Source organism: Nostoc sp. CMAA1605 (assembly GCF_021596505.1).
In the GTDB taxonomy this organism is placed as follows: Bacteria; Cyanobacteriota; Cyanobacteriia; order Cyanobacteriales; family Nostocaceae; genus Trichormus.
Map to the genome: position 1 here is coordinate 1 of NZ_PJIZ01000018.1, position 57671 is coordinate 57671.

Annotated in this window: 42 protein-coding genes, 1 tRNA gene and 4 pseudogenes; 22 read left to right on the top strand and 25 right to left on the bottom strand. The window is 41.0% G+C overall.

Annotated features, from left to right (window positions below; genetic code table 11):
- Both CV014_RS08970 and CV014_RS08975 read left to right on the top strand, forming a co-directional pair.
- The coding region (locus CV014_RS08970) for a non-ribosomal peptide synthetase (RefSeq protein WP_236141707.1) at positions 1-5089 on the top strand (5089 nt) is incomplete at its 5' end.
- A gap of 3 nt (positions 5090-5092) precedes the next feature.
- On the top strand, positions 5093-8995 hold the full coding sequence (locus CV014_RS08975; RefSeq protein ID WP_236141708.1) for a non-ribosomal peptide synthetase: 3903 nt from the start codon (positions 5093-5095) through the stop codon (positions 8993-8995).
- 11 nt (positions 8996-9006) lie between these two features.
- On the opposite strand, the gene CV014_RS08980 is transcribed toward CV014_RS08975, so the two are convergent.
- From CV014_RS08980 to CV014_RS08995, 4 genes are all read right to left on the bottom strand, one after another.
- Complete coding sequence (locus tag CV014_RS08980; protein ID WP_236141709.1) at positions 9007-9420, bottom strand: hypothetical protein; 414 nt, start codon at positions 9418-9420, stop codon at positions 9007-9009.
- Positions 9421-9626: 206 nt separating this feature from the next.
- A complete protein-coding gene (gene recF / locus CV014_RS08985; protein ID WP_236141710.1) occupies positions 9627-10754 on the bottom strand; it encodes a DNA replication/repair protein RecF in 1128 nt (375 codons plus the stop codon).
- A 207-nt stretch (positions 10755-10961) separates the two neighbouring features.
- Positions 10962-13832 carry a cation-translocating P-type ATPase gene (locus CV014_RS08990; protein WP_236141711.1) on the bottom strand — a complete coding sequence of 957 codons (2871 nt, stop codon included), beginning with the start codon at positions 13830-13832 and terminating at the stop codon, positions 10962-10964.
- Positions 13833-14021: 189 nt separating this feature from the next.
- Positions 14022-14192 (bottom strand): hypothetical protein, encoded by a 171-nt coding sequence (locus tag CV014_RS08995; protein ID WP_236141712.1) that lies wholly within the window; start codon positions 14190-14192, stop codon positions 14022-14024.
- Between the two features lie 231 nt (positions 14193-14423).
- Here CV014_RS08995 and CV014_RS09000 point away from each other — a divergent pair, with 231 nt between their 5' ends.
- The 3 genes from CV014_RS09000 (at position 14424) to CV014_RS09010 (ending at position 16740) form a co-directional block, all read left to right on the top strand.
- Positions 14424-16094 (top strand): transglutaminase domain-containing protein, encoded by a 1671-nt coding sequence (locus tag CV014_RS09000; protein WP_236141713.1) that lies wholly within the window; start codon positions 14424-14426, stop codon positions 16092-16094.
- Between the two features lie 134 nt (positions 16095-16228).
- The gene (locus tag CV014_RS09005) at positions 16229-16477 is read left to right on the top strand and encodes a hypothetical protein (protein ID WP_236141714.1); all 249 of its coding nucleotides are present in this window, start codon (positions 16229-16231) and stop codon (positions 16475-16477) included.
- On the top strand, positions 16474-16740 hold the full coding sequence (locus tag CV014_RS09010; protein WP_236141715.1) for a type II toxin-antitoxin system RelE family toxin: 267 nt from the start codon (positions 16474-16476) through the stop codon (positions 16738-16740). Before CV014_RS09005 ends, CV014_RS09010 begins: the two co-directional genes overlap by 4 nt.
- A 137-nt stretch (positions 16741-16877) precedes the next feature.
- On the opposite strand, the gene rlmN is transcribed toward CV014_RS09010, so the two are convergent.
- The 4 genes from rlmN to CV014_RS09030 form a co-directional block, all read right to left on the bottom strand.
- Positions 16878-17945 (bottom strand): 23S rRNA (adenine(2503)-C(2))-methyltransferase RlmN, encoded by a 1068-nt coding sequence (gene rlmN / locus CV014_RS09015; protein ID WP_236141716.1) that lies wholly within the window; start codon positions 17943-17945, stop codon positions 16878-16880.
- A gap of 148 nt (positions 17946-18093) precedes the next feature.
- Positions 18094-18981, bottom strand: coding sequence for a hypothetical protein (locus CV014_RS09020; RefSeq protein ID WP_236141717.1), 888 nt, complete (start codon positions 18979-18981; stop codon positions 18094-18096).
- 173 nt (positions 18982-19154) lie between these two features.
- On the bottom strand, positions 19155-19655 hold the full coding sequence (locus CV014_RS09025; RefSeq protein ID WP_236141718.1) for a DUF6174 domain-containing protein: 501 nt from the start codon (positions 19653-19655) through the stop codon (positions 19155-19157).
- A gap of 216 nt (positions 19656-19871) precedes the next feature.
- On the bottom strand, positions 19872-21107 hold the full coding sequence (locus CV014_RS09030; protein WP_236141719.1) for a bifunctional sterol desaturase/short chain dehydrogenase: 1236 nt from the start codon (positions 21105-21107) through the stop codon (positions 19872-19874).
- Positions 21108-21193: 86 nt separating this feature from the next.
- Between CV014_RS09030 and CV014_RS09035 the strand changes: the two genes are divergently transcribed.
- Positions 21194-21505: a hypothetical protein gene (locus CV014_RS09035; protein ID WP_236141720.1), complete on the top strand. Its 312-nt coding sequence runs from the start codon at positions 21194-21196 to the stop codon at positions 21503-21505.
- 7 nt (positions 21506-21512) lie between these two features.
- A complete protein-coding gene (locus CV014_RS09040; protein WP_236141721.1) occupies positions 21513-21968 on the top strand; it encodes a MarR family winged helix-turn-helix transcriptional regulator in 456 nt (151 codons plus the stop codon).
- A gap of 225 nt (positions 21969-22193) precedes the next feature.
- Here the strand turns inward: CV014_RS09040 and CV014_RS09045 are convergent, their stop codons facing one another.
- On the bottom strand, positions 22194-22835 hold the full coding sequence (locus CV014_RS09045; protein ID WP_236141722.1) for a hypothetical protein: 642 nt from the start codon (positions 22833-22835) through the stop codon (positions 22194-22196).
- A 178-nt stretch (positions 22836-23013) separates the two neighbouring features.
- Here CV014_RS09045 and CV014_RS09050 point away from each other — a divergent pair, with 178 nt between their 5' ends.
- The 7 genes and pseudogenes from CV014_RS09050 to CV014_RS09080 all read left to right on the top strand — a co-directional run bounded on the left by CV014_RS09050 (position 23014) and on the right by CV014_RS09080 (position 31295).
- Positions 23014-23949 carry a carbohydrate ABC transporter permease gene (locus CV014_RS09050; RefSeq protein WP_236141723.1) on the top strand — a complete coding sequence of 312 codons (936 nt, stop codon included), beginning with the start codon at positions 23014-23016 and terminating at the stop codon, positions 23947-23949.
- A gap of 234 nt (positions 23950-24183) precedes the next feature.
- A tRNA-Met gene (locus tag CV014_RS09055) sits at positions 24184-24254 on the top strand.
- 391 nt (positions 24255-24645) lie between these two features.
- Positions 24646-25236: a YdeI/OmpD-associated family protein gene (locus CV014_RS09060; RefSeq protein WP_236141724.1), complete on the top strand. Its 591-nt coding sequence runs from the start codon at positions 24646-24648 to the stop codon at positions 25234-25236.
- Between the two features lie 31 nt (positions 25237-25267).
- Positions 25268-26793, top strand: a pseudogene (locus CV014_RS09065) (slipin family protein).
- A gap of 485 nt (positions 26794-27278) precedes the next feature.
- Positions 27279-27950: a class I SAM-dependent methyltransferase gene (locus CV014_RS09070; RefSeq protein ID WP_236141725.1), complete on the top strand. Its 672-nt coding sequence runs from the start codon at positions 27279-27281 to the stop codon at positions 27948-27950.
- A gap of 222 nt (positions 27951-28172) precedes the next feature.
- Positions 28173-28631: a hypothetical protein gene (locus CV014_RS09075; RefSeq protein WP_236141726.1), complete on the top strand. Its 459-nt coding sequence runs from the start codon at positions 28173-28175 to the stop codon at positions 28629-28631.
- A 72-nt stretch (positions 28632-28703) separates the two neighbouring features.
- Positions 28704-31295 (top strand): tetratricopeptide repeat protein, encoded by a 2592-nt coding sequence (locus CV014_RS09080; protein ID WP_442946896.1) that lies wholly within the window; start codon positions 28704-28706, stop codon positions 31293-31295.
- 342 nt (positions 31296-31637) lie between these two features.
- Here CV014_RS09080 and CV014_RS09085 read toward each other — a convergent pair whose 3' ends face one another.
- Entirely contained in the window at positions 31638-32249 is a 612-nt protein-coding gene (locus tag CV014_RS09085; protein WP_236141728.1) for a hypothetical protein, read from the bottom strand.
- Positions 32250-32514: 265 nt separating this feature from the next.
- Here CV014_RS09085 and CV014_RS09090 point away from each other — a divergent pair, with 265 nt between their 5' ends.
- On the top strand, positions 32515-32979 hold the full coding sequence (locus CV014_RS09090) for a biotin carboxylase (protein WP_236141729.1): 465 nt from the start codon (positions 32515-32517) through the stop codon (positions 32977-32979).
- 77 nt (positions 32980-33056) lie between these two features.
- On the opposite strand, the gene CV014_RS09095 is transcribed toward CV014_RS09090, so the two are convergent.
- Positions 33057-33332: a YggT family protein gene (locus tag CV014_RS09095; RefSeq protein WP_236141730.1), complete on the bottom strand. Its 276-nt coding sequence runs from the start codon at positions 33330-33332 to the stop codon at positions 33057-33059.
- 88 nt (positions 33333-33420) lie between these two features.
- On the opposite strand from CV014_RS09095, the gene CV014_RS09100 reads away from it, so the two are divergent.
- A complete protein-coding gene (locus tag CV014_RS09100) occupies positions 33421-33579 on the top strand; it encodes a hypothetical protein (RefSeq protein ID WP_236141731.1) in 159 nt (52 codons plus the stop codon).
- A 39-nt stretch (positions 33580-33618) separates the two neighbouring features.
- On the opposite strand, the gene CV014_RS09105 is transcribed toward CV014_RS09100, so the two are convergent.
- The 3 genes from CV014_RS09105 to CV014_RS09115 all read right to left on the bottom strand — a co-directional run bounded on the left by CV014_RS09105 (position 33619) and on the right by CV014_RS09115 (position 35000).
- Positions 33619-33969 (bottom strand): hypothetical protein, encoded by a 351-nt coding sequence (locus CV014_RS09105; RefSeq protein WP_236141732.1) that lies wholly within the window; start codon positions 33967-33969, stop codon positions 33619-33621.
- 75 nt (positions 33970-34044) lie between these two features.
- Positions 34045-34695 (bottom strand): uracil phosphoribosyltransferase, encoded by a 651-nt coding sequence (upp, locus tag CV014_RS09110; RefSeq protein ID WP_236141733.1) that lies wholly within the window; start codon positions 34693-34695, stop codon positions 34045-34047.
- Positions 34696-34757: 62 nt separating this feature from the next.
- Positions 34758-35000 (bottom strand): hypothetical protein, encoded by a 243-nt coding sequence (locus CV014_RS09115; RefSeq protein ID WP_236141734.1) that lies wholly within the window; start codon positions 34998-35000, stop codon positions 34758-34760.
- 382 nt (positions 35001-35382) lie between these two features.
- Here CV014_RS09115 and crtH point away from each other — a divergent pair, with 382 nt between their 5' ends.
- On the top strand, positions 35383-36909 hold the full coding sequence (gene crtH / locus CV014_RS09120) for a carotenoid isomerase (RefSeq protein WP_236141735.1): 1527 nt from the start codon (positions 35383-35385) through the stop codon (positions 36907-36909).
- Between the two features lie 119 nt (positions 36910-37028).
- Here crtH and CV014_RS09125 read toward each other — a convergent pair.
- Positions 37029-38230 (bottom strand): annotated as a pseudogene (locus tag CV014_RS09125) (phosphoglycerate kinase).
- A 90-nt stretch (positions 38231-38320) separates the two neighbouring features.
- Here CV014_RS09125 and CV014_RS09130 point away from each other — a divergent pair.
- The gene (locus tag CV014_RS09130; protein ID WP_236141736.1) at positions 38321-38728 is read left to right on the top strand and encodes a universal stress protein; all 408 of its coding nucleotides are present in this window, start codon (positions 38321-38323) and stop codon (positions 38726-38728) included.
- 232 nt (positions 38729-38960) lie between these two features.
- On the opposite strand, the gene infC is transcribed toward CV014_RS09130, so the two are convergent.
- The 9 genes and pseudogenes from infC to CV014_RS09175 form a co-directional block, all read right to left on the bottom strand.
- Positions 38961-39464 carry a translation initiation factor IF-3 gene (infC, locus tag CV014_RS09135; protein ID WP_236141737.1) on the bottom strand — a complete coding sequence of 168 codons (504 nt, stop codon included), beginning with the start codon at positions 39462-39464 and terminating at the stop codon, positions 38961-38963.
- Positions 39465-39580: 116 nt separating this feature from the next.
- Entirely contained in the window at positions 39581-41140 is a 1560-nt protein-coding gene (locus tag CV014_RS09140; RefSeq protein WP_236141738.1) for an alkaline phosphatase D family protein, read from the bottom strand.
- 137 nt (positions 41141-41277) lie between these two features.
- Entirely contained in the window at positions 41278-43923 is a 2646-nt protein-coding gene (locus CV014_RS09145; protein ID WP_236141739.1) for a thioesterase domain-containing protein, read from the bottom strand.
- Between the two features lie 305 nt (positions 43924-44228).
- Positions 44229-45607: pseudogene (locus tag CV014_RS09150) on the bottom strand (ATP-grasp domain-containing protein).
- A 3-nt stretch (positions 45608-45610) separates the two neighbouring features.
- Positions 45611-46444: an O-methyltransferase gene (locus tag CV014_RS09155; protein WP_236141740.1), complete on the bottom strand. Its 834-nt coding sequence runs from the start codon at positions 46442-46444 to the stop codon at positions 45611-45613.
- Between the two features lie 60 nt (positions 46445-46504).
- Complete coding sequence (locus CV014_RS09160) at positions 46505-47746, bottom strand: sedoheptulose 7-phosphate cyclase (protein ID WP_236141741.1); 1242 nt, start codon at positions 47744-47746, stop codon at positions 46505-46507.
- Positions 47747-49033: 1287 nt separating this feature from the next.
- Entirely contained in the window at positions 49034-49405 is a 372-nt protein-coding gene (psb28, locus tag CV014_RS09165) for a photosystem II reaction center protein Psb28 (RefSeq protein ID WP_236141742.1), read from the bottom strand.
- Positions 49406-49486: 81 nt separating this feature from the next.
- A complete protein-coding gene (locus CV014_RS09170; protein WP_442946897.1) occupies positions 49487-51019 on the bottom strand; it encodes a serine hydrolase in 1533 nt (510 codons plus the stop codon).
- 364 nt (positions 51020-51383) lie between these two features.
- Complete coding sequence (locus CV014_RS09175; protein WP_236141744.1) at positions 51384-52160, bottom strand: RNA methyltransferase; 777 nt, start codon at positions 52158-52160, stop codon at positions 51384-51386.
- 154 nt (positions 52161-52314) lie between these two features.
- On the opposite strand from CV014_RS09175, the gene CV014_RS09180 reads away from it, so the two are divergent.
- The 3 genes and pseudogenes from CV014_RS09180 to CV014_RS09190 form a co-directional block, all read left to right on the top strand.
- The gene (locus CV014_RS09180; RefSeq protein WP_236141745.1) at positions 52315-53094 is read left to right on the top strand and encodes a DUF928 domain-containing protein; all 780 of its coding nucleotides are present in this window, start codon (positions 52315-52317) and stop codon (positions 53092-53094) included.
- Positions 53095-53096: 2 nt separating this feature from the next.
- Positions 53097-55298 (top strand): CHASE2 domain-containing protein, encoded by a 2202-nt coding sequence (locus CV014_RS09185; protein WP_236141746.1) that lies wholly within the window; start codon positions 53097-53099, stop codon positions 55296-55298.
- A 45-nt stretch (positions 55299-55343) separates the two neighbouring features.
- Positions 55344-55511, top strand: a pseudogene (locus CV014_RS09190) (ChaB family protein); the annotation flags it as partial.
- Between the two features lie 281 nt (positions 55512-55792).
- On the opposite strand, the gene CV014_RS09195 reads toward CV014_RS09190, so the two are convergent.
- Positions 55793-56440: a phosphoribosyltransferase gene (locus CV014_RS09195; RefSeq protein ID WP_236141747.1), complete on the bottom strand. Its 648-nt coding sequence runs from the start codon at positions 56438-56440 to the stop codon at positions 55793-55795.
- Positions 56441-56831: 391 nt separating this feature from the next.
- On the opposite strand from CV014_RS09195, the gene CV014_RS09200 reads away from it, so the two are divergent.
- The gene (locus CV014_RS09200; protein WP_236141748.1) at positions 56832-57632 is read left to right on the top strand and encodes an RnfABCDGE type electron transport complex subunit D; all 801 of its coding nucleotides are present in this window, start codon (positions 56832-56834) and stop codon (positions 57630-57632) included.
- The last annotated feature ends 39 nt before the right edge of the window (positions 57633-57671 follow it).

Consider the following 57671-nt stretch of genomic DNA (forward strand, 5'->3'; position numbering starts at 1 on the left):
TGTTGCTAATCCCCAGCAGCAGGTAGCTGAACTACCTTTATTAACAAAAGCAGAACGGCATCAGTTATTGGTAGAGTGGAACGATACTCAGGCTGAATATCCTTTAGAAAAATGTATCCATGAGTTATTTGAAGCACAAGTAGAACACCACCCTGATGCAGTCGCAGTTATATTTGAAGGTCAAACATTGACCTATCAACAATTAAATGAAAAAGCCAATCAATTAGCTCACTATTTGCGAACAAAAGGCGTTAAACCAGAAGTATTGGTGGGTATTTTTGTGGAGCGTTCCATAGAGATGGTGATCGGACTATTGGGAATATTAAAGGCAGGGGGAGCATATCTGCCTTTAGACCCTAGTTATCCGAGCGATCGCTTAACTTATATGCTCACGGATGCAGGTGTGTCAATCTTACTGACTCAGCACTCTTTATTGGACTCTTTAGGAGCAAATTCAGCCGAGGTGGTATGTTTAGATCGGGATTGGCACGTAATTGCGAACTATAGCCAGCATAACCCCATCAACTTGGTGAATTCAGAAAATTTGGCTTATGTGATTTATACCTCTGGCTCTACAGGTAAGCCCAAGGGAGTGATGAATATCCATAAAGCTATTTGCAATAACTTATTGCGAACGATAAATGCTTACCCACTGACAGTAGGTGATAGCATCCTGCACATAGGTTTGTTGAGTTTTGATGTTTCAGTTTTGGAAATCTTTTTCCCTTTAACATCTGGTACTACTTTAGTAGTTGCTAAACCTGAAGGTCATAAAGATATAGCCTATTTGATGAACTTGATTGCTGAACAAAAAGTCACTCAAATATTTTGTGTTCCTTCAATGTTGCGAATTATTCTGCAACAAACGAACATAGAAAGTTGTCGTTGTTTAAAGCAAGCCTTTATTGGGGGAGAAGCCCTATCTTATGAACTGACTCAACGATTTTTTGAGAGATTGGACTGTGAATTATATAATTTTTATGGGCCTACAGAAACAGTAATTTATACAACTTGTTGGCAATGTCAGCCACATTCTAATTATCAAATAATTCCTATTGGTCGCCCGATAGCTAATACTCAAACTTATATCCTCGACGAATATCTGCAACCACTTCCTATTGGCATTGCTGGAGAATTATATATTGGGGGTGTCTCCTTAGCTAGAGGCTATCTCAATCAACCAGAATTAACTCATGAAAAATTTATTTCTCATCCCTTTAGTGAAGGGAAATTATATAAAACTGGAGATTTAGCCCGTTATTTACCTAATGGAAATATTGAATATCTTGGACGCATCGATCATCAAGTAAAACTAAGAGGTTTACGGATTGAGTTAGGCGAAATACAATCAGTTTTAGATACTCATCCCCAAGTAGAACAAACAGTTGTAGTTCTGCAAGCTGATACTGCTGAAAACCAACGCTTAGTAGCTTATGTAGTCGGAAAAGACAACTCATTTAAACAGGGCGAACTCCGGCAATTCTTACAGCAGAAATTGCCAGCTTATATGATACCTTCAGCTTTTGTGGTTTTGTCAGAATTGCCATTAAACCCTAATGGCAAAATAGACATCAAACAATTACCTAAACCTGATGAAGCATCGATATTAGGATCAACCTATCTACCTCCCCGCAATTCCTCAGAAATGATTCTGACAAACATTTGGCAGGAAGTTTTACAGGTATCAAAAATCGGAGTTAATGATAACTTTTTTGACTTAGGAGGACACAGCCTCAAAGCAATTGCTCTAGTTAGTAAAATTCAAGAGAAATTTGGACTTTCTCTTCAAATTAAACAAATATTTTTACATCCTACAATTTTAGAGCAAGCAGAATTATTAACTGCTGGTACAGCTATAGAAAATATTCCGGTAATTCCCCATCTGTCTGAGCAAGAAACATATGAAACTTCCCATGCACAGAAACGTTTTTTTGTGCTGCAACAGATGGATTTAAATAATGTTGCTTATCACATTGTTTCTCAACTCAAAATAACAGGAAGTTTTGACCCCAGTGCTTTTGATCAAGCAATGCAGGTTTTGATTGCTCGCCATGAATCTTTGCGGACATCGTTTGTATTAGTTAACGGTGAACCAAGGCAAAAGGTACTGGCACACAGTCCTTTTAATATCGGATTCCAAGATTGGACTAATCAACCCAATGCTGAAAGCCACATCCTAGAAATTATTCAACAAGATAGAGAACCTTTCGATTTAGAAAATAGCTCACTTTTACGAGCTAATATTTATAAATTAGCAGAGCAGCAATATATTCTGAGCATGGAAATCCATCATATTATTTGTGATGGTTGGTCGATGGATTTGTTAGCTAAAGAATGCTTAAAATATTATAATTACTTTGTTAAAGGCTTACAGCCAAATCCAGATAAATTGCCTATACAATACAAAGACTATGCAGCATGGCAAGCTAATATTTTACGCAGTAATGATTATAGACAAAACTTAGATTACTGGCGGCATAAACTTGATAATGGGCAAATACCCCGCCTTCACTTACCTACAGACTTTCAAAGGCCTGCTATCAAGACTTTCAATGGTTCACATCTAAGTTTGACATTCCAACCCGCAATAGTTTCTAGATTGCGAGGAATTTGTCAACAAACAGAAAGCACTTTGTTTATGGCACTATTAGCAGCAGTCAAAGTATTACTGTATCGCTATAGTGGTCAGCATGACATTTCCATTGGTACGGAAATTGCCACTCGCAATCATCCTCAATTGCAATCTTTAATCGGTTTATTTCTCAATACACTAGTTCTCCGTGACCAAATAGAGCCAGAACAAGGATATCAAAATCTACTTGCACAAGTGCGTCAAACTGTGACTGAAGCATTTGAACACGCTGATTACCCGTTTGATATGTTGGTAGAAGAACTAGCTATTTCTAAAGAGATTAACCGTACACCATTGTTTGATGTGTTAGTGCTGCTACAAAATTTTGGTCAACCTGTATTTGCAGAAGAATTAGAAATCAAATCTCTAGATTCATTAACTTCTACTAGTAAATTCGACCTATCTTTTGTATTTAGCGAACACAACGAGCAACTTAGGTTAGATTTAATTTACAACACAGATTTATTCCAAGCTGAGAGGATGCAGAAGTGTCTCAGTCATTTCGATAAATTGCTTACCGAGATGCTAGATAATCCTAGCCAAGCACTTGGTGAAATTGCTATCTTATCACCAACAGAAAACACTTTTTTACAAAACTTTATCCAACCAATACCCCGCTTAGAAGCGCGTACAGTCATCCATGATTTTAGCGACCAAGTAATAGCTTTACCAGACAAACCAGCCATTATTTATCCTGGTGGTGAATTTAGCTATCTTGAATTAGATACACTGACTAACTCTTGGGCGAATATCTTTAAAGATTTAGGTATTCATAAAGATACTATTTGTGGCGTAATGCTTGAAGGAGATTACCGTCAAGTATTAGCCATGCTAGCAGTATTTAAGGCTGGGGGAATTTATTTACCTCTGCGTTTAGATGAGCCAGAAGAACGCGCTTTACGCATGATGAGCAAAACATCCCCTACGCTCATAGTAGTCGATGCCGAGAATTTAGATATCGTTAAACCACGACTAGCAGTATTACCAAAACCACCTCAAATATTAGTCTTGACTGCTCATGAAATTCAGCAATTCTATCAATGGGATGGCAAAGATTATCAATGCTTGCCTGTAGTAGCAAGTCATGATGATAAAATTCTAATTATGCCTGAAGCAGATGATTCTAACTATATTATGTTTACATCTGGTTCAACAGGTGAACCCAAAGCCATACTTGGTAGTCATGGCAGTTTGCGTCATTTCCTCAATTGGGAAAAATTAGAATTTGGGATTAATCACAACTGGCGTTGTCTGCAAATTGCAAAAATTAATTTTGATGCTTATCTGAGAGAAACTCTTGTGACTTTATGTTCTGGAGGCACTCTTTATATTCTTGATAGCACAGACCGCGAAGATTTAGAAAAATTATTACTGCGGTTAGGAGAATGGCAGATTAACTTACTGCACACTGTACCTTCGGTGATGCGCCTATTTTTAAAGGCTGGTAAAAATTTAGCTAATGCTGATCAATTACTCCAGAACTTACAAGTTTTAGTGTTAGGAGGAGAACCTTTATTTGTTAAAGAACTGTGTGAATGGCATCAAGTTTTTGGTTCTCAAACAGAATTTGTGAATATTTATGGTGCCAGTGAAACCACTTTTGTCAAACATTTTTATCGGATTCCTGACCCAAATAAAATTACTTATGCCAGAGTTCCTGGGGGTAAAACACTGTCAGAGGCGGCGTTTGCAGTCATTGATGGGACTCGTCCTTGTGCTGTAGGAGAAGTAGGAGAAATTTTTGTCAAGTCACCTTATTTAACAAAAGGCTATTACCAAGACGAAAGTTTAACCAATTCCGTTTTTGTACCCAATCCTTTGAATCATGGCACTGATATAGTTTATCGCACAGGAGACTTGGGAAGACTGCTACCAGATTTAACGGTGGAAGTGATAGGACGCAGTGATAACCAAGTGAAGTTGAATGGAGTACGGATTGAGTTGGGAGAAATTGAAGATGCACTAGCTGCTATTGATGGTGTAGAAAAAGCACTGGTAATTGCTGAGAAACAAGAAGAGTTAGTGAGAGTAATTGCATATTATCAAGCAAATAATTCTATAAATCAGCAACATATTAGCAGCCAATTAAAACAAGTTTTGCCGATTTATATGCAGCCAACTCATTTGATGCAGTTGGCAGATTTTCCGTTATTACCAAATGGCAAAGTTAATCGTCTAGAACTACCAAAACCAGAAATAAATATTAGCCAAACAAGTGATGAAATTACTAGCCTTAATCAACAAGAAGCTTTATTAGCCTCGATTTGGCGCGAATTATTAGATGTTGAGGTGAGTGATGCTAATCAGTCATTTTTTGAACTAGGGGGAAATAGTTTAAAGGCAATGCGTTTAGTATCACAGATCCGTAATCAATTCGGGGTTGCCCTGCGGTTGCGGGAAATTTTTACTCAAAATACTTTAAAAGCACAAGCTGATTTGATTCAATCACGACAATAAACAATGATCATGATAAAGTCACTACCGAATCAACAATATTATGAAGTATCCCATGCTCAAAGGCGGATGTGGATTCTGCACCATATAAGCGAATATTCTAGTGCTTACAATATTAGGCTGGCAATGAAAATCAGTGGCAAATTAGATATTGCCGCACTGACAGCAGCTTTTCAACAACTTGTGAATCGTCATGAAATTTTGCGTACTACTTTTACAAATGTTGCAGGCAAAATTCAGCAAGTTATACATGAAGAAGTACCTAGCGAAAAATTAATATCTTTTAAAGATTTAAGAGAAGAAGATAATGCAGAAACAATAGCCGATCGCTTGATTCAAGAGTCAGCCAACTCGCGGTTTGATTTAGAGCAATTACCTTTGATGCGAGTTTTATTAGTACAGATAAAGTCAGAGGAATTTTTATTTGGGTTGACCCTACACCATATTATTGGAGATGCGCGATCGCTCGATATTCTTTTCCACGAGTTCGTGACTTTATACTCTGCTGGCACACAGCAAAAAACTGCCGCCTTACCCCCATTACCATTGCAATATAAGGATTATGCTGTATGGCAAAATCAGTGGCTAGCAACTGAGGAGGCCAAAGAACAGCATAATTACTGGTGCGATCGCTTTGCTGGAGAACCACCTATACTTAACTTACCTACCGACTTTCCTAGACCACAATTTAAATCTTCTCAAGCTGGTACATATACTTATAATTTTAGTCAGAGTCTCAGCGAAAAGCTACGCTCTTTTGCTGCTGGGAATCACACAACTTTATTTATTATTCTCTTAACTTTATTTAAAATATTACTCTATCGTTACACCGGACAGCGTGATTTAGTCATTGGTATACCTATTTCTGGACGCAATCATCCAGACCTAGAAAACCAAATTGGCTTTTATGTTAATACCTTAGCTTTAAGAACTTTACTCCCAGAAACGGGAACTTTTCAACAAGCATTGGCAGAAGTAACAAATACTTGTCTTGATGCTTATGAGTATAATAATTATCCTTTTGACCAATTAGTATCTGCCCTCGATTTAGAACGAGATTTATCAAGAAATCCATTATTTGATGTGATGTTTTCACTGCTAAATCAAGATAGTAAAGCAGTGATAAAAATTCCTGGAATTGAACATGAAGCTTACCCACTAACACCACGAACGGCTCAATTCGATTTGAGTTGGAGTTTTTTTGAAAATGCCAACGGCTTAAGATTGCTGATAGAATACGAGCCGGATCTATTTCGAGCAGAAACGATCGCTAGAATGGGCGGTCACTTCTTACAAGTTATTCAGGCAGTAGTTGAAAATCCTCATTGTCAATTGTCACAAATCAATTTACTAACGCCTGAAGAACGTGATCAGTTACTAAGAGAGTGGAATAAAACAGAAGTTGCATATCCTTTAGAAAAATGTATCCATGAGTTATTTGAAGCACAAGTAGAACGCCATCCCGATGCAGTTGCAGTTATATTTGAAGGTCAAACATTAACCTATCAACAATTAAATGCAAAAGCCAATCAATTAGCTCACTATTTACGAACAAAAGGCGTTAAACCAGAAGTATTGGTGGGCATCTTTGCGGAGCGTTCCCTAGAGATGATCATCGGACTATTAGGAATATTAAAAGCAGGGGGAGCATATCTGCCTTTAGACCCTAGTTATCCGAGCGATCGCTTAACTCATATGCTCACGGATGCAGCAGTATCCATCTTACTGACTCAGCAGTCTTTATTGGACTCTTTAGGCGCAAATCCAGGTGAAGTGGTGTGTTTAGATCGGGATTGGCACATAATTGCGAATCATAGCCAGCATAACCCCATCAACTTGGCGAATTCAGAAAATTTAGCTTATGTGATTTATACCTCTGGCTCTACAGGTAAGCCCAAGGGAGTGATGAACGTCCATAAAGCTATTTGCAATAACTTATTGCGAACGATAAATGCTTATCCGCTTACAGTAGGTGATGGCTACAGCTTACAAAGCGATCGCATCCTACACATAACTCCTTTAAGCTTTGACGCTTCAGTCTGGGAGATATTCTGGTCTTTAACATCTGGCACTACTTTAGTAGTTGCTAAACCTGAAGGTCATAAAGATATAGCTTACTTGATTAATTTAATTTCCCAACAACAAGTCACTCAAGTATTTCTTGTTCCCTCAATGTTGCGAATTTTCCTGCAACAACCAAACGTAGAAAGTTGTCGTTTTTTAAAGCGAGTATTTAGTGGTGCAGAAACACTATCTTATGAATTGACCCAACGCTTTTTTGAGCATTTCAATTGTGAATTGCATAATCTTTACGGCCCAACAGAAACAGCAGTTGATGCTACTTGCTGGCAATGTCAGCCACATTCTAACTGTCGAATAATTCCCATTGGTCGCCCCATTGCCAATACCCAAACTTACATCCTTGATCCTCATCTCCAACCAGTTGGGATTGGCATTCCCGGAGAACTGTATATTGGGGGTGTGCAGTTAGCGAGAGGCTACCTCAATCAACCAGAATTAACTCATGAAAAATTCATTTCTAACCCCTTTGGTGAAGGTAAATTATATAAAACTGGAGATTTAGCTCGTTATCTCAGTGATGGGAATATTGAATATCTTGGTCGCATCGATCATCAAGTCAAATTACGTGGTTTACGGATTGAGTTAGGAGAAATTGAATTACTTTTAGATACTCACCCCCAAGTAGAACAAACAGTTGTTGTTCTGCAAGCGGATACTGCTGAAAACCAACGTTTAATAGCCTATGTAGTTATAAAAAATTCATCGTTGACCCCTAGTGATTTACGTCGTTTCCTACAGCAAAAGCTGCCAGCTTACATGATACCTTCAGCTTTTGTTGTCTTGTCAGAATTCCCATTAAATCCTAATGGTAAGATAGACCGTAAAAAATTACCTAAACCTGATGAAGTATCGATAGTAGAATCCACCTATTTACCGCCCCGCAACTCCTCAGAAAGAATTTTGGCAAATATTTGGCAACAAGTTCTACAAGTATCAAAAGTAGGAGTAAATGATAATTTCTTTGATTTAGGTGGTCACTCATTACAAGCAATGAATTTGATGGCATTAATTTATCAAGAATTGGAAATTGAAATTCCATTATCGATGATTTATGAAAAGCCTACAGTTGCAGAATTGAGTGAATATATCATCTATGCCAAAGAGATGAATATTCAACCTAAAGAACGTCCTTATGTAGTTTTTAATCAAGCACGCGAAAAAGCTGTTTTTATATTTCCCCCAGCCCTTGGTTTTGCCGCAGCTTACGCAAATTTAGCTGATTATTTAACAGACTATGCTATCTATACTTTTAGATATATTGCTGATGAGGCAAATTTAGAAAAATATGCCGAATTGATAGATAATATAGCACCAAATCAAGACTTAAAATTAATGGGACATTCAGCCGGTGGTTTTTTAGCGATGTTGATGGCTCAAAAATTAGAAAGTCGTAGACGTGTAGTTTCTGATGTCATTTTAATAGATACTTATCGTGGTGGGCGTGAAGCTATAAAAGCTGAAATGTCAGAAATTATAGAAGGTGTAGATAGTTTCTTGTTAAATCCCAAACGTCAGGAATTGAGGCGTTACTTTATGGAGAATCAAAAGTTACGCGATCGCACTTACAATCAAGTCTGGGAATACTTTAATTTTCTCTGGCATTCCGACCTAAAAAATGTCCAAATTCATGGCAATATTCATCTCATCCGGGCTGAGGGTAACTACGATTATGAAGATGATTGGACACAAGCTACAAAGGGACGACGTATCAATCATTATGCTTATGGTGTCCATCGTGAGATGATTGATCCTCCCTATCTGAATCAAAACGCGGCTATTATTAATACGATTCTCAGTCTGGACGCAGATGAGTTTGTAATTCAGTAGATTCAGAAAGGCTAGTCAAACAGCATTAATGCTTTAGCAAAAATTTCCTCCTTGGCTCTAGTTTCCAGAATGGATTTAACTAACTGGATAAAATCCCCATCTATTTGCATATCATTATCAATAGTTTTGCTAGCTGCGTAGAAACTAGCATCATTAATACTTAACTCGTTGGTAGTTCCTGTTTGTAATTTATGTTTCCTCCGATCCCAGGACAGTGATTTACCACGTAAAGTAAATTCAAACCATAATATTTCATTATTTTGCAATTCAAATAAGACATCAAAATAAGGTTCTTCTCCTTGAAACCAAATTTTTAGTTTACCTTCATTTAGTTTCTGTTTTAATACTTTTTGTTCAATTTGGCGCAATGATGCTCCTAAAGAGATAATTTCACTCTGGCTAAGGGTAATTTTTTGATTAAACATCGATAATATTGTCATGATTTAAAATTAGTATTTGATGAAATTTAAAATACTCTAAATTCCTAATTAATGATGATCTCAATATAAAATATAGGAATCATATTTGATTTCTGCAAAGCCAGGTACACCTCTGTTCACTGTTCCCTACCTACGCAAATCATTTCAATAATCAAGTCGGATTCGCATAGTTCAATATAAAATAGCGTTGATCAAAGTGTATTTGGTGATAATATTCGTCCTGATTGTACACAAATAACTTGAGATGAGTTCAACCATTGGGCATCAAAAGAACTTAAGTGAGTTGTTGTAATTAAGGTTTGAAAGCGGTCTTGAATAGCATCAAGTAATTGATTTTGCCGGGAAGGATCTAGTTCAGCAAGAACATCATCCAGCAAAAGTAATGGTGGTTCTTTAATAACTTCTTCAATTAATTGCAATTCTGCTAATTTGAGGGCTAATACTAAGGTGCGCTGCTGACCCTGAGAACCGTATTGACGCGCCGGAGTTTGATTAATGGTTAATTCTACTTCGTCCCGATGGGGGCCGACAAGGGTGGTATTGCGGTTGAGTTCGGCAACGGCTCGCTGTTGTATTTTGGTTAAAAAAGCTTGCTGGACTTGTTCTGGCTGGGTTTCGGTTAAGGGAACATTAGGTGCGTATTGAATCTGTAAAACCTCAGTGCTACCACTGATGCTGGCGTGCCAAGCTGCTGCAATTGGTGCTAGTCTTTGGAGAGCGCGATCGCGTCTTCTAATCACCTTTGTACCAGAAATAGCTAATTGTGCATCCCACAAAGCCAGTTCTGATTTTTGAGTGCTGGAGATAGAATCTTGCAACTTTTTTAATAGGGCATTGCGTTGGCGTAACACATGATTATATTGCTGTAAGATGTGGGCATAAACTGGTTCTAGTTGGACTAATAAAGTATCCAACCAGTTGCGCCTTGCTTCCGGACTACCACGGACTAATTCTAAATCTAAGCTAGAAAACTGCACAGCATTGAGGACACCCAAAAAATCCATTTGTCGCCGCAAAGACTCACCATTTAAGGCTACAGTGCGGCGACCATTGCGACGCAGAGTTAAACTGAGGTCAATTACGCCGGTTTGTCGTTCTACAACAGCATCAATTTTGGCTACTGGCTCACCTTCTTGCACAATATCGCGATCGTGTGCCATCCGATGCGATCGCAATGTTGCTAATAACTCCACCGCTTCCAATAAGTTAGACTTTCCCTGAGCATTATTCCCCACCAAAATTGTTTTAGCAGCAGTAAATTTGACTTCTTGCTCTTGGTAGTTGCGAAAATGCCGGAGATTTATGGTTTTTAGGTACATAGGACAAGGCAAAAGTAAAAAGGTGAGCCACTGCGTTGGACGGGTCTCCCGGCTTAAAGCAAGTGGTGAACCCGGAGGGTAAAAGGCAAAAGAAAAGAGGATTAACTTTTACCTGTGGGTGAGACTAAAAATTTAACGATATTCACGGTAAAAGCCATCATTCTTATGTTCTTCTCTTGTGCTTTTTACTTTTTACTTTTACCTTTTTTACACGGTCTTTTTGCCCATAAAGCGGAAGAAGAGTTTTTCCATTTCAATCCAGACGAACATTAAAGCACTGAAACCACAACAAATTGCTAATTCTGTGGGGGGTAGCCAGTGAGTACCGAAAAATGCTCTTAAGGGTGGGACATAAATCAGCATGAGTTGCAAAATCGTGGTGACAATTACAGCTCCTAACACAAACATATTCGAGAAAGGATTAATCTCAATGGTTAGTTGATTATTCGAGCGAATGGCAATGGCGTGACCCATTTGAGCAATACACAAGGAAGTAAATACCATTGTTTTCCATCTTTCAGGGTCTAGTCCTTCGCCGGTGAATGTTTGGGAATGTGTATAAGCCCACTCCATCAAAATAATTGTAATGATGGCGAAAATCACCCCAATGCGAACCATGTAAGAACCCAAACCCCTAGCAAAAATGCTTTCACGGGGACTAAAAGGCGGACGCTTCATCACATCTGGTTCAGGGGGTTCTACTGCTAATGCTAAAGCAGGTAAACCGTCTGTGACTAAGTTCATCCACAGAATTTGCAGAGGTGTGAGGGGAACACCACCTAGCCCTAAAAGTGGTGCGGCGGCGATGGTGAGGACTTCCCCAATATTACTGCCCAGGATGTATTTAATAAAACGACGAATATTGGTGTATACTACCCTACCTTCTTTGGTAGCGGCGACAATGGTGGCAAAGTTATCATCTAGAAGTACCATATCACTGGCTTCTTTACTGACATCAGTACCAGTAATACCCATTGCAATACCGATATCAGCTTGTTTTAAAGCTGGAGCATCATTGACACCGTCCCCAGTCATAGCGACAAATTTACCGCGATTTTGCAGGGCTTGTACAATCCGCAGTTTGTGTTCTGGGGCTACACGTGCATAGACGCTGACTAGGTCAACTTGCTCTTTGAGTTCTTCGTCACTCATGTTTTGTAATTCTTGACCGGTGATCACCCTATCACCTGCTTGAGCAATACCCAAATCTGTGGCGATCGCCCGTGCGGTTAGTTGATGGTCGCCAGTAATCATCACGGGACGAATCCCAGCATCTCGACATTCTTGGACGGCGGCGCGCACTTCCGGGCGGGGTGCATCTAGCATTCCCACTAAGCCTAACCACACCAAACTCTCTTCTGCGGTTTCGTCTGTGCCTTCTGGTGGTACTTCCCAGAGGGGTTTGTAGGCAAAACCTAACACCCTCAGACCATTGCTAGCCATTTTGTCATTTTGTGCCAAAACTTGACTGCGTTGCTCTTCGGTTAGTGGTGCGGCGTTTGTACCCAGATAAATCCGACTGCACCGCGCCAAAATTAACTCCGGCGAACCTTTAGTAAACATGACGTAAGGTTCATTGTTGAGTAATCCGGCGATTTTGGGGTCAACATCTGTTACAGATGCTTCTCCTGTGGACACCTTTTCTACCTGAGAAATCACGCTCATCCGCTTACGTTCTGAGGAAAAAGGAAATTCACCAACACGGGGTAATTTACTGAGCCATTGGTCTTTTTCAATACCTACTTTTCCCGCTAGGGTAACTAAAGCACCCTCTGTGGGGTCGCCTAAAATTGCCCATTCTCCATTTTCTTTTTGCAGCACCGAATCATTACAAACAGCACAAGCCACTGATAAAGAGGCAATTTCAGGATATTCTTCTGGCACAATGGGGTAATCGGCATCACTGTCTAAGTAAAAATCTCCCACAGGTGCATAACCTTCACCCGTGACTTTGAAGTTTTGCTGATTGGTATAAACTAACTGCACTACCATTTTGTTCTGAGTCAATGTACCGGTTTTATCAGAACAAATTGTGGTGACAGAACCCAAAGTTTCTACCGCAGGTAATTTGCGAATTAAAGCCTGACGGCGCACCATGCGCTGAGTTCCCAGTGCTAAAGTCACGGTAATTACAGCAGGTAGACCTTCTGGGACAACAGCCACCGCCATACTTAAAGAAACTTCTAAAAGTTCTTGTAAATTGCTAAAGCCTCTGGCTTGAATAATACCGCCAATCACAACGATCGCTACCAAAACCAAAGAACCCGTAACTAGCACATTCCCTAATTGGGTCATGCGTTGCTGTAGTGGGGTAGGTTCACTTTCTACCGACTGCAACAGTTCCGCAATTTTTCCTAGTTCGGTACGCATCCCGGTATTTGTGACCAGTACCTTACCCCGTCCTTGGACGACTTCCGTTCCTTGAAATACGGAATTAATGCGATCGCCTACAAGTGTTTGTTCTGGTAATGTAATATTTGCTTGTTTACTAACTGCTTCTGCTTCACCTGTCAGGGCTGATTCTCGCACCTGTAAATTCGCTTGTTCAATCAAACGTCCATCGGCGGCTATTTGCACCCCAGCCTCCAGTAGCATCACATCCCCTGGGACGACTGCTTTAGCTGCGACATCCACTAATTTGCCGTTGCGGAGGACTCGCACCAAAGGAGAAGACATTTTTTTGAGGGCGGCTAATGCTTGTTCTGCCCGACTTTCTTGGACATAGCCTAAAACACCGTTGAGAATGACAATCGCCAAAATAGCAACTGTATCTTTAAATGGCACTTCTCCTGGTTTGAGTGTATTGGCTTGCCAAGCCATAAAATCTAAAAACCCAGAAATGAAAGCTACTGCAATCAGCATCAACAACATAATATTCTTAAACTGATCTAGCAGGATTTCCCAAGCATTACGACCTCCTTGTTCTTCTAATTCGTTGGGGCCGTACTTTTGCAACCTTTGTTCAATTGCTTCTACGCTTAAGCCACTATCTGCATTACTAGAGAGCAGGCCGAGTGCTTTATCAACTTCCAAACTATGCCAACTGGTGATATTTTCAGGCAGAGAATTAGCAGACATTGTGTCAGTCACAAAAAATGGTTACAGGATTTGATCATAATTGAGTAATGGACGGAAAACCATCCACTCAAGTTACATTAAAACTATGGTCAACTCGTATGGCTATGATACGAAATTATTAGTCAACGTCAATTTTTGGCGGCACTTCATATGTATTATTACTTAAGCCAGATTTCTTTATAAGATATTTTAATATCTCATAGAAGTGAACACAAAAGCAGCACGGTCTTGGGCTTTCTTTGCCCAAGGGGAGCGACTGCCAAGAACAAGGGGAGTGAGAGATTCATTATGGGTGTAAGGGTGTAAGGGTGTAAGGGTGTAGGGGTTGAAGTGCTGGACGGGGATTGAAAAAGATCCCAACACCGTTGCCCCAAGGAGCAGGACTTTTAACCCAAGGGTTAGGTTGGCTGCTCTTTCTTCCCCCTACACACGCCACTTGGCTCAAGTCGGGAAACCCGCCCACGCCAGTGGCTCCCCTACACCCCTATACCCCTACACCCGCCCCAAAAGGGCTTGTTAATGAGTTGATAACAACGACTTCCCCATCCCCAATACCCAATCCCCGATCCCTAGTTCCCAATAAAGCTTAATATGAGTTTTGCACCCACCAGTTTGACAGCTAGCCAAATGTTTGGGCAAAGGACAATTCGACCGTTGACTGCTGCTGCTTTATGTGGCATTGCATTTATCCAAGACCGACTGATTGCGATTGATACGATTAAGGGGCATTTACTAGAAATTGACCCTCACACTGATAACAGTAGAATCATTAACCCTCACCAAACCAGAGAATTTAGTGAGGTGAAAGGTTTAGCTGTTTGGGAAGATACACTCTGGGTAACTCGTGGTAACAGTGTTTATGTATCTAAACTGTCATCTTTGGCTTTAGAGCATTTTGCTACTTTACCCTACGCTGCTGATGGCGTGGCCGTTTGGGACTCCACAGTCTACGTGAGTTGTCAGAAATTAGGCTACATTCTGATTTATGACCGTGATAGCCGCAAGGAAATTACCAGATTTTATACTCCTGGGGTGGGGGTAGAAAATTTAGCAGTGAATCGAGAAACCCTGTGGATTTGCGATCGCACTGAACAAACGGTGTATTCTATGGATCGGGCGACTGGGGAAGTAAGATTTAGCGTGTTAACTCCCTTTGATTCGCCTACAGGTATAGCCATACACCTAGACACGCAAACAGGGAAGGAAAGTCTGTTTGTGGCTTATGCTTCCGAAGAACCTTATATTCGGGATAACCCCAACGCTGATCCTAATCATGAATTAACATACCGCGATCGCACTTTTATTCACCCCCTTTATTACCATCACGCACCAGAGCAAAAATACGCCCTTTCTAATGGCTATCTGATTGAAATGTCCTACGTCGAGGAAATAGCCCCCTTAGAAGAGGTGTATTTACCTGATGTGGAATGGCGTATTGCCCTGCCTTCCGAAACCGAACGCCAAAAGGTGAAACACGTTGAACCCATCGGTATACCCTTCACAGAAGAAATTATTGATGGACAACGGGTAGCTGTGTTTAAATTTGAGTCTCTTGTCCCTGGCGAACGACATATATTTGGCTGGAAAGCACAAGTGGAAGTACGGGGGATTAAATACCGCATTACACCCAAAGATGTGGAAGAGATTCCCGAAATTTCCCCAGAAATTGAAACCCGCTATCTGGTGGACAATGATGATTTAGCAATGGATACAGCCATTGTGCGGCGTTCCGCCCGTGAAGCCATCGGTACGGAAACAAATCTCCTGCGGAAAATGTACAGCATCCGCAACTATGTCTATGATGAACTTTCCTATGGCATCAAACCCTATATTGATACGCCCGATATAGTTTTAGAAAGGGGTGTAGGTTCTTGTGGGGAGTATGTAGGGGTACTTTTGGCACTGTGTCGCTTGAATGGCATTCCTTGCCGTACTGTGGGTAGATACAAATGTCCCCCAAATGGCGAACATCAAGGAGTTCCCCTGCAACCAGATTTTAATCATGTGTGGTTAGAATTTTACATACCTGGTATGGGATGGTTGCCAATGGAATCAAATCCCGATGATTTAGGTGATTATGGCCCCTATCCCACGCGCTTTTTCATGGGTTTATGTTGGTATCACATCGAAATTGGTAAAGGCATATCCTTTGAAACATTAAGCAGTCAAGGTAAAAGGGTAACTAAAGAGGATATTCCTCTAGGTGATTTGGCGATTAATCATATCCGCTTCACCATTCTTCAGGAATTACCACCGTTTTAAGGGAATATGGGGACTGGGGATTGGGGATTGGGGATTGGTTGGTATTAATTTGGGGTTTTGCTAGAGTGGCGGAACTTAACCCAACATGAATATTGACGTTACAATAAGGCTAAAACGACGAAAGTAATTGCAAAATGCCTGCCATTGTTAAAGTACAACTTTCCTTAGAAGATTTAGCACAAGTAATATCTTCTCTTAATTTAGAAGAAAAACTACGATTACAACAGATGATTGAGCAACAAATTTTTGAAGCTGAAGAGTCTTTGTATGAGGATGATGCGGAGACACAAGTAGAAATTCAAGCAGTTCGTAATGAATACGCAGTTGGCGAATATAGAACTGTGGATGAGTATATCGCTAGACGCTCAAAGCAGAAATCATGAGTTATGCTGTCATTATTTCCAAGTCGGTACAAAAACAAATAGACATTCTACCAGATGATGTGAGTATGCGTGTTTTGGAGAAAATTCAAAACCTCGCAGATGAGCCACGTCCTGATGGAGTTGTAAAATTAAAAAATTTTGATAACGAATACCGCATCCGAGTTGGTGATTATAGAATACGGTATGAGATTAATGATGAAAGTCAACTAGTACGGATTTTACAATGTAAACATCGGAGAGATGTTTATAAAAATCACAAATGATGATGGGTATTATTGAGCATCTACAAAGGAATTTCCGAAACGCAAAATTACATTTTTACTGCTTTAATACACGAAGTATTGTTTAGGAAATAGCCCGTGTATTTAAACAGTATAAATCACCGATTTCAAGTTAGTAATTACAAATTACTTGTTCGCAATTGTCCGCAGGCGGCATCAGCTTCTAAACCACGGGAATAGCGGACGCTAACGGCGATTTTTTGCTGTTGCAGAACTTTCACAAAAGCTTGAATGCGATCGCTCTTCGGTCGTTTATAATCAACTTCCTGAATGGGATTATAGGGGATTAAATTGACGTGACTTTGAAAGCCTCGTAGACGCTTGGCTAGTTCTAGGGCGTGTTCTGGTAAATCGTTCACACCAGCTAGTAAAATGTATTCAAAACTCACGCGTCTACCTGTAATTTCTACATATTCTCGACATTCAGCTAGTAAATCCTCAATGGGATAGGGGCGCGCACTAGGTATAATTTTTTCTCGTAGGGCTTGGTTAGGGGCGTGGAGACTCACAGCCAGAGTTACTTGTAGATGGTTTTGCGCTAACTCACGAATACGATCGCGAATTCCCACTGTAGAAATTGTCAGCGATCGCTGTCCAATTCCCACATCTTGATTTAAGGATTTTACCGCATCTAAAACACTTTCCGTATTTAACAACGGTTCACCCATGCCCATAAATACCACATGACTCACCCGTTGTTGAAAATCTTCCTGTACTGTTAAGACTTGATCAACAATTTCATGTCTGCCTAAATTCCGCTTGTAGCCACCTTTACCAGTAGCGCAGAAATCACACGCCATCGGACATCCCACTTGAGTAGAAACGCAGACAGTTAATCGTTTCTCGGTGGGAATTCCTACTGTTTCTACAATCTGCCCATCGGATAGTTGCAAAAGATACTTAACTGTGCCATCCGGTGCAACGGAACGATAATGAATCTGAGAACGCCCGACGGGGATATCTGCGACATCGGTGCGCCATTGCTTAGGAAATACGGAAATATCCGCTAGCGATCGCACTCCCTTGTGATATATCCAATCATGGAGTTGCTTTCCTCTGTAGGCGGGTTGTCCTTGCTGTTGTACCCATGCAGTTAACTCCGTCACTGAAGCACCAAGTAACGGAGGTAAAGTTGCGGTTTCTGGAATGGTTGAGTTAGCTGAGGAAACAAGGGGCGTAGCAGACATAAAAAATCACAAGTTCAAGCTCTGAATCTCTATACTACAACCTTCAACTTAATTTAGTCGGGAATCCATCCTCAAACCATAAGGTAGCGATCGCCATTTTTCTCTGATTTACTGAGAAACCCTGAGTAAATCAGGGGATTAGGGAGTTTCAAGCTGCTAGCCAGAGGGCGGCGTTATGCACGTAGGTTTTGATGTCTTTTAAGGCTTGTGGTTCGGTTTTCATGCCTGTTCCTGGTGCTTCATCGACGAAGGAAGGACAACCTTTGTCAATGTCCCAATTGTAATCAACAAAGTGATGGAAACTGGAATGAGCGATCGCTCTTCCTAATCTGTTTCCTGCGGTGTCTATGTAATGTTCCATCGCCACCACTAGGTTAAATTTCCGCCCTGTAACTATACTTTCACCAAAAGCAATGACACTTGCTGTTGAGTCTGGTTGCACACCTATGCCGCCTTCGTGGGGATGGGATGGAAACAATTCAACTAACTCAGTTGGTGAATCAGGATTCTGTAGTAGGGGATGATTTGGTTCGGCGGGGATGATTTTTTGGTAGTCACCATTTGCACCGGAATGATAATTCGGCCAGGAAATATAAGTAGTGTGGGGATCGTCGCGAGTCCAGCGAGAATCATCAGGGTCGGGATTTTTGGTATTAAAATAATGCAAATCGCCAATGTCTACAATGCCACACATGGAACAGCCCATATCTTGATGATCGCGTGTGGAAAGAATTCCCCCACCCCGCTTTCTAAAGGCGTTAATTCCGGCAATATCTTTGGCTGTTAACCCATCACCAATATCTAGGGCAAATAACCATAATTGATTAAAATCTGATTGGTCTAAACTACTTAAAATCGGATCATCTCCTGCTGCATCTGACAGGCGATCGCGTCCTGTGACTATAAATAATTGTTGTCCTGTTTCATCTTTAATTGATTCTAGATATTCTTTTAGCAGAGAGAATCTAGAAATATTCCAGTCATCCTCAACTGAGGGAATTGTGGTTTGTAGCAGAATGTGGATTTGTCTAGACATAGTTGTTGTGAATATTATTCCTAATACTTATATTTTATGGAATACTGTACAACAAATTTTTTCGTTAAAAAAATCCCCAATTTTTTTGAAAAATCAGAGAAGTTAAAATCAACTATTATTGCTAAATACAGAGCAAGAACAGACTAGATATTTTGAGTGCAAGATGATAATTATCAAAGTATTTCCAAGTTCTCAATAGTCAGATATATTTCTTCATCAGCTATTTGAGCATTGTAATCGACATTAATTTGGGTGGGATAACCATATTGAGGATTGTAACTTATATCTAAACTTGCGGCTTGCCGTTGAATGGCATCGCCAATCACATTAAAAAGTTTGGGGATTGTATTATAATTTTGGAAAAATTCGGGATTACTCACTGGCTGACCTGTAGCTACTGAAGTAACAGAAACTGTTCTACCGTTGCGAACTTCAATTACTACAGGGCCTCTGGCATCAGGTATACAAAAACAACCATTACTAAATGTGTAGCGATAGTTAACAACATTTCTGCTATTCCATAAAGTGCGGTTAAATCTCAATCTTCTGGCTTCTAAGTTCAGTTTTCTATTCGCTGATATCTGGGCTACCTCTACGGTAGATTGAGACATCACAGGTAAATTCATTCCTAAAGAAAATAATAATCCGGCACTAAGAATCAGGGGTAATCGCATAGTTATCCTCTGTGATGTTAATAGGGAAATTTAGAATATTTCGCTGGATTTTTGAGTACAATCTCTATTTTTTATGAGATTATTTAAGCTGATATTATTTTTTGATTAAAAATAATACCGAATTAAGAACTAAAAATTCATCAGTAAAATCGGGGTGTGTTATGCAGTTATTAACGCACCCTCAAAACACTTAATATTTCGTAAAATTTCTATATTTTAATTCGCAGCTTTCTTACTAAAAATTCGGTAGTAAAGCCAATTGCTCATTTCCTTGATAGGGAATAGTAAATAGGTGATGGGATTGATAGTCACGATAATATTGCGGAAATCACGCCGGGCTAAAAACAAAATTGCACGGGCTACCTGTGGTGCGGACATTACGCCATAGGGGTTAAGTTGACTTTTAAAAGGCCCTAAAATTAATTTGCGAATTACACAATCACTATTTAAGCGTTTCAGCGTGACTAAATCTCCCAAGGTGCGTTTGCTGAGTTCATAGAGTGGACTTAACGCCGGATTTACCTCAGCCTCAGATGTATTCACCCAAATTTCTTTAGTGGCTTTAGCTTGTGGCCCGGTGATAGTAGCAATAAATATATCCATTAACCGCAGTGCAGAAAAGGTATTGATTTCATAGGAAGAGTTAATGGCTTGTGATGTGCGATCACTATAAACATTCACACCGTGGTTAATAATCAAAATATCGACTTTTTCTAGACTGGCTTTTAGCTCCGCTTCATTACCTAATTGCCAAGAAATTACTTTGACACCGTTATCCGTTGGTAATTTATCTGGGTTGGTAGTTAAAGCCACAACTTTAGCATTTTTCTTCAGTAATTCTGCTGTTAATGCTTGTCCTAAAGCACCTGATGCACCAGTAATAGCAATGGTTTTACCTTTGAGAGATAGGGCTGTTCCCAAAACCTTATCTACCAAAGAAAATACACCACTATAGTAAGCATTAACATCATCAAAATGGTGTCGCCAGTGATAGGAACGATTCACCAACCACATGGAAGGTATGGTATCTAAAGGCCCTGGTTGGTGATTATAGTCTGTATCAATTGTGCCTTGGGAATATCGCAAGTATGCAGCAGACAAAAACACAATGTTGTAACCTACCCCCAACCATAAACCCCATTGCCGGAAAATTAGGGCAATTAAAATTGATGCCGTGAATAAAATACCTGATTCTAAAACGTCGTGATACAGCTGAGATTCCTGATAAGCCTTGAGGGAAACTATAGATAAATCACGACGATATGCAGTGTGATGTTTATTGTGGAATTTACCCAGCCAAATAATTTTATGACACAAAGCATGGTAGATATCTCTAAGTATTTCCGTGAGGAAGAGGGAAAATAAACCCCAGCTAACAAACTGTAAACCAGTGTTTACCAGATCCCAATTGACTTGTAATTTGTTTGTAATTTCAGTGAAGCTTTCCAGCATTTTTTTTGCTCGCCACTTGTCTTAATCTTTTTTCATATTGTGATCAGGATAGATTAAGAACAAGTTACAAAGCAAACTAAAATTTGGTGGGGATTGGGGATTGGGGATTGGGGACTGGGGATTGGGGACTGGGAGACAAGGGAGACAAGGGATATTCTTTCCCCATATTCTATGCCCAATGCGCCATACCCAATGCGCCATACCCAATGCGCCATACCCAATGCGCTATGCCCAATGCGCCATGCCCAATGCGCCATGCCCCCCTGCGCCCTGCCCCCTGCACCAATTCCTCTTCGCGTTGGGATAGACTGTACAATTCTCTTGTTAGCATTAACTTAAGTTTAAGTGTCATCTGTGGACAACTGAACTGTACAGGTGGCGTTTTATTAGGAGAATAACAGTTTCATGAAGCTCGGAAAACCTTCCCAAGAATGTGCAGTTAGAGTGATGGACACAATTCCATTGTTGATGCGGTTTATCCGAGCTGATATGCGGAGTCATAGTGCTGATTCTCTTTCAATACCACAATTGCGATCGCTGGCGTTTTTGAAGCGTCGTCCCGGTGCTTCACTATCGGAGGTAGCAGATCATCTCGGTGTCACCTGTGCGACAGCTTCAACCACTATTGAGCGACTAGTGCAGCGTCATCTGGTACAGCGTACTGATCATCCCCAGGAACGGCGGCGGATAGTCCTCAATTTAACACCGGCAGGTAAGGATTTATTAGAGCAGTCTCAAGATAAAACTCGCGCCCACATCTCTGATATTTTAGAGGATTTGACACCAGAACAGATCATCCAAATTGAACATAGTTTGATGCTGTTAAAAAACGTTTTTGAGAAAACGGAACTATCTCCCTAAGTAGAACGACTTGAAAAAACCAACCTATGTGAAGTAATGTAAAAAGATTGGAATCTAGTTCGTAGTAAGGACTACCCTTCGGGAACGCTTCGCGAACAGTCCTTATCAGAGGACTAAAGTCCTCTCTTTGAGACGCTTGCGCGTAGCTTGCTTCTCCGGAGGGGTACACTACAAACCTTGAATTATTTACACCGTTCTACTTAATCGCAGGATGATATTAATTGGTTAACGATACATGGACAATCTTTTTTTTAACATTTGAATTTTTTCTTCAACTATTACAACCTCTATGCTATTTTTCTGATATCTTGTCTGTAGCTGTGTCAGTTCCCCTTTGAGGGTGAGTATTTTCTTTTGAATTGCTTGAGAAACAGCATTATTCAATGTGCTTTTACTTTTAGAACCAATAACTTTTGACCAGCGATCGCGCAAATTTTTCACATCTAGTTCAGCTACCGTAATTTGTGGCGATACTTTCGGATATCTGGCATACAGTAACGCTGTTTCAACTTCTAAATTAACAACTTTATTAACTAAATGATTGGCTAATATCTGATTCAACATCTCTTTACTTCCACCAACTTTTAAATAGTGTTGATGTAGAGCTTTAATCTTACTATCAATATTTACAACTTGAGGTGAATTGTCCCAATAACGGGATAGCAATAAAGCACGCTCACCCTCTAATTTGGCGATTTCTGATGCTAATGAATTCCTAGACGATTCAGCATTAATAGGCAAACTTGCTACAGCAGTTTGTGACGTAATATGATGATCATTGGTAATTGCTGCTTGAGCGTCGCCAATCATAGGAATCATGCCCAACATCATCAAACCAGATGTAAATATTTTTATATAGATTCGCACAAAATACTCCTTTTTGGGGAAAACTGTAAATTTAATCTATCATACTAGTTTTTCTATAGGACTTATATTTGACTTCTGAAAAAAATCAGTAAAGTTTTCTTCACCTGTTCCTTGTTCCCTGATTACCTAGCTTCAAGTTAAAATTTTTATTTATATTCTGTCAATATAAATTACTCTAATGACACAATTAACAGCTAAAGATTGGATATCGATTAAACGGCAGTTAACTCCTTATATATTTTTACTACCGGCTTTACTGCTCTTGAGTTTAACTGTATTTTGGCCTGCACTACAGGCGTTTTACCTTAGCTTCACTAGCTATGAAGATATTAGTCAACCAGCACAGTGGATAGGAATGAAGAATTTCCTGCGTTTGTGGGAAGACAAAGTTTTTTGGAAAACTTTAGAAAATACTTTCCTCTATCTTGTGGGTGTAGTTCCTGTTTTAGTTATCTTACCTCTAGGATTAGCAATTTTAGTGAACCAAAAACTGCGCGGAATTAATTGGTTTCGCGCCGCATATTACACACCAGTAGTAATTTCTATGGTAGTTGCGGGGATAGCTTGGAAGTGGCTATACGCAGAGAAAGGATTGTTAAATGAATTGCTGAAAAGTTTCGGTCTTTTTCCAGAAGGTATCCCTTGGTTAACTGATGGTGTTCCCCCAATTAGGTTATTTGGCGTTGTACCTATTCCCTTAGCTAGTGTCATGTTAGTTACTATCTGGAAAGGATTAGGCTATTACATGGTAATTTACTTAGCAGGACTACAATCTATTCCGGCTGATGTGTATGAAGCCGCAGCAATTGACGGTTCAGATGGTATTCGTAAACATTGGGATATTACTGTGCCTTTAATGCAACCTTATATTGCTTTAGTAGCGGTAATTTCTGCAATTTCTGCAACTAAAGTCTTTGAAGAAGTGTACATTATGACTCAAGGCGGCCCTTTAAATAGATCCAAAACAATTGTTTACTATTTATATGAGCAAGCGTTTAGTAATTTGGAAATTAGTTATGCTTGCACCATTGGTTTAGTATTATTTCTCATCATTTTAGGATTATCTGTTTTGCGACTAATAGTTAGTCAACCAGGGGGCGATAATCTAGTTTAAAATTACGAATTTTAGATTTTAGATAGATAATTTTTGAGTCACGCCCCTACACATTTGATGACTCCTATGTTACATTAAGTAGTGGAATAGTAATACATCAGCCAAGCTATAGGGTGGGTTCTGGATACCTAACTGGTGCGCCAACCTCTGGATTGAGTGTATACCGCAAAGCAGATGCGTCACTACTCCCGCCCCGTTTGATAGGAGTGGGTTTTTGCCTACATCAAACGCCCTGAAAGTAAGCTCGTTGGATAGAGCGATCGACTCATAATCGATAGGTTGTAGGTTCGAGTCCTGCACTTTCTCCCCCGTCCGAAAGGACACTACTCTGTAAAAGTAGCAAATTCAACGAATTTGATTTGATTAAAAACTCTGCAATGTAGGCTTACTGCTGAATTATCAGTGGTAGCAGTGAAGAAGCTAGAGTGATTGTTTCTCTCCCTAACTTGAGTATGTCCCTTCAGTTCCGGTCTAAAACCGATAAACTGAACGGTATATTTGATGACTGTTATCGATAGTAAAATTACCTTTGGGTAGTTTTGGCGATCGCAGTTATCTTAATCCAGTTTTGGAGACGCACTTCACCCGCAACTAAACTGTAAACGCCTACATTTGCAGAGTTTAAAAACATAATGTAGTATATGTAGCATAATGTTTTCTATGGTTTACTGATTTCCCGATGAACAAGTTTTAGTCATGTCAAAATTCGAGAACCAACTAGAAACGTTTCACGCTGCAAATCGTCAAGCATGGCGCGAATGGTTAGAGGAGAACCATCAAAGTTCTGTTGGTGTATGGTTAATTTACTATAAAGTCAAAAGTAAAAAACCAAGCATTAGATATAGTGAAGCAGTTCAAGAAGCTTTATGTTTTGGTTGGATTGATAGTAAAGTTAAATCTCTAGATGCAGAGCGTTATATGCAAATATTTACGCCGCGTAAAACCAAAAGTGTGTGGTCAAAATTAAATAAGCAATATATAACAGAATTAATTGCCCAAGGTTTAATGACGGAGGCTGGTTTAGTAAAAATTACAGCCGCCCAACAAGACGGTTCATGGACTATTTTAGACGCGATTGAGGAATTAATTATCCCAGAAGACTTACAAGAAGCATTAGCAGTGAATGAAGTTGCAAATAATTACTTTGTAGGCTTTAGTAACTCAACCAAAAAGAATATTCTCTTTTGGATTACTAGCGCGAAACGTCCAGAAACAAGAAAGAAGCGAATTGAGCAAACCATAAATTCAGCAGCACAAAATAAAAGTCCCTTATCAGTAATTTTCTAAGTTTTAACTTTGATTAGTAGGTGAAAATTATATGTGGAAAACATTTTACATCAAGCCTCATGAAATTGGGGTTCTGTATCATCGCAGTGATTTTAAGAAAATCTTGACTCCTGGAACTTATTTTTATTTAGGGGTGAATTGGCAGGTAAAAACCTATGACCTCAATTATCCAGAGGCCAATATAGAAAATTTAGAACTTTTATGGCGGAATCACAGTGAGGAATTACAGAGACACTTATTAGTAGTGCGTACAGCATTTAATCAAGCGGCTTTAGTGCGGTGCGGTCAAACTTGGGTGAGTGTTGCCCCTAATCAACTAGTAGCTTTTTGGCGTGGTTTTATTGAAGTCGAATCTCATGTTTTCAACTTAAATGAAAGCTTAGAATTACCTGCTGAATTTGTGCAGCAATTACGGGGAATTTATTTAAGTGGAATTCAAACTTTTCAAGTTTCTGAACATGAAATTGGATTGCTGTATGTGCAGAATAACTTTGTTCGTCCACTAGAACCAGGAGAATATGCTTTTTGGGATGTAAATAGAAGTGTGGCGGTGAAAACTCTCAGCCGGATTTTACCGAATCCAGAATTTCCCCTAGAGGACGCGCTAATTCAACGACATCCTGAATTTGTGGCGGCTTATTGTGAAATAGTGCAATTACAAAATCACCAAGTTGCGATCGCCCGTTATCAAGGCAAAGTCATCTCTATTCTACCGCCATGCAGCCGCAAACTATTTTGGCGGGGTGTGGAAGTGGAAGTAATTGACATCAGCACTGAGACTAAATTGTCTTCTCGCTTAGTGACAGAGTTAGTTTCTGGTTTACCAGAGACTTTAGTCTTGAGTCGCAATTTTCTGCATATCTGCGAAGTGCGCCCGCAAAACATCGGGTTACTATATATCAATCAAGAGTTTCAAACACAACTACAACCAGGAAAACACGCTTGGTGGCTATTTGGACGTTCCTTACAAACGGAAGTCTTTGACTTGCGTCAGCAAACTCTGGAAGTCTCTGGACAAGACATCCTCTCCAAAGATAAAGTCCCCTTACGTTTAAACTTAACAGCAGGCTATCGTATTGTAGACCCCTCACCGCGAGGAATGGACTAGTAGATATTACTGGATATCTATATAAAGAATTACAGTTTGCTCTACGTGCTGCCGTGGGTGAAAAAGCTTTAGATGCTTTATTGGAAGATAAAGGTGTAATTGACCAGAGTATTTTTGAATACATTAGTCAAAAAACTTCCGCCTACGGAATTGCAGTAGATTCCGTAGGTATTAAAGACATCATTCTCCCTGGCGAGATTAGAACAATTTTGAGCAAAGTAGTAGAAGCGGAAAAAGCCGCCCAAGCCAACGTAGTTCGTCGTCGTGAAGAGACAGCTGCTACTCGCAGTATGTTAAATACAGCCAAGGTGATGGAAGATAACCCCATCGCGTTACGATTGAAGGAATTGGAAGTATTAGAAAGGATTGCTGAAAAAATTGAGAAAATTCAAGTTAATGGGAGTTTAGATAGTATTTTGACCGAATTAATTCAGATTAACCGCAATTAATCATTGGTCATTAGTCATTAGTCAGTTGAGGCGGGTTATGTGAGATATTCACCCTAGAAAAAAATATTTTGGTCAAACCCGCCCCTACATTTAGTTATTAGTCAGTTCATGTTATTTTCATATATAAATTAAACCTTGGATTCATAAAAACCAAGGTTTAATTGTTTGCCCTCTCACTTACTAAAAGTAAGTGTAGGTCTTTTACCCCGGATATTTGGTTTAACGTACTAATTGCTGGCCAATGTACGTAAATTAAGAACTCCTCACACACCTCACACACTATTGATCTGACCACGAAAACAAGTACACAACTCTCTTACTGATGATGATGGATTTCAGCCATTCATCTGCTTTAAAGTTAGCTGTTTACTAGTTAGTATTTATCGTCCTGGAGATTGAAAGATACATCAGCAATGACTAATCTTTAGATAGAGACTCAATTTATTTTTATAGTTAAAACTCATAGAAATTCCCATGAGCAACCAATGACAATTAGAACACTGGGATTAGCATCAAATCTATATGATTACTTGATATCTGTTTCCTTACGTGAAGCCGAAATACTAACTAAATTACGCCAAGAAACAGCCCAACATCCAATGGGGAGAATGCAAATTGCACCAGAACAAGGACAATTTATCACTTTATTAGTGCAATTATTAGGAGCAAAGAAAACCTTAGAAATAGGAGTATTTACAGGTTATAGTTCCCTAGTAGTGGCGTTAGCGTTACCACCTGAAGGGCAGATAGTAGCTTGTGATACTAGTGAAGAGTTTACAGCGATCGCCCGCCGTTATTGGCAACAAGCAGGAGTAGACCATAAAATTAACCTCCACATCGCCCCAGCCCTAGAAACTTTAGATAATTTACTTGCCGCAGGACAAGCAGAGACATTTGACTTTGCTTTTATAGATGCAGACAAAAGCAACTATGAAAACTATTATGAGCGATCGCTGCAACTAGTCCGCCCTGGTGGACTAATAGCCATTGATAATGTTCTGTGGTCAGGAAGAGTTGCAGACCCCCAAATCCAAGATAATCGCACCAAAAAAATCCGCGCCTTCAATGAAAAACTACTACAAGACCAGCGAGTTAATATCAGTCTCGTCCCCATAGGCGACGGCTTGACTCTAGCCTTAAAGCAAGGGAACAAGTGATAGGTGATACTGAACCTGAATTTTCACGCTATGTAAAAATACTAGGATTCAGTTCGTAGTAAGGACTTTAGTCCTTTTCTGTTCGCGGAACATCTCGGAAAGAGAACTAAAGTTCTCACTACAAACCTCTGACTTTTCAATCATAATTTGCGCTTTTTTCTCTGTTGAGAAACTGTTATGCTGAGGAAAATCAGTATAATCTCGTAATATTATTGTTAAGTTATGGAACCAGTAACCTTAACAGCCGTAGGAACTGCGATCGCTACTATAGTTTTAACTAAGGCTTTAGAAAAAACAGGCGAAAAGCTGGGAGAAGCAGCAATAGAAAAAAGTAACGAGTTAATCGCCAAGCTACGCCAGAAAAATAAGCTGCCCTTGTTAGCCAATACGTCACAGGAAGACACACAGCAGCCGTTAGATTATGGTCAAGCCTTGTTGGAGTTGAAAGCCGCAGCCGATAAAGATGACGATATTGCTCAATCGGTGCGGGAAGTAGAAGCGACAATCAATCAAGATAAATCCCCCAAGGCTGAGGAAATTCAAAAATTAGCCGCAGAAATTCAAGCGCAGCCATCAATTGTTAATAACTTTGCCAAGTTAGCAGAAAGTATCCAAGCTGAAAAAGGGGCAATGGTTGCCCAACAAATTACAATTGGGGAACAGCACAACACATACAACTGACTACAGTCGCCCAGACAGGAACGGGTAAAGTTAAATCCTGAAATACCGCAAAATTTACCCCTGAGTGGAGTGGTGAAATTTGTCGGACGTGATGAAGAACTGCAACAACTCCATAAACTATTGCAGGAAAATAACCAAGTGCTGACTGAGCGTAGTCGAAGTGTAGCCATTGCGGCTATTTTGGGAATGGGTGGACTGGGTAAAACAGAACTCGCCTTGCAATATGCCATGATACAGCACGAAAACTACAAAGGTGGACTGTGCTGGTTACAGGCGAAAGTTGAGGACTTTGGCGTTCAAGTGGTGCAGTTTGCCAGAACTCAGCTTGATTTAAAGCCACCAGAAGAATTTGATTTACCTGCACAAGTACAATACTGCTGGCGGAATTGGCGTGAGGGTAATGTGCTGCTGGTGGTGGATGATGTTACAGATTACCAGCAAATCAAACCTTACCTACAGGGCGCATCTTCCAGATTTAAAGTGTTGATGACTACGCGCCAAAAGTTGGGTGCAGCCATCAAGCAATTATCTTTAGATGTATTACAACCAGATGCAGCGTTGGAGTTGTTACGGTCTTTGCTGGCAAAAACACCAGGGCGAATTGAGAGAGAATTAGATGTAGCAAAACAGTTGTGTGAATGGCTGGGGTATTTGCCTTTGGGTTTAGAGTTGGTGGGGCGATATCTGGCGCGGAAGCAGGATTTGTCTATATCGAAAATGATGGGGCGATTAAAGGAAAAGGAAAAGCCGCTAGAACAACCTGCACTTGTCAAGCCAGAAGCCGATATGACAGCACAAAGGGGAGTGCAAGCAGCCTTTGAGTTGAGTTGGCAGGAATTAGGAGAGAATGATAAATTATTAGGCTGTGTACTCAGTTTATTTGCATCTGCACCCATACCTTGGGAATTAGTAGAACAGAACTTAACAGAGGAATATGAGGGCGAGTTAGAGGAAATTCGGGATGATAAATTACTGAATCTGCATTTACTCCAGCGCAAAGGTGAGGGAATTTATCAACTACATCCCTTACTGCGGGAATTTTTCCAATCTAAGTTTACAGGTTTAGAGCAAGCAGAGGAATATAAGGGATGGTTTTGTCAGGTAATGGTAGCAGTTGCTCAAGAAATTCCTCAGACTCCTACCCTTGAGGAAATTAACGCTGTTTCCCTTGCCATACCACACATAGCTGAAGTAGCAAACAATCTCATTCAATACGTCAGTGATGAAAATTTAACTTTGCCTTTCGTCGGCTTGAGTCGCTTTTATAAAGGACAAGGATTATATACCCAAGCCGAACCTTGGTGTCAGCAGTGTTTATCAACACTACAAAACCGCTTGGGAGACAATCATCCCGATGTCGCCACTAGCCTCAACAACTTGGCTGAAGTCTACTATTTCCAAGGAAAGTACGACCAAGCCGAACCCCTGTATCTCCAAGCTTTAGCACTCGATAAACGCCTGCTGGGAGACAATCATCCCTCAGTCGCCACTAGCCTCAATAACTTGGCATTACTCTACAATTCTCAAGGAAAGTACGACCAAGCCGAACCCCTGTTTCTCCAAGCTATAGAACTCTATAAACGTCTGCTGGGAGACAACCATCCCGATGTCGCCACTAGCCTCAACAACTTGGCACTATTCCACGAATCCCAAGGAAAGTACGACCAAGCCGAACCCCTGTATCTCCAAGCTTTAGAACTCAGACAACGCCTGCTCGGAGACAATCATCCCTATGTCGCCAGTACCCTCAACAACTTGGCATTACTCTACAAATCCCAAGGAAAGTACGACCAAGCAGAACCCTTGTATCTCCAAGCTTTAGAACTCAGACAACGCCTGCTCGGAGACAATCATCCCTATGTCGCCAGTACCCTCAACAACTTGGCATCACTCTACTATTCCCAAGGAAAGTACGACCAAGCCGAACCCCTGTATCTCCAAGCTTTAGCACTCAGACAACGCCTACTGGGAGACAATCATCCCGATGTCGCCACCAGCCTTAACAACTTGGCATTACTCTACTATTCCCAAGGAAAGTACGAACAAGCCGAACCCCTGTATCTCCAAGCTTTAGAACTCTATAAACGCCTGCTGGGAGATAATCATCCCCTTGTTGCCCTAAGCCTCAACAACTTGGCATTACTCTACTATTCCCAAGGAAAGTACGACCAAGCCGAACCCCTGTTTCTCCAAGCTATAGAACTCTATAAACGTCTGCTGGGAGACAACCATCCCGATGTCGCCACTAGCCTCAACAACTTGGCACTATTCCACGAATCCCAAGGAAAGTACGAGCAAGCCGAACCCCTTTTACTCCAAGCTTTAGAACTCTATAAACTCCTGCTGGGAGACAATCATCCCAATGTCGCCCTAAGCCTCAACAACTTGGCTGCACTCTACCGTTCCCAAGGAAAGTACGACCAAGCCGAACCCCTGTATCTCCAAGCTTTAGAACTCTATAAATGCCTGCTGGGAGACAATCATCCCAATGTCGCCCTAAGCCTCAACAACTTGGCATTACTCTACCATTCCCAAGGACTTTACCAGCGAGCCGAATTTCTGTATTCCCAAGCTTTGAATATTTTGGAGCGCAGTTTAGGAGGGAATCATCCTCATACTGTGACTGTGCGTGAGAATTTAGCAAATTTACGCGATTATCTCTAATGAGAACAGGAAAATTTACCTTCCCAACCTCATCACTCTAGCTTTTATCTCCAAGTTTCGTGCTTTGAACTCAAAGTTTCATGTTCAGAACCCGAACTTTCGTGTTGCAAACGAGAATGTTCCTGTTTTCAACTAAAGTATTCTTGTTTCCAGTGAGAACGTTCTTGTTCTAAAGGAGAATGTTTTTGTTTCAAACGAGAACTTTCCTGTTTCCAGTGAGAATGTTCCTGTTTCAACGGAGAATCTTCTAGTAAGTAGGGTGCGTCAGTGCGAGAAAACCTAACTATACCAAGGGATTATTCATACTGACGCACCCTACCAACTAATGACTAATGACTATCTTCACTTCTTCGGCCAACGCCAATTGTAGCGATTCCACTCATACATACCTTGAATCTCGTATTCAGTACCGTTGTAGAAACGCACAACGCAGCTAGTAGAAGTATCTTCCTCCTGATGAACTTCATTAATCTGAATCACAATCGAAAGAAACCATTCGCGTTTGCAAGGGCCATCATCTTGCACCCATTCCCATAGGGCATTGGAAACTTCAATGCGATCGCCTATTCTGAGTTTTAAAGCATCCTCAAAATAGGCATACTTATCGAAGTGATACGACTCGACACGATTTAACCATTGCAAACCGTAGCGTTCTCGGATAAACTGCACCTTACCTGAGTCGTTGTTATTTAACCAATCGTTGAGTAACTGCACCTTCCAAGTCCGGTTTTGCTGTTCCTCCGTCTTGACAAACTCTAGGAATATCTCTAATTCCTCTGGAGTCAGTTCATCTAGAGGGTTAGGCGCATCTGATTTGCCAGACTTAGACTGCTTGTAAATTTCCTCGACTAATTGTAGTAAAATTTCCTTCTGCCTATCAGTGAGAGGACAGCTGGCTGCATCACAACGATTAAAAGCTGCTAGCAAAGCTGTTGTTATCTCATCTGGTGTCATAAGTTAATACTAATCGAGAAGCTGATTTAATAATTATTACAAAAGTTAAATAGAAGTTTCTAGTTATTAGGGAGCAGGTTATGGGGAATAGGTTATAGATTATAGGTTATGGGTTACAGGGAACAGGGAACAGGGAACAGATGATAATAGTTGTTCTCTTCCAGTCCCCAGTCCCCAGCGATGCACTGAGCTTGTCGAAGTGTCCCCAATCCCTATCCCCAACGTTATAAAGTTTAACTATGTTTCCTTGCTACCTTATACAGTTATGGAAAAGAAAATCCGCCTAGCACTCAATTTCAAATACTCAAGACTGATTACAGCCATCTTGATGTCCTGTCTCATCGCATTGATTTCGTGGGTATGGACTCCTGTGGCTGTAGCGTTAACACAGATTAAACTCTCTAATTTATCTTATAAGGAGTGTCCAGCCGAATTGGCTCAAGGGGCTGTAACTAGTAGTGGTAGCGGGGCTGCTAATTGCTTTATTGTTACTGGTAAAGCCGAAAATAGCACTCGTAAAACTGTCTACGATGCAGATATTTATGGGCGCATATATGATGCAAACAATGATGCCATATTACAAAATCGTTCCCGCCTTGGTTCTATTCCAGAAGTTCCCCCAGGAACCAGTGATTTTGAATTGAGAATTTCTGTACCTGCAATTCAACCTTTACCTTTAAAACTCAAGCAATTCAAAGCTTCTGGATTTAGCGCGCAAATTCGCAAATAATCTCAAATCCCAAAATTTAGAGACGTAGCACCGCTAAGTTTGTGATACGTCTCTAATACGTCTATTTGAGCTACGGATTAAAATCCCACTGCTGGCAATCTGCCGAGTGTTTCCAATGCACCAGTGAGTAAATTTAGCACCACAAAAGCGAGGATGGGGGAAAAGTCCATACCACCCAAGGGAGGAATAATAGAACGAAATAGGTTGAGGTAGGGATCTGTGACTTGGCTTAAAGCGGTAAATGGTTGGTTATACCAATTGATGCTGGGAAACCAAGTCAATAAAACCCGAATAATCAACAGGTAGCTGTAAATAGTGATGAAAGTAACTAATGTATTAATCAGTAAAGACATGGATGGGTTATTTTCCTATTAAGTGTCAAAAGCGGTCTTATTATAGATTTTAATTTAGTCTAGGTCATAGCGTATGGAGATCATAACCTTGGGGACTGGGGATTGGGGATTGGGGACACTTCGACAAGCTCAGTGCATCGCTGGGGACTGGGGACTGGGGACTAATGAATTCAAAATTCACGCATACTTTACGGTATCTTGCTACAAAATTCAGAATAAAATGATTCTGTTCCCTGCTCCCTATTGACTATTGACTATTGACTGTTGACTGTTGACTAATGACTAATTAAGAATCTTGCTTGACGGAACGATCATTAACTGGTTGAGTAGAACCGCCATTAACGTTCCCTAGATGCTTCCTGACTTCATCAATTGTGGCATTTAGCTGGGCGATTTTATCTTCTAGCGATCGCCTTGCGGTTTCCATCTCTACGCCTTCACTCTCAGAAGATAGCATCTGACGGCGTTTGGTAGGCACTTTTTGATTTTCTTTGGAATTATTAATCATTTCTGTGCCTTCTTCCACTATTTCCTCGTTCTGGCGAGAAGTAATGACAGCACCTAAAATTCCGCCCACTACGCCGCCAAATATCGCCCCTACTAAAAAACCACTACCAAAACCATCACGCTGACTCATAACTTTATTCCCTTGAAGAAACACGGCTACTTTTAGATCATTTGAGTTATTTTCCTTCCCTAGCTGCATACTAGCCTATGTGCCGAAGATGCGATCGCCTGCATCTCCTAATCCTGGTACAATAAACCCTTGATTATTGACCGTTTCATCAATTGTGGCAGTGTAAATTATTAGGTCAGGATAAACCTCACTCAATTTTTTTAATGCTGGTGGTGCAGCCACCACACAAACAATCCGAATTAAAGCCGGATCAACACCCCGTCTTGTTAATTCAGACATCGCCATCATCATTGAACCACCCGTGGCTAACATCGGATCGGTAATCAACACCCTAGTTTGAGGGTGAAATTGTTCTGGCAGTTTGTTGAGGTAACAGGAAGCTTCTAAAGTTTCCTCATTTCGCACCAAACCCAAGTGATAAATCGAAGCTAAAGGTAATATTGTTTGCGCCCCTTCTAGTAAGCCCAAACCAGCCCGTAAAATCGGCACAACTGCCACAGGTATTTCTGGACTAACCACCGTTCCAGGGCAATTATCCAAGGGAGTTTGTACCACAATATCTTGTGTTGGCAACCATTCCCGCGCTGCTTCATAGGTTAACCAACGCCCCAACTCAGTCATCGCACTCCGAAACAAAACTGAAGGCGTAGCAGCATCACGGGCAACTGTCAGCCAGTGCTTGATTAAAGGATGGGGAGGAACATAAACACGCAGTTGTGCCGCCATACCTAAAAATAGCCTTTTTTATTCTATGAGAACTGAAACATCATCATACTCTTTCCTGGGCATTAGTCATTCATTAGGGCATGGGGAATAGGGAATGGGGCATGGGGAATAGGGAATAGGGCATGGGGAATAGGGAATGGGAATGGGGCATAGGGAATAGGGAACAAAGAACATTGTTCAAGTAACTGATAACCCAATGCCCAATGCCCAATCCCTAGTCCCCAGTCCCCAGCGATGCACTGAGCTTGTCGAAGTGTCCCCAGTCCCCAATCCCCAATCCCCAATCCCCAATCCCCAATCCCCAATTATTGCAATAAATTTGCATTAACAGTTGACATCTATTCTCAACCAAGGTTATATTATCTATCAGTGTTCTCCTCTCTTTAAGGATCGGCAGACGGGATTAGCCGGCGGTAGCAGGCTTGTCCCTCTTTTTTGTGTTTAAGAAACTTAAACAAAGTTCATCACGCACATTTTTATTTATTCTCCAGCCAGCTTTAACACATTCCACCAATGACTGTGGTTAAACCTTGAGTATTTATCTAGGTTGAAAAGCCAAACGACACATTTGGGATCATCTCCATTGGCTTTCACTCAAAATGATTTATTGAATTAACCCTGATTTCTACTGACAAAAGTAATATAAAATACGATTCTCTGCGTTAATTTTATTTACTTGCTGTTCCTATGGCCTCAAATTTTAGGACTACCTCATCCCTTGATCATTCATTTGATGTCATCGTGATTGGATCTGGTATTGGTGGTTTAGTCACAGCCACCCAGCTAGCAGCAAAAGGTGTAAAAGTGCTAGTGCTGGAAAGTTATGTCATTCCTGGTGGGAGTGCTGGCTACTTTGAACACGAAGGTTATCGCTTTGATGTGGGGGCCTCAATGATCTTTGGCTTAGGAAACAAAGGTACTACAAATCTCCTAACTCGCGCCCTCCAAGCAGTAAATATTAATTTGGAAAGTATTCCTGATCCCGTACAGATTCATTACCATCTACCTGACAGTTTAGACTTAAAAGTTGATAGGAATTATGACAAATTTTTGCAAAATCTTATTGCTTACTTTCCTCATGAAGCTACAGGGATTCGTCGTTTTTATGACGAATGCTGGCGAGTATTTAATTGTCTTAACAAAATAGATTTACTGTCTCTAGAAGAACCTCGGTATCTCCTGCGAGTATTTTTGCAACAGCCTCTAGCTTGTCTTGGTTTAGCTAAGTATCTCCCTCAAAATGCTGGAGATGTTGCCCGACGTTATATTAAAGACCCTCAATTATTAAAATTTATCGATATGGAATGTTATTGCTGGTCTGTAGTCCCGGCCAGTATGACACCAATGATTAACGCTGGGATGGTTTTTTCCGATAGACACTATGGCGGCGTAAACTATCCCAAAGGTGGTGTAGCACAAATTGCCCAGGCTTTAGCACAGGGTTTAGAAAAAGCAGGTGGTAAAATTAAATACCAATCTAAGGTTACAAAAATTCTTACTCAAAAAGGTCGCGCAGTAGGTGTGCAGCTAGCCAGTGGCGAAACTTATGGGGGTAAACGCATAGTTTCTAATGCTACACGGTGGGATACATTTGAAAAATTATTGCCAGTGGAGCAAATACCACATAATGAGAAAAAATGGCAACAAAGATATCAAAAATCTCCCAGCTTTCTCAGCTTGCATATGGGTGTAAAAGCTGCGGTCTTACCTACGGGGACGGAGTGCCATCATATTATTTTGGAAAATTGGCAGGAGATGATGACACCGGAAGGTACTTTATTTGTGTCGATTCCCACCTTGCTTGACACAGATTTAGCTCCCAGGGGACATCATATCATTCATGCGTTCACACCCCACTGGATTGATGATTGGCAGGGAATGTCTGCAAAAGAGTACGAAGCGAAGAAAGAAGCGGCGGCTTGGCGAGTTATTGACCGACTAGAAAAGATTTTTCCTGGTTTAGATGCAGGTTTAGATTATTTAGAAGTGGGTACACCGCGCACTCATAGACGTTTTTTGGGGCGTGTAGATGGGACTTATGGGCCGATACCCCGGCGTAAATTGTGGGGATTAATAGGAATGCCCTTTAACCGTACATCTATTCCAGGGCTTTACTGTGTGGGGGATAGTACATTTCCTGGACAGGGTTTGAATGCGGTGGCGTTTTCTGGGTTTGCTTGCGCCCATCGCATCGCAGTAGATTTGGGAATGTGAGGTCAATTCAAAATTCAAAATTCAAAATTAAGGCAGTAGGGTGCATCAGTACAAATATTTTCTAGATATTTCCAGGTTATTTCTAACTGACGCACCCTACTAAAACTATTCCCTGTTAATTACGCATCGTTTAAAGCAGCGATACCGGGTAATACTTTGCCTTCGAGTAATTCTAAGCTAGCACCGCCACCGGTAGAGATATGGCTCATTTGATCAGCCAAACCTACCTTTTCTACAGCTGCTACAGAGTCACCGCCACCGATGATGGTGGTTGTACCAGTTTTACCAATTTCTGCTAGAGTATGAGCGATCGCTTCTGTACCTACAGCAAACTTATCAAACTCAAATACACCCATAGGCCCGTTCCAAATTACGGTTTTGCAATCAGCTAAAGCTTCTTGGAAAACTTTCACAGAGTCAGGGCCGATATCCAAACCCATGCCATCAGCAGGAATATTTTCAATGCTGACGGTGGTAGCATTGGCATCGGGAGCAAATTTATCAGCAGATACGATATCGGTAGGTAACAAGAAGGTAACACCTTTTTCTTTGGCTTTAGCTTCCAAAGTTCTCGCTAATTCCAGCTTGTCTTCTTCTACCAAAGACTTACCAACACTCAAACCACGGGCTTTATAGAAGGTGAAAATCATCCCCCCACCGATGATGAGTTTGTCGCACTTCTCTAGCAGGGTTTCAATAACACCGATTTTGCTAGAAACCTTAGAACCGCCAATAATCGCAGCTAAAGGACGTTGGGTTGTTCGATTGCGCTTTGCAGATACTGCAATTCCTTTTCAATCAAATAACCACCAACAGCAGGACTCAAATAATGAGTTACACCTTCAGTGGAAGCATGGGCGCGGTGTGCTGTTCCGAAAGCATCATTGACATAAAAATCGGCATTAGCTGCCAGTTTTTTAGCAAATTCTGGATCGTTTTTTTCTTCTTCTTTATAAAAACGGACGTTTTCAAGCAGCAGCACTTGACCATTTTGTAAAGCAGCCACTTTCGCAGCTACATCATCGCCAATACAGTCATCAGTTTTGACAACCTCTTGACCCAACAACTCAGACAGACGCTTTGCAACGGGGGTTAGGCGCAATTTGTCGTCCACACCTTTGGGACGACCAAAATGGCTTGCTAGAATGACCTTAGCACCCTTCTGCGTTAAATCTTGAATGGTTGGTAGAGCAGCGCGAATGCGGGTATCATCTGTGATGTTACCTTGGTCATCCACAGGTACGTTAAAATCAACCCGCACAAAGGCGCGTTTACCGGAAATATCAGCCGCAGATAAACTTGCTAAAGTTTTTTTGGACACTGCCAAACCCTCCTGATTGCCTTTTTGTTATCGTTTTGAAAGTATCACCATCAAGATTTTACCGGAGTAGGGGGTGCTGAGGAGACATATATGTTCAAGACAGTATTATTTCCAATTGATCAAAGTCGGGAAGCACGGGAAGCTGCTGATGTTGTGGCTAATGTTGTGCAGCAATATGCTAGCCGTCTAGTGCTGTTGTCTGTGGTGGAAGAACCAGCCACCGATGAAGCGAAAGCTGACCCAATGGTGTCACCGGAAGCGGTGGCGAAACTGTTGGCTGATGCTCAAGCTTTATTTTCTGGACAAGGGATTCCATCGGAAACTATAGAAAGACAAGGTAAGCCAGCCTTTACCATCTGTGATGTCGCTGATGAAATTGGGGCTAACTTAATCATTATGGGCTGTCGGGGTCTAGGTTTAACTGATGAGGGTGCAACGGATAGTGTGACTACTCGCGTGGTTAACCTTTCGCCTTGTCCTGTGTTGATTGTGCCTTGAGAGTGATGAGTGCTGAGTGCTGAGTGGGGAAAAAGAGACAAGGTAGATAAGGTAGACAAGGGAGGAGAAAAAATAATCAATATTGACTATTGACTGTTGACTGTTGACTCTTGACTGTTGACTTCTCACCTAGTCGCCTAGCAATGGGGGAGATCCAAAAAACTAAAAGCCAGAGTATGTGTAACGTTACTCTGGCTACTTAGGTCTAATAATAATATTCCGACAAAATTTTCTAGGCGGGAACGACTTGAGCGACTAGTGAACGTTTATCCAGCGATTGGACTTTACCAACTTGAGCTAAAGCAGTAACGATTTTCTCTAACAATTCTGCCGCTTGTTCACGATATTGGTGTTCTCGACCCCGTAAACGAATCACAAACTTGACTGAATCACCTTTACTCAACCATCCAACAGCTTGTTCGATGCGTAAGTTGTAATCAGCTACACCTACGTTCGGACGAAGCCGGACTTCCTTGACTGTGGGTTTAGCACTGCGTCCCTGACGCTTTTTCTTTTGATACTGAAGCTTACCAAAGTTGACAATCTTGGCAACTGGAGCATCTTTGCCTTCGGAAACTACAACTAGGTCAAGTTCTAAACTCTCTGCTAGCTGTAAGGCTTCACGTGTATCTGTGAGTCCTCGGTTATTATTTTCATGGTCAATCAAGAAGACTTGAGCTGACTTAATTTGTGAGTTAATTAGTTGCTTTTGGATTGCGATAACGGTTTCTCTCAATAGATTAATGCTTGACTAGTGCAAGCACTGCCAATATAACACAACACTGGAGTGAAGTTTTAGAACAAAAAATTAAGAAGGAGAAAGCGATCGCTCTTTCTCCCCATTATTAATTATTAAACTTTTTGCGCTCCTGGTTTGCCGTTTTCTACCACAAAGGATGCTAAGGTACTCACAGTAGCATTCTGGTCAAGAATACTAGAAACAACTCGATAATCACTCTGCCAATTATTTCTCGTCAATTTACACCGCACATAACCACGGTTAGCACCATCAAAGAATTTTGTATGAGGATTAGCCGGAACTGCGGCTTGTACTGGGGCAATAAAACTTGTGGGAAAATCGGAAGTGATGGAAGTACCGACAAACTCAGTACCCACTGTTGCTGACAGGGGATTATTAAAATCAGCTTTTACATCAAATACCCAACTGGAATGGATATCACCAGTAATGACTACAGGGTTGGATGGTTGGCGTTGTTCTAAGAAGTTTAACAACCGTTGACGAGCTGCTACATAGCCATCCCATTGGTCAACGTTAAATAGTTGTACTGTAGGACTGGGGTTAAAATCAAACTGAGATAATATTACTTGCTGGGCAATAACATTCCAGCGTGCTTGTGATTTGTCTAGTCCTTGGAATAACCAGCTTTCTTGTGCTGTGCCTGTGAGTGTGGCATTGGGGTCTAAAGCTGCGGCACATAGGGGTTTAAGTCCATCATTACAAGGTTGGTCTGTGCGGTACTGGCGGGTATCTAAAACGTTGAACTCGGCTAAATCACCAAAGGTAAACCGCCGATACAACTGCATACTAGCTCCCTTTGGTAACGAAGATAAGCGCAATGGCATATGCTCATAATAAGCTTGGTAAGCATTGACTCGTCGCTGTTCAAAGGCTGCTGGTGTTTGACTATCTTCGGGGATTAAGTTGGCGTAGTTGTTATCTACTTCGTGGTCATCCCAAGTGACTATCCAAGGGAAATTGGCATGAACAGCTTGTAAGTTTGCGTCGGTTCTGTACAAAGCATAACGGTTGCGATAGTCAGCTAGGGTGATGATTTCGGGGCCGATGTGTTGCCTTGGTGCGCCAGCTTGCGGGCCATATTCATAGATGTAATCACCTAGATGCACCACTAAATCTAGGTCTTCCTGTGCCATGTGTTTATAGGCTGTATAAAAGCCGTTTTGCCAGTCTTGACAAGAAGCAAAGGCAAAGTTGAGTTGGGAAATGGAACTATAGATGGCGGGTGCTGTGCGGGTGCGCCCGATGGGACTGACTTCGCTACCCACTGCAAATTGATACCAGTACCAACGGTTAGGTTCTAACCCCTGCACATCAACGTGGACAGAATGACCGAGTTGTGGTGTTGCTAAAACTGTGCCTCTTTGTACCACCTGTCTCATGTTTTCGTCTCGTGCAATTTGCCAACGCACAGGTACATTTACAGGTGACATTCCGCCGCCATTTACGGGTTGTGGTGCGAGACGAGTCCATAAAACTACGCTATCGGGAAGAGGATCACCAGAAGCAACACCTAACTTGAAGGGATAGTCAGAAAATCTTCCCCGCGCCATGACAGGCTGTAACTGGCTAGTTACCGCTAACCCTGTGAAAAAACTTGCACCCAGTAAAAAATTACGCCGTTTGAGTAGGCGATCGCTATTCATAAATTCCATACTCACCCCTACTAAGATTGATATATAGTTGGCAAGGTATAACCTGACTTGCAACCAAGCACACAGAACTTACCAACCTAGAATCAAAGCGGGATTAAGGAAATGTTAAGACAGTAGAAAATTGTGATATCTACTAATTAATTCAGGCAAGTTTTTAAACGTTGTGCCAATACTTGTACATGAGGTTCTAACACAAACGAGTAATGATTTCCCGACACATCAATAATATTGATTTCCTCTGCTGCCATTACAGAAAATAACTCTACCCAAACTAAGGTCGGGTCAGGAGCCATAATATGTTTTTCTCTAGCACGAAAAACAGTGACTTTGCCAGGATACGGTTGTCTTTGATAGCTATAAGTAGCTTTTAAAGTCCCTACCAATACATCTAAAATACGGCGATTATTTTGACGTTCTACATCAGGCGGAAAGATTCTGGCTGTTCTAGCTTTATCGATGATGTAGTTAATTTTTGCTTCTAAAGATAAATGCTCAATTTCTGCTGGCGTAACTAAATTATCTTGACCAAACATCCCCCCAAATACCCTAGAAAGTACACCCACTAAATAAACATCATCAATGGGTTTTTGTTTATCTAATAGAATGGGAACATAAGAGTCAAGGATAGCTAACAAAGAAACTTCCTGTCCTTGTCTTTTTAGTTGTTGTGCTACCTCATAGGCGACAACTCCGCCAAATGACCACCCACCTAATTTATAAGGCCCTTGGGGTTGAAATTCTCGGATAGTTTTAACATAGAGGCTAGCCATGTCTTCCACTTTAGTTAAAGGTTCTTCATCCCCATAAAAACCTTGAGCTTGTAAGCCATAAAATGGGTGTTCGTTACCAATATAATGAGCTAATTTAAAATAGCAAAGAACATGACCACCGGCAGGATGAATACAAAAGAAGGGCTGATGAGTTCCTTGTGGTTGAATGGGAACTAAAGGGGAATGATGAATTTGGCTATCATTATTTTGAATTACTGTAGCTAAATCTGTGATAATTGGATTTTTTAATAGTGTTGCTAAAGGTATTTCTTTTCGGAAATTTTCCTCGATTTTGGCAATTAAATGTAATGCTTTGAGAGAATCACCACCAAGAGCAAAAAAGTTATCTGTCACCCCAATTTGTGGTAAATTTAAAATCTCTGCCCAAATTGTCACTAATTGTGATTCTACTTGATTGCGAGGAGCGATAAAATCACTGCTTTCTGAAAAGTGAGAAATATCCGGTTTGGGTAAAGCTTTTCTGTCTACCTTACCACTAGGAGTGAGGGGTAAAGCTTCCAGCGTCACAAAAGCGGCGGGAATCATAAAATCTGGTAATTTAGCTTTGAGAAAATCACGCAGATGCTGAATTTGTGGTGTTTCTGAGTTGTAGGTAATATAGGCAACGAGTTGTTTTTCTAAATTGCGATCGCTACGTGTGATAATCACAGCTTCTCTAACTTCTGGATGTAAAGCCAAGACATTTTCAATCTCGCCAATTTCAATCCGATAACCGCGAATTTTGACTTGATAATCTACTCTACCTACATATTCAATATTACCATCAGGTAAATAACGCCCTAAATCACCAGTTTTATACAGACGTTCTGATGTAAATTCGCTACTTCTAAATGGGTTAGGAATAAATTTTTCCTGAGTTAATTCGGGACGATTCCAATAACCACGCGCCACACCTACACCACCGATGTAAATTTCCCCCACAACGCCAACATCAACAGGTCTTAAATCTTCATCAAGAATGTAAATTTGCACGTTAGCAATGGGACGACCGATAGGTACAGTTTTTAAATTACTGTGCTTTTGACACTGCCAAAAAGTGACATCAATAGCTGCTTCGGTAGGGCCATAGAGATTATGTAATTCACAATTAAAATGCTCAAAGAAGCGATTTTGTAAATCTACAGGTAAAGCCTCCCCACTACAAATTACTCTCCTAATGGAAGTACATTTTTCTACACCACGACTAGCTAAAAATATTTGCAGCATGGAAGGGACAAAATGCAATGTCGTAATTTGCTCTTGAGTAATAATATTAATCAGGTAATTACTATCTCGATGTCCCCCAGGTTGAGCTATAACCAACCGCGCACCCGTTAATAAAGTCCAGAAAAATTCCCAGACGGAAACATCAAAGCTAAAAGGAGTTTTTTGTAAAACACTATCTGTAGAATTGAGTTGATAGGTTTCCTGCATCCATAGCAAGCGATTACATATACCTTTATGGGTGTTCATTGCACCCTTGGGTTTACCAGTAGAACCAGATGTGTAGATGACATAAGCTAGATTCTCTGGTTGTATATCACTTTGAGGATTAGTATTTGGTTGGGTAGAAATTTTCTCCCATTCTGTATCTATATAAATAGTTTGAGCTTGATTTTCAGGGATTGTATTCACTAACTTTTCTTGGGTTAGTAATACCTTGACCTGAGAATCTTCTAGCATATAAGCTATGCGTTCTTGGGGATATTCTGGGTCAATAGGTACATAAGCACCACCGGCTTTAAGAATTCCCAATAAACTCACGACCATTTCTAAGGAACGTTCTAGACAAACACCTACTAATGTTTCTGCTTTAACGTCTAGTGTTTGTAGATAATGTGCTAGTTGATTGACTCTAAAATTTAATTCTTGATATGTTAATTGTTGGTTTTGAAAGGTGATGGCTATGGCGTTGGGGGTGCGTTCTGCTTGTGCTGTAAATAGTTCGTGTAAGCTTTGAGATAGGTTGTAATCTCTGTATGTGGCGTTGGGATTTATGGGTGTGATTTGCATTTTTGGATGAGGGGAAAATTTCGGTTAATGGCTGTGTGGAATGGGGGGTGATTTACTCACGCAAAGGCGCAAAGGCGCAAAGAAGCAAAGAAGAAAAGAAGAGAAGAAGAAATTAAGTTTTCCTCTGCGCCTCTGCGTGATACCAATTCACGAAAATCTTGATACAGACGTAAACCATGAAAGCTTTGCTGCATCTAAGTTTTTTAATTGCGTTAGCGTAGCGGGACGTTCGCGTTAGCGTCTCGGAGAGAAGTCCATTGCGAATTGCGAATTGCGAATTGCGAATTGGTACGAAATAAAACTTCTTAATCTCCCCCCAATTCGACTAATTTACCGATATTGAAATCTATCCTTGTCCAGCCTTTGAGTTGGCGGAGATTGTTCAACAACAGCAGGGGAATTTGCCAGTGATGTACCATCAAGAATGGTAAGGGATCATCTAGTTTTAAAATTGCATCTGTCCCGCGCCAAATGTTGTGTACCCATGTCTTCAATTGGGTGAAGGAACGAATCCCCGTCAACCGCCAAACTTCGTGATAAGTCCAATAGGTTGGTTTACTGGTTAGTAATGGCTGTAAGGTTTCTGTTACAGAACCAATGTAAGCTTCTGCAACTAAGGGGTGGTTGTAAAAGGCGGTAATGGCGGAATGTGTGCGGGGGTTACACTCGATAGCGTATACTTGTCCGTCTTCTGTTTGGATGAAGTCAAAGGAAATCTGTCCTGTAAGTTTGAGTTCTTTGACGAAGTGTTTCACCCATTCCAAGATTTGCGGATTTTCTACGTTCTCATAGTTGACTTGAAAGGCTGATGATTCACAGCAGCAGTGTAGTTTGATTTCTCCATCTCTGACTGTGCTGTGGGTGCAGAATTCTTTTCCAGGAATGAATTCTTGCATAATCCACGGTTTTTCAGGACTGATGGGTAAATTACTCACAAAATCTGCTGTTTCCTCTGGGGTGGCGCAGGGGAGTTTGGTTAAGTCCAAACGTCTCACTGAGTCGTAGGGAATGCTTTTGAGAATGTATTTGCGAGTCTCACCGGAAAAGTCAAAGTTAATGACTTGTTCGCTAGAGGTGATTTTAAAGGATTTGGGTACAGATAAACCAAGCGATCGCGCTTTTTCTGCCATTGCAAATTTATCATCCAACATTTGGGTGATCTCTGCATCAAAATGCAATACTTCGCAATGGGGAGATAATTTCGGTTTGGCGAGGGAGTCGTAATAACTCCCCACTGGACTGGTAACGGGATATATACATCGATGTTTTCCCGTTTGACTATCTCCTCTAAAGCCTGGATGTAGGCTTCTGGGTCTTTTTGGGGTGCGGGAGTTGTGTAAAATTTATCTACCGCTTGGGAAAATCGATGACCAGTTAACCAGTATTTATGGGTTTCTACCAATACTACCCGATGTCCAGCCGCATGGAATGACCTTGCTAGTTGCAAAGCTTTGGTCATTTTTCCGCCACTGATGAGGATGTTTTTGGGGTTGCTGGTTTTGCTGGTTTGGGTACGAAAAATCGCACCCACAACCAAATATATAAAAACAATCGCAGTATTAATTGGCAGTGCTAATAATAGCAAAGTCAAAGTCAGTATGTTTTGGATAATTGCGGCTATTTTCGTCTCTAAACCTAAAGACGGTGTAGCAGGTGAGGAATCGAATGAAATAGATTGTGCCATAGTTTACACTCGGCGGATAATCGTCAAACCATCGCGCAGGGGAAGTAAAACCTGTTCGACACGAGTATCTAAAGCTACGGCGCGATTAAAGTCAGCAATAGCTTGGCCGTTAGCACTACGTTTGGCGGGAGGTAAATACACTTCTCCCTGTAGAAGTGTGTTATCAACACAAATAAAGCCTTGTGGTGCTAACAAGTTAGTATCTAGCAGCGTTTCTAGATAAGCTGTGTACTCTTTTTTATCGGCATCAATAAATACCAAATCAAAGGTTTCGCCAGCCGTGACTAATTTCTCTAGAGTTGCTAAAGCTGCACCTAATTCCACACGTATCTTTCCCCCGTGAGGAGATTGGTTAAAAGCCTTCTGTGCAACTTCCGCCGCATAAGGATCTACTTCACAAGCTACCAATACCCCATCCTCTGGTAAAGCTTCCGCCATTGCTAAGGCTGAATAACCCGTGAACATCCCAATTTCCAGCACTCTCCGTGCTTTGGTCATATGAACAAACATCTTTAAAGTTTGTCCTTCAATATGACCAGAAAGCATTTCCTGTTCTAGAGGACGCACCGTCGCACCGGCTGTAAAATGCTCACCCCAAGACTCTTTTGCAGTTATCTTGGCGAGTGCTGCTAAAGCCTCTGATTCTGGGGTAGTACATTCCTCTAGATAAGGGTCAATACCTGCTGCTAACTCCCAAGCTTGGGTAATCTCTGCTACCAAATCAGCAGATAAATCTTGATGCTGCTTAACTTGTTTGACAACAGCCTCTAACTTCTTAGTTAAGATTCCCAAAGGTGTGACAGGTCTAGCTGTCGGTATGTCTATCAAATTCGTCATAATTACTCTAACTCCGCGTACCTCTGCGTTTACCTCAGCGAACCTCCGGGTTTAAACTCATCACTTCCCGACAGCACTCCCTACCAGTTCCTTCTGACTGCTGAGAGGATACATATCTACACCTTCACCACCACGGGGATACTGACTGCAAAGTTCCTTATGTTCTGCTAAAGCTGCGGCTGCTTCGGCTTTGGTAAAATCATTGACAAAGAAACATTCCCCGATAGGCCTTGGCATGGCGGCTCTCAATAAACCATCTCTAGTTAAGGTGATAGACTCAGTAGCACGCCACAATAACTCCTCATCCAAGAGGGGATGGTCTAGTGCTAGACCGATACGACTCATTAATCCTAAAATGCGATCGCGCTCTTGAATTGTAATGTAGCCTCTGCGTGCAGCAATTGTCGCTGACAAGGCCATATCAATATTCACAGCATGACCGTGGAACATGGGTATATGTGGCGCGAGTTCCAAGGTCGGACTCCAGGTGTGACCATAAGCAATTACCCTATCTAGGTCTAACTCGTGGAGGTTGGGAACTTCTAATTCCAACATCTTTTTGATGGCTTTGTAGGTCAGTTGATGCGCTACTTCTTTGATTTCTGGTGTAGCGTCAAGATTGCCGAAATGAGTATGTAGTAAGTCTTCGCCGTACTTCTCCAACAATTCAAATACTTCTTTGTGTCCTACTACAGCGATTTTGACTAACTCCGCCATTCCGTTGCGTACTTGGTCTGTTGGTAAAGTCCCCAGCAAGGAAAAGTCTAGGAAAACTTTGCGGGAAGCATGATACGCACCCAGGCGGTTTTTCAGCTTTTTATGGTTGACTGCGACTTTAATCGCCACACTAGCATCAATTAAGCCAATTAAGGTAGTAGGAATACGGATGTAGTTACTACTGCGGCGGTATGTAGAACAAGCAAAACCCACAACATCCGTCACTAAACCACCACCCACTACTAAGACTGGTTCTTTGCGGACTAATTTGAAATCTGCAAAGATATCAATCACTTGCTCAAAAGTTTGAATGGTTTTATTGGGTTCGGTAATAGTGATGGGAGCAAGTGTCAAATCAATTCCGTGATACTGGAAATATTTTTCTATTTGTTTACCGTAGAGACGACTAACGTTAGCATCTACCACCGCTAAACAGCGTCCAAAATCCTTGTATACATCTGCCAATTCAGAGTTTCTGAGTTGAAAAACTCCATCTACATAAACCAAATCATATTCAATTTTTTCATAGCCTTCCACATGAAAAGCTGTATTTGTAGATTCAAGTTTACTTTGAACTATGCTCATATTCCTGTCCTTTCACTACAAAAAATAACTTATTTTTTTGCCTGACAATTATTCATGAAGTCAGCAGCAGACATCACACTGAAATTGATGAATACAATAGTGTAATAAAGAAACTGTTGGTGATGACCTTAACTTAAATCATGCTTGAGAGATGCGCTAAACACTTACAGCACAATCATTAAATCATTTATATGATGATGTTAAGTTTCGGTTAATTTGGTGTCTCTTGTAAGTCTGAGCAGAAAAACTACATGAATCGCCTGCTATTTTAGCGGTGAGATACTGAAATTAAGCTAAATACAATAGCCGTCAGTATCACATTCTGTGAACAAGATTTGTAGCGGTCACAATGCCACTACAAATTTTTTAACATTTTCTTCACATTTATAAACATATCACTGTTTTATTTAAATTGCATCCAATTTTGAAAAATTAACTATGGGAAATATATAAAAACCTTATATCAATCCTGAGAAATTACAAATTGTGAGTCTTTGAAACTTTCCTGATGATTGGCTGTCTCAATGATTAATGAATACCAATTGACAACTAACATTCATCAGTTATTGTTTACAATTTCAGCATGACATAGACCCTCTTTTAATTAGAAAAAAGAGTCTGTTTGTCGTCACAGTTAATGGACTTGCAAGACTAATTCAAATTGGAGACATAAAGCCAATAACTCAAAGCTTTGATGCAGTATATACAGCCAAAGAATTTAGCGTTTCGCCTGCAAATTAAACTTTTGGGCAATATTCGTAATTAAACTTAACAAATTTACTGCCCATCTTAAACCTTGATTAATATACTTATTCCTAGACTTTAAGGGCTACAAGTCTTGATTAATCAGTGTTTAAGCAATTAATAGCAGATGTAATGACTACCAAATAGCTTAAGAATAGCTTTACATATCTAAACATAACACTGTTTCTCAAGGATTGCACCTAGACTCAAGGTAGATTTGCCCAAATTCAGGAAATATGGGGTGTATTCCCAATTTTGGATTAAAAGTCTAGGGACTTCCAGATAAAAAATATCTAAACTGTAGGGTGCGTCAGTGCGAGAAAACCTAACTATACCAAGAGGTTATTTATACTGACGCACCCTACTAAGCTGTTTATTTGGGATAATTTATTTTTTGGTTTTCCTCTAAATTCGTCAGCTATTCCAGAGAAACAAAAGGGAACGGGGAAGTTTTCCCTGTTCCCTATGGAAACTAATACATTTAGTCATTCGGAGAATTTTTATAGGTCAGAATCTTCGTGAAACTAATAAATTCATCACGATTTAAGATTTTTCGCCATATTCCATATCGTTAGCTTCAGCATAACGGTGCATAAAGCGCATGAATCTTTCCCAATGATCATCACGTTCAACTTCAAATTTGCACTCTACTCCCCGCAGTTCGTCGCCTTCATCACCCCCAAAAATGAAGCGAGTCGAGGAGGGGGTGATATTAATTTCACCTTCTTCATCAGTTAACAGTAAGGCATTTAATGATGGTTTGGTAAAGCTATTCAATCCTTCTAAAGCCTGCAATTGCTCAAATTGCATCATGACAATGCGTTTACCTGTACGCACTTCCCGGCGTAAACTAACGTTACTCAGTTCTTCATAAATACCTGCGAAAAACTGAATTGAGGGAGGAGTTGAAGACATAATCACGATTTGGATTGAGCGAACAGGGCATGGGAGTTAAATTTGTTTCTCCTACATCCCTTTATCTTACAACTGCTGGAGTTATCTAGGTGGGTAATATTGCTGATTTACCGCCGGGGGTTGATAAACATTAGTGGGCATGGTGGTTGCTGGTGCATTCGTTCCAGGGGGTTGATAAATATTGGTGGGGATGGTGGTTGCTGGTGCATTGATTACAGGGGATTGATAGCCTGTTGAGGGGATGGTGTTAGTGGTGTTGCTTGGTGTGGGGGGGGTTTGGGTAAATTCTTGGTAAGCGGCGCGAGAAACCGAACTGATAAATTTTTCGGCGCGGGGGTCATTATTGGGACGTTGTACCATGACGACGGCAATGTAACGCTTGCCTGTAGGGGTGTCAATTATACCTGCGTCGGCTAATAAAGTACCGATATCGCCTGTTTTATGGTAGGCGCGCGCACCTGCATCTAAGCCAGCAGGTAAAAGCTGATCTCGCTGTGTGCGGCGCATGATATCAAGGATTTGGTCGCGCGATCGCATAGTAACTAACTTACCTTGACTAACCATCGCCAGTAAATTGCCTAATTCCTTGGGACTGGTGGTGTTTGTCCCTGACAAATCTGGTAGTGGGTTGCGAATAACTGTGCTAGTTAACCCCCAACTTTGAAAACGCTGATTAACTGCTTCTATTCCGCCTAATCTAGCAATCAACATATTGGTGGCGGTGTTGTCGCTGACGGTAATCATTTTAGTAGCGACTTCCAAAGCTGGATATTGTGTACCTGCTGGTTTGTATTGGAAATCCCCTGAACCACCAACAATCATTTCCTGTTGTATGGTTAGCATTTCATCTAGGCGGATTTTCCCAGCGTCTACGTCTTGGAAAAAGGCAATTAAAATCGGGACTTTAATGGTGCTAGCGGCTGGCAAGCTGTTATCAGCATTGAGATCGACATATCCCCCAGTGTCTAAATCTGCTAAAAATACCGCCGGAGTCAGATTAGGATTAGCTGCGGCTAACTCTTGTACCGCATTTTTCAAAGTGGGAATTTCTTGGGATGGAGACAAAGCAGGAGTGGGGTTAGTTGTGGCGGGTTTTGGCTGGATTTGTCCACTATTATTAGATGCGGTTGGAGTGGTGGAAGGGACGCGATTTGCTGGATCAAGGACTGATAAGACTGTACCGACGATCGCACCAATTCCAACTCCCACAATCAATAGACGGATGGCATATAAAAAAGCTCTTGCCATTGGTTTTAACCGCGTTTTTTTCGATACTCGTCTACCCATTGGTACAGGCTGTCTTTGTACTCGCACCGTCTTCACTTTGACATTGCTTGGCGGTGCTGACATCTGCCTAGTTGTGGTGGGGATGGGTTTGACCGCAGTAGGCATGACTAACCCTTGTGGTTTGGGCTTTCGTGTCTTAGGAGTGACTTGGTAAGGCAGAACATTATTATATGAGTTTGTGACTACCGTTGCACCAGGCTCAACAGGTTGTTGTTTGGGAACTTTGACTTTTTTGACTTCCCCTTGAGAAACTGTACGCGATCGCTGGCGACGATTGGCGGGTTGTCGTCGTGAAGAAGTTCTGCGTTTGTTACCTAACTCTGACACTGTCACTCCTTGTGACTCACTTAAAAATTGATTTTAAAGTAGTCCCGATGAAACTTATTTCACTCGCCTTGCATAAAAGCACGACTATTTACCCAGTGTAACTACTAGTTAGTAGTATTTTTGTGTTTAGTTTATGTCATCTTTAAGACTTTGGGAATGATTTTTGGGATTTTGGCCAATAGTCAATGGTCAATGGTCAATAGACCTCTTGCAAAAGTCATGATTTTAGCGTCTTTCTTTGCGACTTTGCGCCTACCCTTCTCCTTCGGAGACGCTAACGCGAACGGGAACGCCAAGGGCGAATGCGTGAGACAAAAAAAGATTTATGCAAGAAGTCTAATAAATGGTCAATAGTCACAGTTAGTTATTCGTGGGGATCTGGGCTATTTTGGCTTTTTGGATGATTAATTGCCCATTCGGCTTGCCGGAACAAACCACGTAGCATTGCGACTTCATTGGTTGTCAGATGGGCGCGATTGTAAATTTGCCGGAATTTTTCCATACGGCTGTTCGCTGTGTGGGGATATAAATAACCAATATCTAAAAGAAAAGATTCTAATTGCTGATAATATGCTTCCACTAGCTCTAGGGGGGCTAGTTCGGTGGATGTCATAGCGGGTGTAGGTTGTGCTTGTGTAGGTTGTGCTAGTTCGTAGCAGCAAATACCGACAGCACTAGCTAAGTTTAAGGATGGATAAACGGGACTGCTGGGAATATGAACCAATCTATGGGCATAATTTAATTCTTCATTGGTTAATCCCCGATCTTCCCTACCAAAAATTAAAGCTGCGGGTTGGTTAGTTGCTTCTAATAGCCAAGGTAAGGCGGTTCTGGGGGTTTCTAAGGGGAAGGGACAATGGAGATCGCGTCCGGTGGTGGCGATCGCACTCACACATCCTTGCAAGGCTTGTGGTAGGGTATCAACTACAATTGCTGATTCTAAAATCTCTTTGGCATGAACCGCCATTTTCATGGCTTCTGGAGAGAAGCGATCGCATTGGGGATTAACTAATACTAAATGCTCTAATCCAAAGTTTTTCATCACACGGGCGGTTGAACCTACGTTCAGGGGGCCAGCCGGTTCTACTAAAACAATTCGCACTCCAGCTATAGATGAACTAACTTGATCCACTACGTTCACAAACTCTTCGACAATACAGCTTACAAATACAGGTTACAGCCAAGTGTCAAGCAAAGGAAAATTCTAGAATCACTTTTGGGAACAATTGATGTAGTCGGGCGCATATCTACCAAATTCCTACTATCCATTTAAACTCAGCATTTCTACATCAATCATGAAATTTACTCAAGCATCTCTATTGATGATCGCCTGTGGTTTACCTTTGTATTACAACTGTCTCCCAATAGCTGCTTTCGCCGCCCAAAAGACACAGGTGCAATCTACAAATCCCAAACCAGATGGACTGATTAGCCAAGGTTTTAAACCACCAAAACGCAAAGGGCCACCAGTGAGTGCTGGCGGTGCTACTCGTGGGACTGTCTGCATTCAAGGGAAACAACTTGTTACTCCCCTCACTCCCGCCGGTAAATGGGGACTAACATTTGCTCAAAGACCGCAGTTTTTCTGGTATGTACCCCTAAGTTCAGCAAAAACGGCACAGTTTTTACTGTTGTCAGAAGCAGATAAAAAAATTCTATATGAAACTACTTTGAGCTTACCTAATCAGCCAGGAATTATTAGCTATACTCTCCCTGAAAATGCACCAGCGTTAGAAATCAATAAAACCTATCGTTGGTCACTAGTGTTAGTGTGTGACTCAGAAGATTTTAGTACAAACCCCAGATTTGAGAGTTTAGTGGAACGTGTTCAACCGGAAGCGTCATTATCTCAGAAATTAGCGAACGCAGATGCAAAAAAACTACCTGCAATCTATGCAGAAGCAGGAATTTGGTATGAAGCATTAAGTGCGATCGCGCAACAGCGTTATAGTAACCCCCGAAATGTGCATTCTATGTTGGGTTGGCGACAATTTTTAAACTCTGTCGGTTTAAATGCGATCGCTTCTCAACCTCTATTGGATTGTTGTCAAGCTGAAAATTCAGCATCCAAATAATCATGCGCTGGAAAAAACTTAAACCCTTTATCTGGCGGTGGCGCGGGATAATTTTTGCTGTACCTAGAATTACAGTCCTGGTAGTTATCTTACGGTTAACAGGACTGTTACAAGCATTAGAATTAACCGCACTAGACCAATTTTTTCTGCTGCGTCCACCAGAACCGCCAGATCAGCGAATTGTCATAGTGGAAATTAATGAAGAAGATATCCATAAATTTAGTAAATGGCCGATTTCTGATGCGGATTTAGCTAGTATTTTAGAGAAAATTAAACAGCAACAACCCAGAGCGATCGGTCTAGATATATATCGCGATTTACCTGTAGAACCTGGTTATGAAAAATTAGTGAAAGTATTTGCTAATACTCCTAATTTGATTGGTGTACAAAAACTTTCTAAAAGTTTCGATAGTGCCACGGTTAACCCACCACCAGAACTCCAAAAACGCCAACAAGTCGGCTCCAATGACTTACCTTTAGATGATGATGGTAGAGTTCGTAGAGGCTTACTCTACGTCAATTTTAATGAAGATGACGTTATCGAAAGCTTCGCTTTAAAGTTAGCTCTACTGTATTTGAAACCAGAAAAAATTACTGATAAACCTGCGGCTAATAATCCCAATTATTTACAGTTGGGTAAAGCAGTTTTTCCAATTTTTGAATCTAATAACGGCGGTTATGTCTGGGCTGATGATGGGGGATATCAAGTAATATTAAATTATCGAGGTCGCATCAAACAGCAGTTTGCTACTATCTCTTTATCTCAAGTCCAAAATAATCAGATTCCTCCTAATTTCATGCGAGGAAAAATCGTCTTAATTGGGTCAACTGCTGAAAGTCTTAAAGATTTATTCTACACACCTTACACGAGTAAAATTTTTGCATCTCCTGAACGGATGGCAGGAGTGACAATTCATGCTAATTCAATTAGTCAAATTTTAAGCGCGGCGTTAGAAGGTCGCACATTAATTAAGACTCTACCAGAATCAGTAGAATTACTATCAATTTTATTGTGGTCAATTATTGGTGCTAGTTTATGTTGGCAACAACGCCACCAAATTAATCAAAGAACACTTTTATTAGTCAGCGTGATTGTTGGGGGAGGGATGTTAGTCGGTGGCAGTTTTGTGGCGTTCTTACTTGGTTGGTGGCTACCGCTTATCCCTTCTATGTTAGCCTGGGGTGGTTCAGCGATCGCAGTCACACACTACATTGCTCAAAGTGCTGGCGAAATGCGCCAAACTTTAGGACGCTATCTCACTGATGAAGTCGTTGTCAATTTATTAGAAACTCCATCTGGTTTAAAAATCGGTGGTGAACGTCGTCAAGTCACATTACTATTTTCTGATTTACGTGGTTTCTCAGCAATTTCGGAACAATTGCCACCAGAAAAAGTAGTCCAAATTCTCAATCTTTACTTAGAAGTAATGACGGATATTATTAATAAATATCATGGCACAATTAACGAATTTATGGGCGATGGGATTTTTATCATGTTTGGTGCGCCTATTAGTCGTTACGATGATGCTCAAAGAGCGATCGCTTGTGCAGTTGAGATGCAATTAGCAATGGCACAAGTCAATCATCAAAATCAGCAAATGAATTTACCAAAGCTAGAAATGGGAATTGGGATTAATACAGGTGAAGTCGTAGCTGGTAATATCGGTTCGCAAAAACGTGCCAAATATACAGTCATCGGTAGTCATGTAAATTTAGCTGCACGGATTGAAACCTATACAGTGGGAGGACAAATTTTAATTTCTGAAAATACCTATCAAGATGCCCAAATTGAACTCAAAATTATGGGGCAATTAAAAATTGAACCCAAGGGAATTAAAGAAATAATTACTATCTATGATATTGTCGGCATTGGTGGGGATTATAATTTATATTTACCAGAAGATAACGATTTGATGGTAACTTTAGCATCGCCATTAACCATAGAATACACAGTATTGCAAGGTAAACAAGCAACAGGCATATTATTATCAGGGGAATTTGTGACACTTTCTGAGAAAAAAGCCTTACTCAAATCTACACATCCCCTCGAACCTCTAAATAATCTCAAACTCAGGCTAGTAAATGCCACAGAGGCAGATATTTACGCTAAAGTCATCACAATAGCCGATGAGCATCATTTTTTAATTAGATTTACCAATCTTCCGCCACAAGCCATTGAAATCATTAACTCATTGCTTGTCTAATGTAATAATCAGTAAACTGTTCCTTCTAAGACATTACCAGATTCAGTTAAGGAACACTTACCCCAATACGCGCAAGAAATTTTTCCCGTAGTATTTAATAGTGCTGTAGAACAAGACAGAGAAAAATAACGCGCTTTTCGTGTTGCTTGGAGTGCGTTTAAACTCGACTACGAAAAGGGTGATGATGACGAATGGCACAAAAAAACAGAATAATTGTATGTAATTTCTTTCTTTAGTTAGAAGAACATGGTAACTGTACTAGCTATCTTGTCTACTAGCAGTAGTAGTAACTAATATTTTGGGAATAATCAAACTGTCAGATAATCATCTGTATTTGAGAAATTCCCAATTTATTTTATTACAGATAAAAATTATTGCTATAAATCCAATTTACTAATTACCAATTAGACTGCGTTATGCTCTTGCTAAGAGTAATGACTAATGACTAATGACTAATGACTAATGACTAATGACTAATGACTAATGACTATTGACTATTGACTATTGACTATTGACTTTTTCAATAACTCATGAACTTCAGCATCTGTAGTTTGGGGAAAATCTTCGTACCACATACCTACGCTATAAAATTTACTGGGTGTGGAAATACAGACTATTTTTTCTACTTTGGGTAGTAATTGTTGATAAGTTTCAGGTGCAGCGACGGGGACAGCAATCACGATTTCTTGGGGACTTTTTTGTCTGACAGCAATCACAGCAGCCCACATAGTTGCACCAGTGGCTAAACCATCATCAACTAAAATCACTTTACGTCCTGTTAATTCTGGAAACGGTTCTTCACCTCGATATATGCTTTCTCGTCTTTCTAGTTCCCGTTGTTCTTGGGCTGCAACTCTAGCAATGATTTCATTCGTAATTTTGATATCATCGATAACTTGCTGATTAATTATACGGACACCACCAGAAGCGATCGCTCCCATCGCTAATTCTGGATTATCTGGTACGCCGAGTTTGCGTACTACTAACACATCCAAGGGGACTTTCAAAGCTTGAGCCACTTCAAAAGCAACGGGAACACCGCCTCTAGGTAAAGCTAAAACCAGCACGTCGGGACAGTTAGCATAATCCAGTAATTTGCTAGCTAGAACCTGTCCTGCGGCTTTGCGGTCTTTAAATAACATGATTTTACCCCCAAGGGGGAATTCAAAATTAAAAATACTCAATGTGTTCGCGGTAGCATTGCGTAGCAAAGGCTTGCACCTACAAAAGTTTTTGCTGCTACTGTCCAATTTTAAACAGATTCAAGATTCCATATCCTCTGACTCAGGAAGCGATATTTTGACTGTATCGGTATGTCTAATGGACTAATGCAGATAAATTGTTGACCATTGACTACTAATTTTTTTGTAACAAAATTTGTAACGGCCACATCTTTTGAGGTTTGACTCGTCTACATTGATGAAAAATCTACGGGGAATCCCTTAAGAAAGAGTCAATGTTGCTCAAAGATATACGGGATTATCAAATTCTATTTCTAGGCTTGTTCTTAGTTTTGGGTATCGGAACAAGGGATTGGACACTACGCCCGGAATTAATTGCAGTAGCGATCGCCACTTGTCTTTTAACACAGTGCCTTTTGTCATGGGTGATGAGGCAGGGGGCAGGTTTGTGCTGGGGGCAGGGGAGGAAGATTTTTCTTTTTCTCACAATGCCCAGTCCCCAGTCCCCAGTCCCTTAAATCTCCGCAGTGCTTTAATTACAGCATTGGGACTCAGTTTACTTTTACGGGCTGATCATTGGACGACAATGGCTAGCGCGGCGGCTAGCGCGATCGCTAGTAAGTTTTTCTTGCAAATTAATCAAAAACATTTCTTCAATCCCGCTAACTTCGGCATTATTGCTGCTTTGGTTTTCACCTCTGATGCTTGGGTATCTCCAGGACAGTGGGGTGAAGATTGGTGGTATGGGCTGTTATTTGCTGGGACTGGAGGCATGATTTTGCAACGTATCGGTCGCTGGGATACTACAGCCGCTTTTTTGGGTGCTTACTCTCTATTAGAAGCCATCCGAAATCTTTGGTTGGGTTGGACTTGGGATGTTTATTGCCATCGCCTAATGAGTGGATCTCTATTACTGTTTGCCCTCTTTATGGTCACAGATCCTCGCTCAATCCCTAACGCCCGACTTGGGCGCGTAATTTGGGCATTTTGCATCGCCATCACCACTTTTGTACTACGCAACTATTTCTTTCTCCCTACCGCAGTGTTTTGGGCTTTATTCATCTTTGCACCTTTAACTATTCTGTTCGATTTCCTCTGTACAGCCCCGCGTTTTGATTGGTTGGAAGAGAGGATTAGGGGTGTAGGGGTGTAGAGAGGCAGGGGGCAGGGGTGCAGGGGGCAGGGAGAATAA

Excerpts from the sequence above, each read along its gene's own strand:
- upp (WP_236141733.1), bottom strand. The coding sequence starts at position 34,695 with ATGGCGGCACAACTGCGTGTTTATGTTCCTCCCCATCCTTTAATCAAG.
- recF (WP_236141710.1), bottom strand. The coding sequence starts at position 10,754 with ATGTACCTAAAAACCATAAATCTCCGGCATTTTCGCAACTACCAAGAG.
- CV014_RS09060 (WP_236141724.1), top strand. The coding sequence starts at position 24,646 with ATGTCAAAATTCGAGAACCAACTAGAAACGTTTCACGCTGCAAATCGT.
- rlmN (WP_236141716.1), bottom strand. The coding sequence starts at position 17,945 with ATGTCTGCTACGCCCCTTGTTTCCTCAGCTAACTCAACCATTCCAGAA.
- CV014_RS09020 (WP_236141717.1), bottom strand. The coding sequence starts at position 18,981 with ATGTCTAGACAAATCCACATTCTGCTACAAACCACAATTCCCTCAGTT.
- CV014_RS09000 (WP_236141713.1), top strand. The coding sequence starts at position 14,424 with ATGAGTTTTGCACCCACCAGTTTGACAGCTAGCCAAATGTTTGGGCAA.
- CV014_RS09030 (WP_236141719.1), bottom strand. The coding sequence starts at position 21,107 with ATGCTGGAAAGCTTCACTGAAATTACAAACAAATTACAAGTCAATTGG.
- CV014_RS09005 (WP_236141714.1), top strand. The coding sequence starts at position 16,229 with ATGCCTGCCATTGTTAAAGTACAACTTTCCTTAGAAGATTTAGCACAA.
- CV014_RS09145 (WP_236141739.1), bottom strand. The coding sequence starts at position 43,923 with ATGCAAATCACACCCATAAATCCCAACGCCACATACAGAGATTACAAC.
- CV014_RS09185 (WP_236141746.1), top strand. The coding sequence starts at position 53,097 with ATGCGCTGGAAAAAACTTAAACCCTTTATCTGGCGGTGGCGCGGGATA.
- CV014_RS09180 (WP_236141745.1), top strand. The coding sequence starts at position 52,315 with ATGAAATTTACTCAAGCATCTCTATTGATGATCGCCTGTGGTTTACCT.
- CV014_RS09195 (WP_236141747.1), bottom strand. The coding sequence starts at position 56,440 with ATGTTATTTAAAGACCGCAAAGCCGCAGGACAGGTTCTAGCTAGCAAA.
- CV014_RS09025 (WP_236141718.1), bottom strand. The coding sequence starts at position 19,655 with ATGCGATTACCCCTGATTCTTAGTGCCGGATTATTATTTTCTTTAGGA.
- crtH (WP_236141735.1), top strand. The coding sequence starts at position 35,383 with ATGGCCTCAAATTTTAGGACTACCTCATCCCTTGATCATTCATTTGAT.
- CV014_RS09075 (WP_236141726.1), top strand. The coding sequence starts at position 28,173 with ATGGAACCAGTAACCTTAACAGCCGTAGGAACTGCGATCGCTACTATA.
- CV014_RS09050 (WP_236141723.1), top strand. The coding sequence starts at position 23,014 with ATGACACAATTAACAGCTAAAGATTGGATATCGATTAAACGGCAGTTA.
- CV014_RS09095 (WP_236141730.1), bottom strand. The coding sequence starts at position 33,332 with ATGTCTTTACTGATTAATACATTAGTTACTTTCATCACTATTTACAGC.
- CV014_RS09140 (WP_236141738.1), bottom strand. The coding sequence starts at position 41,140 with ATGGAATTTATGAATAGCGATCGCCTACTCAAACGGCGTAATTTTTTA.
- CV014_RS09070 (WP_236141725.1), top strand. The coding sequence starts at position 27,279 with ATGACAATTAGAACACTGGGATTAGCATCAAATCTATATGATTACTTG.
- CV014_RS09155 (WP_236141740.1), bottom strand. The coding sequence starts at position 46,444 with ATGACGAATTTGATAGACATACCGACAGCTAGACCTGTCACACCTTTG.
- CV014_RS09010 (WP_236141715.1), top strand. The coding sequence starts at position 16,474 with ATGAGTTATGCTGTCATTATTTCCAAGTCGGTACAAAAACAAATAGAC.
- CV014_RS08980 (WP_236141709.1), bottom strand. The coding sequence starts at position 9,420 with ATGTTTAATCAAAAAATTACCCTTAGCCAGAGTGAAATTATCTCTTTA.
- CV014_RS08990 (WP_236141711.1), bottom strand. The coding sequence starts at position 13,832 with ATGTCTGCTAATTCTCTGCCTGAAAATATCACCAGTTGGCATAGTTTG.
- CV014_RS09040 (WP_236141721.1), top strand. The coding sequence starts at position 21,513 with ATGAAGCTCGGAAAACCTTCCCAAGAATGTGCAGTTAGAGTGATGGAC.
- CV014_RS09160 (WP_236141741.1), bottom strand. The coding sequence starts at position 47,746 with ATGAGCATAGTTCAAAGTAAACTTGAATCTACAAATACAGCTTTTCAT.
- CV014_RS09130 (WP_236141736.1), top strand. The coding sequence starts at position 38,321 with ATGTTCAAGACAGTATTATTTCCAATTGATCAAAGTCGGGAAGCACGG.
- CV014_RS09085 (WP_236141728.1), bottom strand. The coding sequence starts at position 32,249 with ATGACACCAGATGAGATAACAACAGCTTTGCTAGCAGCTTTTAATCGT.
- CV014_RS09105 (WP_236141732.1), bottom strand. The coding sequence starts at position 33,969 with ATGAGTCAGCGTGATGGTTTTGGTAGTGGTTTTTTAGTAGGGGCGATA.
- psb28 (WP_236141742.1), bottom strand. The coding sequence starts at position 49,405 with ATGTCTTCAACTCCTCCCTCAATTCAGTTTTTCGCAGGTATTTATGAA.
- CV014_RS08975 (WP_236141708.1), top strand. The coding sequence starts at position 5,093 with ATGATCATGATAAAGTCACTACCGAATCAACAATATTATGAAGTATCC.
- CV014_RS09090 (WP_236141729.1), top strand. The coding sequence starts at position 32,515 with ATGGAAAAGAAAATCCGCCTAGCACTCAATTTCAAATACTCAAGACTG.